The organism is Gemella cuniculi DSM 15828 (assembly GCF_000425665.1).
Classification (GTDB): domain Bacteria; phylum Bacillota; class Bacilli; order Staphylococcales; family Gemellaceae; genus Gemella; species Gemella cuniculi.
This window is the reverse complement of sequence record NZ_AUDW01000023.1, coordinates 1-50,066: the sequence shown is the minus strand read 5'-3', so window position 1 is coordinate 50,066 and position 50,066 is coordinate 1. Positions and strand designations below refer to the sequence as shown.

44 protein-coding genes are annotated in these 50,066 nt (G+C 29.7%); 5 read left to right on the top strand and 39 right to left on the bottom strand.

Translation table 11 applies throughout. From position 1 onward, the window contains the following. The 23 genes from H612_RS09025 to H612_RS0103090 all read right to left on the bottom strand — a co-directional run. Positions 1–2,280: GbpC/Spa domain-containing protein (locus H612_RS09025; protein ID WP_156882780.1), on the bottom strand; the 2,280-nt coding region annotated here is incomplete at its 3' end. Then, positions 2,261–3,037, bottom strand: a complete 777-nt coding sequence (locus H612_RS09520; protein WP_051210114.1) for a GbpC/Spa domain-containing protein — start codon at positions 3,035–3,037, stop codon at positions 2,261–2,263. The genes H612_RS09520 and H612_RS09025, both read right to left, overlap by 20 nt. Before the next feature lie 416 nt (positions 3,038–3,453). Then, positions 3,454–5,172, bottom strand: coding sequence for an ABC transporter ATP-binding protein (locus H612_RS0103185; protein WP_027130146.1), 1,719 nt, complete (start codon positions 5,170–5,172; stop codon positions 3,454–3,456). Beyond that, entirely contained in the window at positions 5,162–6,913 is a 1,752-nt protein-coding gene (locus tag H612_RS0103180; RefSeq protein ID WP_027130145.1) for an ABC transporter ATP-binding protein, read from the bottom strand. Before H612_RS0103180 ends, H612_RS0103185 begins: the two co-directional genes overlap by 11 nt. A 5-nt stretch (positions 6,914–6,918) precedes the next feature. Further along, on the bottom strand, positions 6,919–7,506 hold the full coding sequence (locus H612_RS09020) for an MptD family putative ECF transporter S component (RefSeq protein WP_027130144.1): 588 nt from the start codon (positions 7,504–7,506) through the stop codon (positions 6,919–6,921). Continuing rightward, complete coding sequence (locus tag H612_RS0103170; protein WP_027130143.1) at positions 7,499–8,902, bottom strand: ABC transporter ATP-binding protein; 1,404 nt, start codon at positions 8,900–8,902, stop codon at positions 7,499–7,501. The genes H612_RS09020 and H612_RS0103170 overlap by 8 nt, the downstream gene beginning before the upstream one ends. Beyond that, complete coding sequence (locus tag H612_RS0103165; protein WP_027130142.1) at positions 8,899–9,603, bottom strand: energy-coupling factor transporter transmembrane component T; 705 nt, start codon at positions 9,601–9,603, stop codon at positions 8,899–8,901. Before H612_RS0103165 ends, H612_RS0103170 begins: the two co-directional genes overlap by 4 nt. Then, on the bottom strand, positions 9,578–10,183 hold the full coding sequence (locus H612_RS0103160) for a TetR/AcrR family transcriptional regulator (protein ID WP_027130141.1): 606 nt from the start codon (positions 10,181–10,183) through the stop codon (positions 9,578–9,580). Before H612_RS0103160 ends, H612_RS0103165 begins: the two co-directional genes overlap by 26 nt. Positions 10,184–10,639: 456 nt before the next feature. Next, positions 10,640–11,380, bottom strand: a complete 741-nt coding sequence (locus tag H612_RS0103155; protein WP_027130140.1) for a MerR family transcriptional regulator — start codon at positions 11,378–11,380, stop codon at positions 10,640–10,642. Between the two features lie 294 nt (positions 11,381–11,674). Beyond that, on the bottom strand, positions 11,675–14,551 hold the full coding sequence (locus tag H612_RS10045; RefSeq protein WP_027130139.1) for a BspA family leucine-rich repeat surface protein: 2,877 nt from the start codon (positions 14,549–14,551) through the stop codon (positions 11,675–11,677). A gap of 202 nt (positions 14,552–14,753) precedes the next feature. Then, positions 14,754–15,416 carry a methionine ABC transporter permease gene (locus H612_RS0103145; RefSeq protein ID WP_027130138.1) on the bottom strand — a complete coding sequence of 221 codons (663 nt, stop codon included), beginning with the start codon at positions 15,414–15,416 and terminating at the stop codon, positions 14,754–14,756. Continuing rightward, on the bottom strand, positions 15,416–16,429 hold the full coding sequence (locus tag H612_RS0103140) for a methionine ABC transporter ATP-binding protein (RefSeq protein ID WP_035500249.1): 1,014 nt from the start codon (positions 16,427–16,429) through the stop codon (positions 15,416–15,418). Before H612_RS0103140 ends, H612_RS0103145 begins: the two co-directional genes overlap by 1 nt. Positions 16,430–16,785: 356 nt before the next feature. Further along, positions 16,786–17,808 (bottom strand): DHH family phosphoesterase, encoded by a 1,023-nt coding sequence (locus H612_RS0103135; protein ID WP_425402096.1) that lies wholly within the window; start codon positions 17,806–17,808, stop codon positions 16,786–16,788. After that, positions 17,784–19,091: a DRTGG domain-containing protein gene (locus H612_RS0103130; protein ID WP_027130135.1), complete on the bottom strand. Its 1,308-nt coding sequence runs from the start codon at positions 19,089–19,091 to the stop codon at positions 17,784–17,786. The genes H612_RS0103135 and H612_RS0103130 overlap by 25 nt, the downstream gene beginning before the upstream one ends. A gap of 272 nt (positions 19,092–19,363) precedes the next feature. Beyond that, positions 19,364–20,740 carry a bifunctional UDP-N-acetylglucosamine diphosphorylase/glucosamine-1-phosphate N-acetyltransferase GlmU gene (gene glmU / locus H612_RS0103125; RefSeq protein WP_027130134.1) on the bottom strand — a complete coding sequence of 459 codons (1,377 nt, stop codon included), beginning with the start codon at positions 20,738–20,740 and terminating at the stop codon, positions 19,364–19,366. After that, the gene (gene purR, locus H612_RS0103120) at positions 20,733–21,587 is read right to left on the bottom strand and encodes a pur operon repressor (protein ID WP_027130133.1); all 855 of its coding nucleotides are present in this window, start codon (positions 21,585–21,587) and stop codon (positions 20,733–20,735) included. Before purR ends, glmU begins: the two co-directional genes overlap by 8 nt. 228 nt (positions 21,588–21,815) lie before the next feature. After that, positions 21,816–23,033 carry a HAMP domain-containing sensor histidine kinase gene (locus tag H612_RS09010; RefSeq protein ID WP_245570438.1) on the bottom strand — a complete coding sequence of 406 codons (1,218 nt, stop codon included), beginning with the start codon at positions 23,031–23,033 and terminating at the stop codon, positions 21,816–21,818. A gap of 164 nt (positions 23,034–23,197) precedes the next feature. Continuing rightward, positions 23,198–23,410: a winged helix-turn-helix domain-containing protein gene (locus tag H612_RS10360; RefSeq protein ID WP_281170288.1), complete on the bottom strand. Its 213-nt coding sequence runs from the start codon at positions 23,408–23,410 to the stop codon at positions 23,198–23,200. Further along, complete coding sequence (locus tag H612_RS09005) at positions 23,313–23,810, bottom strand: response regulator transcription factor (RefSeq protein WP_051210113.1); 498 nt, start codon at positions 23,808–23,810, stop codon at positions 23,313–23,315. The genes H612_RS10360 and H612_RS09005 overlap by 98 nt, the downstream gene beginning before the upstream one ends. 308 nt (positions 23,811–24,118) lie before the next feature. Then, positions 24,119–24,583, bottom strand: a complete 465-nt coding sequence (locus H612_RS09000; protein ID WP_051210112.1) for a DUF4231 domain-containing protein — start codon at positions 24,581–24,583, stop codon at positions 24,119–24,121. A gap of 297 nt (positions 24,584–24,880) precedes the next feature. Then, on the bottom strand, positions 24,881–25,579 hold the full coding sequence (locus H612_RS0103100; protein WP_027130132.1) for a hypothetical protein: 699 nt from the start codon (positions 25,577–25,579) through the stop codon (positions 24,881–24,883). 61 nt (positions 25,580–25,640) lie between these two features. After that, a complete protein-coding gene (locus H612_RS0103095) occupies positions 25,641–26,168 on the bottom strand; it encodes a hypothetical protein (protein WP_027130131.1) in 528 nt (175 codons plus the stop codon). Between the two features lie 302 nt (positions 26,169–26,470). After that, positions 26,471–27,772, bottom strand: coding sequence for a hemolysin family protein (locus H612_RS0103090; RefSeq protein ID WP_027130130.1), 1,302 nt, complete (start codon positions 27,770–27,772; stop codon positions 26,471–26,473). Positions 27,773–28,031: 259 nt separating this feature from the next. On the opposite strand from H612_RS0103090, the gene H612_RS08995 reads away from it, so the two are divergent. Together H612_RS08995 and H612_RS0103080 are read left to right on the top strand one after the other, a co-directional pair. Further along, positions 28,032–28,961: an alpha/beta fold hydrolase gene (locus H612_RS08995; RefSeq protein WP_035500248.1), complete on the top strand. Its 930-nt coding sequence runs from the start codon at positions 28,032–28,034 to the stop codon at positions 28,959–28,961. A gap of 54 nt (positions 28,962–29,015) precedes the next feature. Then, on the top strand, positions 29,016–29,843 hold the full coding sequence (locus H612_RS0103080; protein WP_027130129.1) for an acetylxylan esterase: 828 nt from the start codon (positions 29,016–29,018) through the stop codon (positions 29,841–29,843). 131 nt (positions 29,844–29,974) lie between these two features. Here the strand turns inward: H612_RS0103080 and H612_RS0103075 are convergent, their stop codons facing one another. The 9 genes from H612_RS0103075 to upp form a co-directional block, all read right to left on the bottom strand. Further along, positions 29,975–30,379, bottom strand: a complete 405-nt coding sequence (locus tag H612_RS0103075) for a F0F1 ATP synthase subunit epsilon (protein WP_027130128.1) — start codon at positions 30,377–30,379, stop codon at positions 29,975–29,977. 19 nt (positions 30,380–30,398) lie between these two features. After that, positions 30,399–31,814, bottom strand: coding sequence for a F0F1 ATP synthase subunit beta (atpD, locus tag H612_RS0103070; protein ID WP_027130127.1), 1,416 nt, complete (start codon positions 31,812–31,814; stop codon positions 30,399–30,401). A 40-nt stretch (positions 31,815–31,854) separates the two neighbouring features. Beyond that, positions 31,855–32,724 (bottom strand): ATP synthase F1 subunit gamma, encoded by an 870-nt coding sequence (atpG, locus tag H612_RS0103065; protein ID WP_027130126.1) that lies wholly within the window; start codon positions 32,722–32,724, stop codon positions 31,855–31,857. A 32-nt stretch (positions 32,725–32,756) separates the two neighbouring features. Further along, entirely contained in the window at positions 32,757–34,259 is a 1,503-nt protein-coding gene (atpA, locus tag H612_RS0103060; protein WP_027130125.1) for a F0F1 ATP synthase subunit alpha, read from the bottom strand. Between the two features lie 27 nt (positions 34,260–34,286). Continuing rightward, positions 34,287–34,826: an ATP synthase F1 subunit delta gene (gene atpH, locus H612_RS0103055; protein WP_027130124.1), complete on the bottom strand. Its 540-nt coding sequence runs from the start codon at positions 34,824–34,826 to the stop codon at positions 34,287–34,289. Next, entirely contained in the window at positions 34,826–35,350 is a 525-nt protein-coding gene (gene atpF / locus H612_RS0103050) for a F0F1 ATP synthase subunit B (protein ID WP_027130123.1), read from the bottom strand. The genes atpH and atpF overlap by 1 nt, the downstream gene beginning before the upstream one ends. 55 nt (positions 35,351–35,405) lie before the next feature. Continuing rightward, entirely contained in the window at positions 35,406–35,621 is a 216-nt protein-coding gene (atpE, locus tag H612_RS0103045) for a F0F1 ATP synthase subunit C (RefSeq protein WP_027130122.1), read from the bottom strand. Positions 35,622–35,681: 60 nt separating this feature from the next. Continuing rightward, positions 35,682–36,410 (bottom strand): F0F1 ATP synthase subunit A, encoded by a 729-nt coding sequence (gene atpB / locus H612_RS0103040; RefSeq protein ID WP_027130121.1) that lies wholly within the window; start codon positions 36,408–36,410, stop codon positions 35,682–35,684. A gap of 155 nt (positions 36,411–36,565) precedes the next feature. After that, positions 36,566–37,195 (bottom strand): uracil phosphoribosyltransferase, encoded by a 630-nt coding sequence (gene upp, locus H612_RS0103035; protein ID WP_027130120.1) that lies wholly within the window; start codon positions 37,193–37,195, stop codon positions 36,566–36,568. A gap of 185 nt (positions 37,196–37,380) precedes the next feature. On the opposite strand from upp, the gene H612_RS0103030 reads away from it, so the two are divergent. Then, positions 37,381–37,698: a hypothetical protein gene (locus H612_RS0103030; RefSeq protein ID WP_027130119.1), complete on the top strand. Its 318-nt coding sequence runs from the start codon at positions 37,381–37,383 to the stop codon at positions 37,696–37,698. A gap of 19 nt (positions 37,699–37,717) precedes the next feature. Continuing rightward, complete coding sequence (locus tag H612_RS0103025) at positions 37,718–38,242, top strand: hypothetical protein (protein ID WP_027130118.1); 525 nt, start codon at positions 37,718–37,720, stop codon at positions 38,240–38,242. Positions 38,243–38,277: 35 nt separating this feature from the next. On the opposite strand, the gene H612_RS0103020 is transcribed toward H612_RS0103025, so the two are convergent. The 6 genes from H612_RS0103020 to trpX all read right to left on the bottom strand — a co-directional run bounded on the left by H612_RS0103020 (position 38,278) and on the right by trpX (position 44,253). Beyond that, entirely contained in the window at positions 38,278–38,889 is a 612-nt protein-coding gene (locus tag H612_RS0103020) for a PepSY domain-containing protein (RefSeq protein ID WP_027130117.1), read from the bottom strand. Between the two features lie 207 nt (positions 38,890–39,096). Beyond that, positions 39,097–40,440: a HAMP domain-containing sensor histidine kinase gene (locus H612_RS0103015; protein ID WP_051210110.1), complete on the bottom strand. Its 1,344-nt coding sequence runs from the start codon at positions 40,438–40,440 to the stop codon at positions 39,097–39,099. Continuing rightward, positions 40,424–41,095 carry a response regulator transcription factor gene (locus tag H612_RS0103010; RefSeq protein WP_027130115.1) on the bottom strand — a complete coding sequence of 224 codons (672 nt, stop codon included), beginning with the start codon at positions 41,093–41,095 and terminating at the stop codon, positions 40,424–40,426. Before H612_RS0103010 ends, H612_RS0103015 begins: the two co-directional genes overlap by 17 nt. 374 nt (positions 41,096–41,469) lie before the next feature. Continuing rightward, positions 41,470–42,243 (bottom strand): ABC transporter ATP-binding protein, encoded by a 774-nt coding sequence (locus H612_RS0103005; protein ID WP_027130114.1) that lies wholly within the window; start codon positions 42,241–42,243, stop codon positions 41,470–41,472. Continuing rightward, on the bottom strand, positions 42,244–43,122 hold the full coding sequence (locus H612_RS0103000; protein WP_027130113.1) for an ABC transporter permease: 879 nt from the start codon (positions 43,120–43,122) through the stop codon (positions 42,244–42,246). It abuts the gene before it with no gap. A 126-nt stretch (positions 43,123–43,248) separates the two neighbouring features. Continuing rightward, a complete protein-coding gene (trpX, locus tag H612_RS0102995; protein ID WP_027130112.1) occupies positions 43,249–44,253 on the bottom strand; it encodes a tryptophan ABC transporter substrate-binding protein in 1,005 nt (334 codons plus the stop codon). A gap of 907 nt (positions 44,254–45,160) precedes the next feature. Between trpX and H612_RS0102990 the strand changes: the two genes are divergently transcribed. After that, on the top strand, positions 45,161–46,378 hold the full coding sequence (locus tag H612_RS0102990; RefSeq protein ID WP_027130111.1) for an MFS transporter: 1,218 nt from the start codon (positions 45,161–45,163) through the stop codon (positions 46,376–46,378). A gap of 290 nt (positions 46,379–46,668) precedes the next feature. Here the strand turns inward: H612_RS0102990 and H612_RS08990 are convergent. Next, positions 46,669–50,066, bottom strand: a 3,398-nt coding sequence (locus H612_RS08990) for an isopeptide-forming domain-containing fimbrial protein (RefSeq protein WP_027131067.1), incomplete at its 5' end; no start/stop codon positions are given.

Sequence of the window (50,066 nt, the reverse complement as noted above, 5' to 3'; positions counted from 1 at the left end):
TCTGTCTTCTCCTGTTGTATTTGTGTAATCTACAACGTATGTTAAAACTTCTCCTGGTTTTACTACTTTTCCATCAATACTTGTTCCACCATTATCCACAACATCTTTTTTCGGTTTCTTCGGTGTTGGATTATTTGTTGGGTTTGTATCAATATCTATTACTCCATCTGCAACACGTGCTATATTTTTAATTACATTACCATCTGTATCATCATTTACTTTAACTTTAAATGTTACTTTTAATGATTGACCTTTAGCTACTCGTTTAGTCCATGTTACTTGTCCATCCGCAAATTTACCATTATTATCCGCTGAATTTTCTACATATGTAGTATACGCTGGAATTTTATCTTTTATTGTTACATCTCTATCTTGATCTGTTGTATTTGTATAATCAACAGTATATGTTAAAATTTCCCCTGGTTTTACTACTTTTCCATTAATAGTCGTACCAGCATCATTTACTACATCTTTTTTCGGTTTCTTCGGTGTTGGATTATTTGTTGGATTTGTATCAACATCTATTACTCCATCTGCAACACGCGCCTTATTCTTAATTTCGATTCCTTCAGCGTCATCATTTACTTTAACTTTGAATGTTACTTTCCAAGATTTACCTTTTTCTACTTTCTTAATCCATGTTAATTCTCCATTTGCAAATTTACCATTATTATCTGCTGAATTTTCCACATATGTTGTGTACGCCGGAATTTTGTCTTTGATTGTTACATCTCTATCTTGATCTGTTGTATTTGTATAATCAACAGTATATGTTAAAATTTCTCTCGGTTTTACTACTTTTCCATTAATAGTTGTTCCAGATTCATTTACTACATCTTTTATTGGTTTTTTTGGTGTTGGGTTATTTGTTGGATTTGTATCAATATCTAATATTCCATCTGCAACACGTGCTTTATTTTTAACTTCAACTCCATTTGCATCATCATTAACTCTTACTTTGAATGTTACTTTCCAAGATTTACCTTTTTCTACTTTCTTAGTCCATGTTAATTCTCCATTTGCAAATTTACCATTATTATCCGCTGAATTCTCTACATATGTTGTATACTCAGGGATTTTGTCTTTGATTGTTACATCTCTATCTTGATCTGTTGTGTTTGTATAATCTACAACATATGTTAGAACTTCTCCTGGTTTTACTACTTTTCCATTAATAGTTGTTCCAGATTCATTTACTACATCTTTTTTCGGTTTTATTGGCGTAGTAACTTTAACTGGTGTTGATTTTACTTTGTACGCATTGTTGATATCTAAATCAAAATGATTTTCATATCTTGTTCCCTCTTTTGTAACTTTACCTATAATAATGGGTGATGGAACTGCAGCTTCTTTTGTTAAATCTTTATTTATTTGATTTAATAAAGTATCTTTTGCCTTAAATACAAGTAACCTAGAATCTTTATCATAGGCTACATCATAATCTGGACTTGCTTGTTTAGTATCATTTAGATTAAGTTCATATCCTTCTGGCAATGTATCATTGAAAACTAATGAATTTATTTTTTCATGACCTGCTGGGAAATTAGAAGTTTCTAATTTAAACTTAACAACAGAACCAGTTTGTACTGCTTTATTATTTATATCTTTACCAGTTTCATCAGTTACTTTTTTCTCTACTTGTGATTTTACATGCAAAATATCATAGTGATACGTAGCTTGAACATCAGGTTTTTTAGGTTCTACTGGTGGTGTTGGTGGTGTTGGCTCTACTGGTTTTACTGGAACACCAAGTGCTTTAATATCAGAATTTAAAGCAAACCAAATATTTCCTCTCTCTTTTGATGAAATATCAAAGCTCACCTCTGTTCCAGCTATTTTACCAACTGCAGCACCATACCATTGATTTTTAGAACTAGACTCATCCCAACTGTTTCTGTCAAATTTTGATCCTTTAGAAATATTTTCATTGTTACCATTAGCATATGCACCATCTGAATGATTTTTTACTGAAGAACCACTAATTTCAAGAATTTCACCATTGAAAGAACTAACTTTCTCCCAAGTATCTGTATAACTTCCTATTTCTCCACGATTTAATGAACTAAAGCTTAGTAACCCATCCTTAGCATTGATTAAATTACCACTTTCATCATAAAATTTTACTTTCATATTGATTCGAGTATGTGTAAAGAAGTCTGTATACCAAATTGTATCATTAGGATTTTGTTTAATTATTACAGGAACCTTATCTTTATTTGGACCTACTCCTGTATCTTTTAATGTATAAGTGTATTCAACTTTAGCAAATTTTTTTCCCATTGTACATAGAATGTTGCAAATTAGTATATGTTACTGTAACGGGTTGATTTTTCGTTAACACAACCCTTCTATCTTTTGAATTAATCCACTTTTCACCTGAACCAAGTCCATTATTAAGCTGTTCGAAAAAAGCCCATCCCAATTGATTTACTTGTGTTCCCACAATATTGCGTACTACTCCAGGAAATTCTTCTTTTGTATATGTGGTGGTAGACACATTCATATTTGCATTTGGCTCTGATTTAAAAATTAACGTTTGTGAATGTGGCTTAGTTAGGTAACCATCTTCATTTTTACGTTTTTCAAGTTCAGCCATTGCTTTTTTATATTCTTCCAATGCTTTTTCATAATCTTGTTTAGCCTTATTATATTTCGCTAAATCTTCATCATACTTTTGTTTCTTTTTATCATACTCCGCTTTTTTGGCATTATATTCATCCAAATTTTGTTTTGCTTGTTTTAACTTTTGTATCTGCTGATTGTAATCATCCTGAATCTCAGCTACTTTTTTGTCTAATTCTGCTTTTGATGTTGCCACCCCTTTATCAACATCTTGCTCCTTATTTACCTTTACACCAGCATCTTGTGCTTCTTTTACACTCTTGTCAAGTGCTGTTCTATCTACTGTCACCTCTATCCCTTTATCCTTATCTGCTGCAAATGCTGTTAAACCTTGTGATGATACGTTCAACATAACTAACATTGATAAGAGTAAGGTTGCTGCCTTTCGTCCTTTTTCTTTGAGTCTTGTACTCATAAATATCCTCCTTACTGAATAATAATTATTATTTGTTACCAAACAACCTCTCTTCTTCCTATTTTGTTTTTAATATTTTTTACACCAAATAAAAAAAACCTTTAAACTATTAGTAATATCAAAAACAAACAGGTATTATATCCTATACTTACATAAATACCATCCTTTCATAATTTTTTTTATTCCCTATATTGAATTATAATTTATTACCTAAAATAATAAATTACAATGTATGCACTTTCCTAACTATACACTTGTATTGTAGCATAGTATTGTGAAACGATTATGATACTTTCCTCTTATTTTGTCCAAGTTGGACTAAATGAGAGAAAAAGCTAAGTATTTTTTTAAGAATTATACTAAAAGATGTAATTCTAATAAATACTTAGCTTCTAAATTTAATTTTTTTTAAAAATTTAATATATGTAAGAATCTGTAAGTTCTGATTTTTGAATCATTACTTTATAAACTTCTGATTCTTCTAATATTTTATTATGTTTCCCTTTTGTATCTATTCTCCCCTCATTCATTACTACGATTTGTTCTACATTCTCAACAGATTTTAGTCTATGAGATATAATAATTACCGTTTTATTTTTTATAAGTTTATTGATACTATTTTGTATCTCCATTTCATTTTCGACATCTAAAGAGGCAGAGATCTCATCCAACAGAATTATCGGAGAGTCTTTTAGGAAAGCTCTTGCTATTGCTATTCTTTGGCGTTCTCCTCCTGATAATTTTGAACCATTTTCGCCAATAATTGTATTATAGCCATCTGGTAATTTCTCCACTATTTTATCAACATTAGCTAATTTTGCTGCTAAAATAACTTCTTCATCAGTGGCATCCTTTCGTCCTATTCTTATATTTTCCAAAATAGAATTATTAAACAACTCTACTTTTTGAAATACAATAGATATATTTTTAAATAAACATTCTGTATTTATTTTTTGTATATCTTCTCCACCTATAGTGATTGTCCCCTTATCATAATCATATAATCTAGAAATCAATCTCAACACAGTAGTTTTCCCACAACCGGATGGTCCTACCAATGCAGTAACTTCTCCTTGTTTTGCAGTAAAACTTATATTGTCTATTACTTTATTTTCTCCATAAGAGAAGCTAACATTTTTTAATTCCACTTCAAAATTTTCTAAATTTTTATCTAAACCTTCTTGAATTTTTTCCTGTTGAATATCTCTAATTCTTTTGAATGAATCTTCAAAAAATAGTGCCATTAAAATATATTCATTTATTGATGCATATTGTGAAGATATAGTTGTTGCTGCCATTAAATATCCAACGTAATAAAGTACATTTATATCACCTTTGGTTAATAATACTACCCCTATTACCGCTGTAAGAACTGGGGCAAGATAAGGTAGCAACCCTATTGAAAATGACATAAAAAACATTTTCAACTCTGCTCTCATATGTATTTTTTCACTATTTTCTAATTTTTTACAAACTTCTTCTTCAACTTCTTTTTGCATAGAATAGCTTTTTATTTCTTGTTGCATTTCAAACGCTTCTTGAAAACTCGCAGAATTTTCGAGTAAAGTTTTATAGTATTTTCTAATCCCTCTTGTTTGTTCTTTCCCTGTTAAAAGCATTACTAATATAGCTAGCCATATAGGGACAGTTACAGCTAACCCCATAAGCGGAACAGTCGCAATCATCATAATACTAATTAAAGTGAAAAAGTGTAAAAATCCTATTCCTTGCGGCAATGCATGACTAATTACCATCTCAACATTATTAACATCCATCATAACTGTTTGCGATAAATCAGATAAATTATGCTTTGAAAAATAAGAAAGTGGTAATTTTCTAAAATGATTGGCTATGTTTTCTCTTAATGCCGTACTTTCTTCATAAGTAGTATCATATGTTAATATATATTCCTTTCTTATTATTAAATATTTAACAAGTACTATAATAGTCAAAATAACCATATAGATTGTAAGACTTTTTAATTTACCGTTTAAGTAATCTTGCAAAAACATAAATACTAACATAGGTGGCAAAATGAAACTAAAAAATTTCAAAAAAGAAAAAATAGCAGCCTTAATTGTGTCATTTATTCCCTTATCTGTAAGGGCAAAATATCTTTGTACTCTAGATTTCATTAATAACCCTCCATTCATTTGCATATTTAGATAATTCTCTAAAACGTTTATACCTTGTGTTGCTTGTCATCAACTCATTATGACTTCCTCTTTCAAGTACCTTTCCTTCATCCACAATTAAAATCTCATCAACATTTCTAATGCTTGATAATCTATGGGCAATCATAATAACCGTTTTATTCTCCATAAGATGTGAAAAAGCTTTTTGAATTTCATATTCGTTCTCAGGATCACTAGCTGCACTTGCTTCATCTAAAATGATAATAGGTGCATCCTTTAAAATAGCTCTTGCTATTGCTATTCTTTGAATTTCTCCACCTGATAGGTGAACACCTTCGGCTCCTATAATTGTTTTTTCTCTAACATCGAATTTATCCAAAATACTTTCACACATTGCTATTTTTAAAGCTTGCATTACTTCTTCATGACTGGCGTTTGGATTTCCTACTTTTACATTTTCATAAATACTTTTATTAAAAAGTTTAGCATGTTGGAATACAAAAGCTATATTTTTTTCTAGAGTTGTGTTTTCATATTCTCTTATATCAACACCACCTATTTTTATCCTTCCACTACTTACAGGATAAAAACCGGAGATTAATTTTGCTATTGTGGACTTACCTCCACCTGACGATCCAACTAAAGCATATTTTTTACCAGATTCTAATTTTAAACTGAAATTATCTAAAATACTAACACCCTTTTCATACTCAAAAGTTACATCTTCAAATTCTATATCATAACTTTTCATTGATGTTATATTTCCGGTTATAAGTTTATTTTCATCCATCTTTTTAAATAAATCATCTAATCTATCTATAGCGTCTTTTGCCATAGAATAGTTTCTACTAAAATACATTATTTTTATAAACGCATTATTTAGAAGTCCTACAAATGTCATAAAAAATACTACCAAACTAATAACTTCACTTGTAGAAGTATTAGCTTCAATTAAAGGATAAGCTATAACAATAATTAATGCTCCAAAACTCATCATAAGACATTGATAAAGTACAAAGGGAGTTCTACACTTTTGACATTGATTATTAACAACTTTAGAATAATGTAATATTGATTTGTGAAGTTTTTTGAAAGATTCTAATCCTAAACCAAATACTTTAATAACTTGTATTCCTCTTACATATTCTACTGTCTCAGAGTTAATATCTTCCAATGCTGTCATATAGTCTTTCATTCCATCTTCTTCAGTAAACATAAACTTAAAGCATATTAATGCAAGAACAACAACAATTAATACCAAAATACCTATTTTCCAATTTGCAACAAACGATAAAGTTAGAACACCAATCGGAAATAAAACGGCATTTACTGAGTCAGGAAGTATATGTGCAATTATCGTATGAGTGTTCCCCGTATTATCATCAATAATCTTTCTAGTTTTTCCTGATGGATTAATATCAAAAAAAGAAAAAGATGCATTCAAAAGATGTTTAAGTCCTCTTTTTTTCATATTTGTCTCTAATCTAAACGCAAAAACATGACTAAATGTAAGAGTTAGTGCATAAGTTATCGCATAAAGAGCTGTTGTCAAAAATATATAAAAAGAAATTTGTTTTATCACTGAAGCATTAGCAGTAGTAGTAATCTCTTTTAAAATTTTCCAAAAAAAGTAGTATGGAAAGAAAGATAAAACTGTTGCTATCCCAGAGAAAATTAAAGCTAAAATCATAAAAATCTTTTTTTCTTTTGCATAATTAAACAATCTATTTAGTGCTTCCATATATATTATGCCTCCTTAAAATGCTTTTTCAAAATAGCATAACCTACATAAACTCCTATAATTCCTAAGATGAAAACAATTATAGATGAAATAACTCCCCAATAACTAGAAGTATACTTTATGTACTCATTCATCGTTTCAACTGTTTCTCCTCGTTTCACCCAAGTTTCTCTATAACTGTTTAGGAAAAACATAGCTGGTATAATTGCACCCCAAGCTTGTCCCATGTGCATAAGTCCTGCTGCTATAGCAATTTTAAACACAGGCGTATCTTTTGACCTAGAAGCAATTAGGTCTGCTATTATTGCTGTTGTCATAGAAGTTATTAACCAAGGAAGATAACCTCCACCCATAAGTGAAAATATCCCCATAGCAAAAAGAGTAAATAGTGAAAATTGCCACATTTTTCCTATCTTCCTTACCATAAAATAAATAATAGTTCCGGTGAATAAACCGTTAATTCCTGGACTAATAGCATGACCTAAAGCACCTAATGGTGTTATAATCAACATACTAAAAAAATAAATTACCAAATAAACTGCTGTTAGTAGTGCTATTAATAAAATATCTTTAATTTTTAATTTATTATTCATAATAATCCTCCATTTGTTTATAAATACTGTTTAATTTTTTTATATTATCTTTTTCTAGATAAAACTTATCATTTATCTTAGAATCTTTTATATATATTACTTTATCTGTACTTCTTCTTATAAATTCATAATCATGGGAAATAACAATTAATGTTTTTTCTTCTTTTAAAATTTTAAGAAGATTTAGTACCCTTTCCATAGAATTTTTATCAAGCCCGCTAGTTGGTTCATCAAAAATAATAATTTTTGCCTCACTCACCAAACTAATCGCTAACTGTAATCTTTGTTTTTCGCCACCTGATAAAGTCTGTGGATGTTTATCTTTTAAATGCCATAACTCTAAAAGTTTTAGAGCTTTTTCATTTTTTATACTATTTTTTGAAGTTATTTCCAATTCTTTTAAAACTGATGCTCCAAATAATTGGAAATCTGCATCTTGCATAATATAAAAAACTTTTTCTTTTACGCTGACACTTCCCTTATCAACTTTTATAAGCCCTGATATAATCCTAGCAAGAGTAGTCTTACCTGCACCATTTACTCCTACTATCGTAGTAACCTCTCCTTTATTAAAAGTCGCACTGATATTTTTTAAAATATCTTTATAAGTTACATTATTTAGGCATACAGTTGCATTTTCTTTTTTAGCTACTTCTCTTACTTCAAAATTATGTGTAAAAAGTTTAAAGACTCGTTTCCCATAATCACTATTTTCAAAATCTTCTTCTGTTTTAAATTCGATCACCGTCTTATCTTTAATTAAAAATACCTTATCTATTATTCCTTCAAGATAATAATATCTATGATCTGCAACAATAATTGCCCTCCCTTCTTTCTTTAAATCTAAAATTTGTTTTCTAAGTCGCATTGCATTTCCATAATCAAGATTTGCAGATGGTTCATCAAACACTACAGCATTAGGCTTCATAATAAGTACAGTTAAAAGTGCCAAAAGTTGTCTCTGTCCTGAAGATAACTCAAAAATATTTCTTTCTAATAAATTTTTTACATTAAACTTAGCGACTACCCCCTCCAATCTTTTCTTCATTTCTTCAAAAGAAAAAGCATAATTTTCCATCGCAAATACAAGTTCAGCTGTGGTATTATTCGTAAAAAATTGACTTCTTGGATTTTGAAAAACATTTCCTAAAACTAAATTTCTCTCATAAATCTTTAAATTTTCTTTTTCTTCTATATATACTTTTCCATCTAATCTTCCTTCTATCACTTCTGGTATCATTCCATTTAATATATTAAGCAAAGTTGACTTACCACTTCCGCTATCTCCTACTATCAATGCGATTTCTCCAGAATTCACAGAAAGATTAGTATTTTTTAAGACTTCTCTTCCATCTTCGTAAGCAAAATTTACATTACTAAATTCAAAATTCTTCATAATACACCTCCTATAATCAAACCATATCCTAATATTAAGAAAAGGATAATCATATAATCTGCAAATGAAAACTTCTGACTATAAAAACTAGTCCTTTTATGCGGTGCATCTATCCCTTTAGTTAAGCCAGCACATGTAAGTTCTGAACTAAGATTTAAGCATCTATACAACTGAGGAACAAGTAAATACTCAAAACTCCTTAACGGATGTTTAATAGAAACTTTAACTCCTCTTATATACATTGATTCTTTAATTAACCTAAACTCTTTTCCAAAAGTTGAAATATATCTTAATGCTACAGTAAGTCCTATTATAAATATTTTGGGTAGTTTTAGTAGTTGTAACGCTGATAAAATTTCTGATGAATTATATTCAAAGACAAGTAAAGAAGCTAAAACAATGCAAGGTAAAAACAACATCATCATCCTAAATACAGACAAAAATACTACACTCTCAGTATACAGAAGCACCAATTCATATAAAGTAAAAAATATAAGTAGATATATCAACGATTTTAACAATCTTTTATAACATCCTACTAATGCTAGCAAAATTAGAGAGAATATAAGTGTGAAAAATATTGCCTTGTTTGAAGGAAAAATCGTATTAATAAATGGTAAAGTTACATTTATTAATAAAATAACTAAAGGATGAAATTTTATTTTTTTCTTATCTTCATTCTTTGTAGCATGTAAGTCCACTTTTTATCATCTCCTTTAATATTATTTTATTTTCTTCAAAGTTCTCTCTTGCATCTAAAATATTTACCCCCATAATAAATGTATTAATTATATTTGTAATAAACTCAAATGCCTTATCTAAATTTTTTTTATTATTTCCAAAATATGGGAGCAACTTAGTTAAACTTTCTTTAGTTCCTAATACAATTTTTTGATAAGTTTCATATAATTCTTTATCATAATTTATTTCTATTAAAAATTGAGCATAAACCTTCATAAGCGGATTGTCTGTCAATATTTTTTCTACCATTAGTTCCGCAGTTATTTCTTCATTAGCCAAATCACCTACTGATAAATTATTTTTTCTAATATAATCTTTTATCAAATCAATCCTATAGTTATTTCCTTCCATAAAAATATCAAATATCATTTCTTTAGTACTCTTATAGTAGTAATATACACCACCTTTAGAAAGATTTGTCTTGCCTATCACATCTTCCATAGTAGTGTTGTGAAATCCTTTTTCTACAAAACATTTGATAGCTGCTTGACATATTTCTTTTTTTCTAATTTCTCCAATATATTTTTTTTCACTAACCATTTTTATTTTTCCTATACTTTCTACTTTTTAAAACAAAACTGACGTTCCCGTCACTTTTATTTTACTACAAATGATAATCAATATCAATATATTTCTATACAATATTTTATTTATTTTCTATAATATTAAGTTTTTCTAATAATAAAAAAGAAGCAACTCAAAAATTATGATTTTTATAAAAATCATAATTTTTTAGAATCGCTCCTTTATAAATTTATGCTATTAATCTTAAAAGAATAAAACAATTTATAAAATTTTTCTCTTCACCTACTCAAGGATAGGTAATTTATACAAATACTGAAAACACTTAATAAGAGAAAGTTCCTCAAAAGAAGTAACTAAAGCAAGCTATACGACTAGTTTGTTTCTACTGAAAAATGATATTTACTCATCATAATCTTTTATTTTCAAAAACTAACATTAACTTTGCTTTTTGCATCAGCTTTTTTATAATATTTATTTACTCTCTTTTTTTACATATTCTTGGATTGCATCACATACATATTGAGCAACACCTTCACCAAACTTATCCATATTTTGTTTGAATTCAGGATTTTTCACATAACCCCACCCAATATATCCAAATACTTCGTAAGAGCAATCAAAAGAATATTCACATATATGTTTATGCAAGTCATGAGCTAACTTGATATTTTCTTGTGATACTGACTGTACTCCTTTTTCCATATTTTCTGCAAAAGCAAAAAATATTTTATTAAATCCGTCAGTAAGTTCTTTTTCCTTACCTTTTTGTCTATCAATTGCTTTTCTTATAACTTCTTCTCCATATTTATCAATTGCAGCTTGAGTATATTTTTGGTTATGTTGATAAGTAAAACCAGTAAATTTTTCTTCTGCAGTCATAGCGATCTTCCTTTCTTGTGATATTATCGTTTTTTCTAATGTATCTATTAGTGTTAGAAGTTTATTTTTTTCATTTTGCATTAAATGTAACTGTTTTTTTAAATGAATTAGTAAATCACTATCTTCTTCTATCAATAATTTTTTTATTTGTTTTAAAGAAAATCCCAAATATTTATAAAATAGTATTGTCTGCAAAGTTGATATATCTTCTTCTGAATAATATCTATACCCATTTTCATATTTTTGTGGTGATAAAAGTTTGATTTGATCATAATAATGTAAAGTGCGCACCGATACACCACTAATTTCACTTACTCTTTTTATTAAATACAATTTTATTACCTCCTAACAATATAAAGTATATATTATTACGTAACGTTATAGTCAAGAATATTTTAAAAATTTTTTTAATATTTAAAACTTGATAGTCTACAAATAATAGTTTTAAATAAATTTCAAAAAGTTAGTATTTTATAATATAAATTTATCAACAAGAATTATCTCTATCTTTTCTCATTTTAATGATTTTAATTTTATCTTTAGAATTTATTATATAGTTAAAAAATGAGAACCGCAAGTTGCAGTTCTCATTTTTTTGGGAAGTATTTTACATTTTTTTAGTTATTTTTATTTTGTTCTTCTTCTCATTAAACTTATTAATAATCCGAATGCTAGACCTACTACACCTACTGTTGCAGTGTAAATTGATTTTAATCCTGTATTTGATAATACTTTTTGTCCATTTGCATTAATATTAGTTGCACCTGTTTGAACTTTATTATTCATTTGGTTTGCCTTTTTACTTACTATTGCAAATTTACTAAAGTGTGATACTTCAAATACTACTTCACCGTTTACTACTCTTGATGGAATTTTTTCTAATGTTCCATCTTCTTTTACGTGATATACTTCTACATTAGTTTCCCCTTTGGCTAATGCTATTCTCACTGTACGCATTTTATTTACACTTACTTCTTTTCCACCTTTTGTCATTTTCAAATCTAATACTCTTACTGTATCAGCATTTAATTGTTTTTTAATTTTTTCTATTAGTGACTTGTCTTCTACTTTTCTGACTTTTAAGCCATCGGCATCCACTTTTTCACCATAAACTACTGTCACTATTCCTGCACTATTTTCTATTTTAAATTCTTTGTGCATATTGTCTTTTGGTGGCATTTGGTCTTTATCATCCGCTTTAGGTGGTTTTGGTGCCTCTGGTTTCTTATCTTCACCTTTATTTCCTGGTTTTTGCTGTTCTGGAATTTTTTCTCCCTTATCTTTTCCTTCTGGTTTTGGAGCTTCCGGTTTCTTACCTTCTTCTCCCTCTTTTTCTTTTGGTGCTTGAGGTGTGTTTGGTTTATTTTCCTCTTTACCTTTTTCCTCTGTTTTTGGTGGTACCGGCATATCTGGTTTTTTATCTTTTTCTTTATCTTCTGCTTTTGGCGGTTGTGGTGTTTCCGGTTTTTCTACCGGTGGTTGCGGTTGTTTCGGTTCGCTTGGCTTTTTACCTTCATCTTTATTATCTGGCTTAGATTGTTCTGGTTTTTCCGGTTTTTTGTCTTCACCTTTATTTTCCGGTTTTGGTTTTTCTGGAGTTTTTTCTCCTTTATCTTTTTCTTCTGGTTTTGGAGCTTCCGGTTTTTTACCTTCTCCTCCCTCTTTTTCTTTTGGTGCTTGAGGTGTATTTGGTTTATTTTCCTCTTTACCTTTTTCTTCTGTTTTTGGCGGTTGTGGCATTTCTGGTTTTTCTACCGGTGGTTGTGGTGTTTTTGGTTCACTTGGCTTTTTACCTTCGTCTTTATTATCTGGCTTAGATTGTTCTGGTTTTTCCGGTTTTTTGTCTTCACCTTTGTTTTCCGGTTTTGGAGCTTCTGGAGTTTTTTCTCCTTTATCTTTTTCTTCTGGTTTTGGTGGTACCGGCATATCTGGTTTTTTATCTTTTTCTTTATCTTCTGCTTTTGGCGGTTTCGGTGCCTCTGGTTTTTCTACCGGTGGTTGTGGTTGTTTCGGTTCACTTGGCTTTTTGCCTTCATCTTTATTATCTGGCTTAGATTGTTCTGGTTTTTCCGGTTTTTTGTCTTCACCTTTGTTTTCCGGTTTCTTACCTTCTTCCTCTTTTTCTTTTGGTGGCTGAGGTAATTCAGGTTTTTCATCTTTTTTTGGTGGTCTTGGAGGAACTGGGAGATTAGTAAATCCATCTTTTGCTTTTTTCAAATTCTCCTCTAATTCTTCTTTTGTTGCTGACCCCATAATTAAATCTTCATAGTTTTTCTTAGCTTCTTCTTTTAGTTTTTTAAATTCTTCTATTTTTTTAGTCTTGACATCTGATTCATCATCTGAATTTTGAATGTTTTTTATACCTTCTTCTATTGCTTTTTTAACCAATTCATCTAGTTCTTTTTTAGCTTTTTCTTTAGCAATTTCTAGTTCGCTTTTTTCTTCTGCTTTCCACTTAGCAGACACCACTGTGTCGTTTGTAATATTTTTTGTTGTAATATCAGATTCGCTCCACCCCTCAAACTTATTACCTTCTTTTTCTGGATCTGTAGGAATAAAACTTGGATCTATTTGTTTGCCTTCTTTTACTTTTAGTGTTTTTAGTACTTGATCACCATCTTTAAAAGTAACTGTTTTAAAACCTTCCATTTTCATATTAAAATTACTTGGCACAGCCACTGTTGTTAAACTAGTAGTATCTTTAAAAATATCTTCATTCCCATCTACCGCCAGTGTATTTTGTATTTTACTTGTATCAAAAGACGTTAAATCTAATGTTTTTAATGATGAAGCACCGTCAAACATATTTGCAAAATCTGTTACTTTTAAAGTATTAAAGTTTGGGCCGAAATTTATTTTTGTTAATTTTGTAGCTTTATGGAACATATAGCTCATATCACCTACATTGCTTGTATTCAATTTACTTAAATCAACTTCCGTTAATGCAGTTCCTTGCAACATTCCTTTAAAACCAGTCGCATTTGAGGTATCAAAACCACTAAAATCAATTTTTTCCAATTTATTATATTCATAAAACATATAATTTAAAGATCCATTAGCTTTAACACCTGGTTTAAATACTACTGATTTTATTTGTTCTTTATACTTCCTAATTTCTTTTCCATAATTAGTAGCAGTACTCATATCAGAATCACTAGTGGCCCAAGTTTTATTCCCACTATCAAAGCTTCCTGTCGTTCCTGATGTTGGCGAAAACTCTAAAGTTCCATTTTTTAAAACTTTCCATGTAACTGTTCCTAAAGTACCAGTTGCATTATTGTCAATTAGATTTTCATCTTTTACTTTTTCTTCTTTTGTTTTTTCACCATCTGCTTTCTCCTGAGTAGTTGCAGTTGCAGAACTATCAGAACTACTACTTAAGTTAGCATGAGCAGTTGCTCCACCGCTAACAAAAATTAATGCAGCAACCGTTACACTTACAGCTCCTACACTATACTTTCTTATCGAATATATATTTTTTTTATTCTCTCTCTTTCTAAACATTTATTTTCTCCTTTATTTTCCTACATATATTCTACCTTTCACATATAAATTTGATATGAAATTTATGCAATTATATAGACAATATTGTTATTAAAAATAAAGAAAAAAGAGGTTAGAAAAACTAACCTCTAAATAATTAAAAAAATTAATTTTTAATTATTTTATCTATAAGTATTTTTATTCTTAACTTTATATTTTAAATTTATCTTTTATCTATTTTTTTAACTACTGCATCACCCAAAATTTGGATAGCAAAAACAATAATTAGAATTAAAATAGTTGCAACAAATGTCAAAGTGCTGTTATTACGTTGGAAACCGTCAAGATAGGCTAGATTCCCCAGTCCACCTGCTCCTATTACACCTGCCATTGCCGTTGAACCAACAAGTGCTATTGCTGTTACTGTTAAACCTGAAATAATAGCAGGCAAGCTTTCTGGTATTAATACTTTGGTAATAATTGTTGAATTTTTTGCTCCCATTGCACGTGCCGCTTCTATTACACCTTTGTCGACTTCACGAAGACCAATTTCAACAAGTCTTGCATAAAATGGTGCAGCAGAAATAATAAGTGCAGGTATGGCAGCTTGTACACCAATAATCGTTCCTATTAATACTTTAGTAAATGGAATTAATAATACTATCAAAATAATAAATGGTATTGCTCTAAAAATATTAACTATTGCTGTTACTATCGTATAAAATCCTTTACCAAAAGCACTTTTACTATTAGAAGTTACATAAAGAAGTAATCCTAAAAATAAACCTATTATAAATACCAATATTAATGACTCAAATGTCATAATTAATGTTTCTACTGTTTTATCTTGAACTTTTTCCCAGTTAACTCTTGAAAAATCAAACATTATAACACCTCCGTTAAAATACTTAGTTCATTTAATCTAGCTATTACCTTTTTAATATTTTCATCAGTTCCTAGTAGTTGGACAAACAAAGTTCCAATATTCGCATCTGCCGTTTTATCTATATGCCCATTAATTATTGTAAAATCAAAATCAATTTCCTTGACTAAGGTACTAAGAATTGGCTTTTTAGATGTATTATTATTAAAAGTAAATTTAATAATTGTACCTTCTGAAAAGATTTTTTTCCATTCTTCTATATTTTCTCTTTCTTCTATTTGTGAAGCAAATGATGTTTGACTTAAGAATTTTTTTGTAACCTCTTTTTGTGGATAGTAGAACACATCCGAAACCAAACCGTCTTCTGCTATCGTCCCACCATCTATTACAGCAACTTTCGTACAAATAGTTTTTATAACATTCATCTCATGGGTAATTAATACTACTGTAATATTAGTTTTTGCATGAATTTCTTTTATTAGATTTAACACTTCTGCTGTTGTTTCTGGATCAAGTGCACTTGTTGCTTCATCGCAAAGTAAAATCGTAGGATTTCCTGCTAATGCACGTGCTATGCCTACTCTTTGTTTTTGACCACCTGATAGTTGGGAAGGATAAGCATTTTTTCTATCTTCTAATCCTACTAATTTTACCAATTCTTCCACTCTTGATTTTATTTCAGCTTTTGACTTTCCTAAAATTTCTAACGGAAAAGCAATATTTTCTGCAACAGTTCTGCTCCATAATAAATTAAAATGTTGGAAAATCATTCCTATCTTTTGACATTTTAGACGTCTTTCTTCTTCAGTTATTTTATTGAAATCATCACCAACAACTATGACTTCTCCATCGGTAGCAACTTCCAAACCATTTAATAATCTTACTAACGTTGACTTCCCTGCTCCTGAATATCCAATTATTCCATAAATATCGCCTTCTTCAACCTTCAAATTAATATCTTTTAGTGCATGAACTTTATTATTATATATTTTATTTACATTTTTTAACTCTATCATAATTATTATCCTTTCTATAATTTTTTAAATTAAAAAACACCCTTACTCTATAAACATAGAATAAGGGCGTCATAACGCGGTACCACCTTAATTTTCACTTAGGCTACTAACATAGCTTATCCTGTAACGTGGACACACGAATAAAGTTTACAAAAATCGTTTACTTTACTAACCACTCGAACCATTTTCCTAAATTTTGTAATGTGCATTTTCAGCGAACAGCACTCTCTAAAATCACAAATATTTAATACTTATTCAAGTATCGGTTTTTATTAAGTTCTCTAAAGTATATCATTATCTTACTTTGCTGTCAAGCAAAGTAAATCAACTTATAATTTCAAAGAATAAACACTAAGTTATCTTTCGTTAGTTTTTATATATTCTGAAACTACTCTTGCCAAATCATCAAGAAGATCATCAAATTCTTCCCAATTTTTGACAGTTGCACCACTAGCAAGTGGATGTCCACCACCTACATATTTTTCTGCAAGTGTATTTATTACTGGTCCTTTTGAACGCAACCTAACACGAACTTTATTACCTTCGTCTATTGCAAAACACCAAGCATAAAGTCCTTTTAAACTTCTTATTAAATTAACTCCAGTAGAGACTTCCCCCGGGTCAACCTCGTATTTATCCATATCTTCTTTAGTAATCTTCAAATATGCTACACCGTCTTGATAAACATTATAATTTTCAAAGATAAATGCTCTAAAACGCATAAGATTATCATCAATAATTTCCATTTTATCAAGGAGTTCACTCATATTAAAGTTATATCTAATAAGTTCAGAAGCAACTTTTAAAGTATCAGCAGAGGTATTAGGGAATAAAAATCTTCCAGTATCTCCCACAATTCCAAGATATAATAATTTCGCTGCTTCGTCATTTAAGATAATATTGTATTTTTTATTTAGATATGTGTAAAAATTATAAATTAGCTCACTACAAGACGAAACTTCAGTATTAACCAAATTTATATTCGCATAATTATCCAATGGTGGATGATGATCAATTTTTATTAAAAAATTATTTTTTGTGAATAATTTTCCATCAATCCTTGGGAAATTTGCTGTATCTGTAACAATAACTAATGCATCTTCATAATTTTCTTCTGTTACTTCACTATTCTCAAATAGAAAACTAAGTGATGGCGAGTCTTTTCCTACAGTTATTACTGTTTTTTCCGGAAAGTTAGTTTTTATTATTTGGTACATAGCTCCTTGTGAACCATAAGCATCTGGATCTGGTCTTTCATGCCTGTGGATAATTATTTTGTCACTTTCTTTTATTTTAAGAAAGATCTCTTCATATAAAGTTTCGTAGTTTTCTTTCATTAAACTTCTTCTTTCTTTTAATTTCTTTGGAATACTTGGCATGTTACCATAGCTTTAGCAACCAATTCTGTTTTATCATATACTTCCACATCAAATTTTGCCGTTTTTCTTCCAATATCTAAAATAATAGTTTTTGTTGTTATTGTTCTATCTAAAGGAACTGATTTTAAGAAATACAATGAAACATTTTGCATAAGTACTTCACTTCTATTATAGTTATAACTTGTTATATGAATTGATTCATCTATAATGCTAAGTAGTGCCGAACTTGAAAACGTACCAAATTGGTCTAACATTTGCGGAATAACTTTCACCTGTAAACCGTCTGCTCTCGGTACAATTCCTTTACGCATAATTTCATCAAATGTATCGTTATTATGCCCTTCTTGGAATCTATTATTTGTTAATAGTGAGTTAATAACTATCTTTCTAGTAACAACACCAAGAAGCGTATTTTTGGCGTCAATAACCGGCATAAGTTCATAACCTTCTGAAAGCATTGTATTCGCTACAGATGAAATCGGAGTATCCAATGTAGTTGTTGCTACTTTTCTTTCCATAACTTCTTTGATAAGAGCGTCCTTCTCTTGTAAGAAAACATCACGTGCTGTAACAATACCAACTAACTTTCCATACTCATTTATTACTGGATATCTCGTATGACCTGCTTCTAACTGAAGATCATACCAATCCTTTACAGTGTTATTAAGATTTATTGTGTATAATTTTTCTACTTTTATATAAATACTTTCTACAGTAATAATATCTCTTTTAATTATTTGATCATTAGTAACACGATTTATTAAATGAGTAACAGAGAAAGTATCATGTGGTGTTATAATAAGTGGTAGATTTTTGCTATCTGCAAGTGTTTTTATATTATCATTTGGAATATATCCACCTGTTACTAAAATAGCACAGCCTTTTTCTAACGCCATTTCTATAATTTTCGGACGATTTCCTATTATCAACAATGTTCCTTGTCTTATATGTTGACCTACTTGTTCAGAATCCATTGCTCCAATTGCAAAATCTTGAACTATTTGATGAATTCCACCACGTCCTGCAATAAGTTGTCCACTTACGATATTTACGATTTCTGAGTAAGATAACTTTTCAACATTGTCTCTTTCTTTTTTCTGAATCCTTACAGTTCCCACTCTTTCTATTGAAGATACGAAACCTCTATTTTCAGATTCTTTTATCGCTCTATAAGCAGTTCCCTCACTAACTTTTAGTTCTTTTGCAACTTGACGAACTGAAATTTTACTACCTATTGGTAGGCCTTTTATATATTCTAATATTTTTTGGTGTTTTGATTTCAATGTTATTCCTCCTTATATTTTTATTATAATACAAAGTTTTTATTTACAACATATTCTCTTTATAGTAATTATATACTTTTTAATCATCTATTTCAAGATATTAGAGAGTGAAATTTCAGTTAAATTACTTACATTTCACTCTCTTGATATAATTTTTTTATATTAATTTTTTTATTTCATAATATGAAATATATTTTTTTTCTTACTATTACAGTATAATATTTTATATTTTTTCTATAACACTTACTTTGTAATTTTTTTAAAATATATTATTATTTTCTTCCAGCTGGTAATTTTTTAGCGTAACCCATTTTATTTTCTTGCTTCACTCTCGCTATTACTAATGAATCATCTGGAACATTTTCTGTAACTGTCGTTCCTGCCGCTACTACTACGCCATCTCCGATTTCTAATGGAGCTACTAAGTTAGAATTACATCCAACAAAAGTATCACTGCCTATTTTTGTTTTATATTTATTTTTTCCATCATAATTTACAGTGATAGTTCCACAACCGATGTTTGTGTTGTTTCCGACAGTTGTATCCCCTAAATAACTAAGATGAGCTGTTTTTGAACCATCCCCATATGTTGTTTTTTTCAGTTCTACAAAATTTCCTACACGAACATCTTCTCCTAGTTCACAATTATTTCTAATGTGAGAATATGGACCGACACTAGTATTATTTCCTATTTTTGAATCACTTATTGTCGAAGACAAAATTTTTACCCCATTTCCTATAATTACATTTTCTAAATATGAATTAGGTTTTATTTGACAGTCTTCTCCGATAACTGTATTTGATTTTATAGTTACATTGGGATAGATGGTAGTGTCTCTACCTATTTCTACATCTGGAGCTATATAAGTATTATTTGGATCAACTAGAGTTACACCCGCTAGCATATGTTTTGTGTTAATTCTATTTCGCATAACATTTTCAGCATATGCAAGTGCTACCCTATCATTTACTCCAAAAGTTTCATCGAAATCATCACATAAATATGTTTCGATAATCTCTTTACGCTCTCTTATTAATGCTAATACATCCGGCAAATAGTACTCACCTTGTTTATTATCATTTTTTACTTTTTCTAACATTTCAAACAAAAGTTTATTATCAAAGCAATATATTCCAGAATTAATTTCTTTTATTTGCTTTTCTTTTTCTGTCGCATCTTTTTCTTCTACTATTTTAACAAGTTTTCCATTAACATCTCGGATAATTCTTCCATACGCAAATGGATTTTCCGCATAAGCTGTTAAAACTGTTGCTTTTGCATTTGTATTTTCATGATGATCCAACATATTGTTTATTGTTTCTGATCTAATAAGTGGTGTATCACCATACATTACAATAGTTGTTCCTTCTTTATCCTTAAGTTCATCTTTGGCTACTTTTACAGCATGTGCGGTTCCTAATTGTTCAGCCTGAAGAACAAATTTTGTTCTACCTTCCAGCACCTTTTTTACACGTTCAGCTCCATGACCTACTACCGTAATTATCTCTTTCATTTTTAGGTCATTTAAACTATCTAAAACAAGTTCAACCATCGTTCTATCACATACTTTATGAAGTACTTTATATAATTTTGATTGCATTCTTGTTCCTTTACCAGCTGCCAATATTACCGCATATCTATTATTCATTATTAAATTCCTCTTTCCTAACCTCTCTTAATTTATCTATAACATTCCCTAATTTCACGTTAAAGGTTCCATTAAATTCATCAATGTTATCTATTTTTGACAAATATAGATAATCATCCTCATGTTCTCTTGGCGAATCGAAGCACTGGGTAATTATTACTTTTCCTACTACTTCGGCATCAAACTCGCTCATAAGACTCTCCATACCAGTCAACACTCCACCACCACGCATAAAGTCATCAACTAATAAAACTTTTGAATGAGTCTTCAAACTTCTTTTTGATAAAATCATCGTTTCTATTTTTTTGGTTGAACCTGAAACATAATTAATCGCCACAGTTGTCCCTTCAGTTACTTTATTATCACGTCTTATTATTATAACCAGTTTATTTAATATAGAAGCAATAGCGTATGCTACCGGAATACCTTTAGTAGCTACTGTCACTACAGCATCAATATCCTTATTTTTGTATATAGTTGCTATAACTCTTCCTAATTTATTCATTAAACTAGGATTACCAATTATATCGGACATAAAAATATATCCACCAGCTAATAGTCGATCTCCATCTTTTATCTTTTCTATAAAACTATCAAGAATTTTTTTAGCATCTTCTTCTACTAAAGTTGGGGTGAAAATAACCCCACCACTAACTCCGGCTAATGTCTTTACTTCTCCAATATTTTCTTCTTTAAATCCTGTTTTTATTATATGGATATCTTCACTTATAGAGGATTTTGCTTGATTGAATTTTGACACAAAATAAGTTAATGGTATTAGCTTATTCGGATTATTTAGTAAATATTCCGTCATTACTACTATTCTTTCACTTCTTTTTAGTTTCATCTTATACTCCTTAAATCGTATATTATACGTTAATGATACCATTATTGTTCGTATTAGTAAAGCAAAAAATAGTTTATATACTTTTTTAATATATATTCATAATAATTTCATTTTAGATAACTATCATAAAGAAAAAAATTAGCTAATAAATTAGCCTGCTAAGCTAATATTAAAAAATTATTATATCCTTAAATTAAGTAAATTTCCAATAAAAAAATCAGAGTATCTTTAAATACTCTGATCTGTATCGTGCGTGTTATCTAAAACTCCTTCTAAATTTATTTTAAATCTCATCCCCTTTTCAAAAGGCATAAAACTATATTCCATTTGGTAACTTTCTAGTATATTCTTTACAATATAAAGCCCTACCCCTGTTCCTTCTTGTAATTTATTAACAACTTGTGAATGATAAAATATATTAAACAAATTTTCTAATTCCTTTTCATTTAACGGATCACATTCATTATCTATTATCACACAACTGTTTTCAACATAAATTGATACCTCTGTATTTTTATTAGAGTATTTTATAGCATTACTTATAACATTTGATAAAATTTTTTCCAATGCATGAAAATTCATCACAACAACAATATCATCAAAAACTTCATTATGAATGACTATATTTTTCACAACATAAAGTTCTCTATAACGTTTTATAATTTGTTCCAAATTTTCTTTTAAATATAGCTTTTCTTTATCCTCTGTCCATTCTTCAAATTTTGATGACTCTAAAATATTCTTTAATAATTCATTTAAATTATCAATTTGACGTATACTTTTTTCTAAGTAAGTAGTGTGATCTCTATATTTTCCTACATTACACTTCATACTCTCCAATAATATTCTAACACTTGTCAGTGGAGTTTTAAATTCATGAGAAACTCCACGTAAAAAAGCTACTTTTTGTTCTTGAAGATTTAATAAATTTTCGTTTGTTTTCTCAAGTTCATCAATAGTTGATAATAAATTTTTATAAACTTTGTTAATTTGAAAACCCACCTCCCCTAACTCATCTTTATTATCTTCATTAAATTTCGCATCATACTCCATATTCTCCATTTTTTTAGTTATTTTTGCTATATGCAACAATGGCGTAACTAACTTTTTTGAATAGAAATGCGAAAAAATAATTGAAAAAATCAAAGTTGAAATTAATGTAAAAGGAAGATAAAGTAGTGTTATATCAATAGCATCTTGTAGCAAATTACTTCCTACCACAAACTGAACAGTTACTGCTTTATCTTCCTTTGTTCTTATTATTCTTTCCTCAACAATAATATAACCAGCATGGTCTCTTTCATCTATTGTTAAATCATGAACTAGAGGGAGCTTCCCATTAGCTACATCTTTTTTTAAATGTGCGGTTATATTAATGTTTTTGGAATAAGCAATTAGTATTTCTGTTATATCAGCTTCACTCTTTCCTTTTAAATATTCCACCATAATGTCTGCACTGCGACAAATTTTCTCTTTTTGACTATTTATATAATACGATGGAAAGGTAATATAAATAATCACATGTATAAAAATGATAATACTATTTAAGATTCCCAGAATTTTGAAAAATGTTTTAGGAAAAATTTTTATGTTTTTTATCATAATTTTTATCATAGGCTCATTTTATATCCTACATTCTTTATGGTAACTATACAATCTAAACCCAACTTTTTCCTCAAATTTTTCACATAAGAATCTATTATCCTATCGAATGGTATATCATCTTTATCTTTCCACACAGCATCTAATATAGTATCTCTCGTAACAGCTTTGTTTACATTGTTCAAGAAAAATTTCAGAATCTTTATATTTCCAAATATCATGTTCTCTATAATGTCTTTCTAACAAAACTTCTACTCTTTTTTGTAATAGTGCTAGAGAAACTGGTTTTACAACATAGTCATCTGCTTTCAGATCAAAACCTTTTAATTGTATTGGTTCATCTTCGAGTGCACTCAAAATAATGATAGGAACTGCACTTTTACTACGAATTTCTCTTAATACCTCGAATCCATCTTTCTTGGGTAAGAGTAAATCCAGAACTATTAGATGTATACTGTACTTATCGAATAATTCCATAGCTTCAATCCCATCCATCGCACGTAAAACAACATATCCTGCTTCTTTTAAATATTCACCTATACCTTCTAAAATAAGTTCTTCGTCATCTACAACTAATATATTATAATTCATTTCTAACCTTTCTATCTTACTACCTTCCACAAAAAAATTTCTACTCCACTACCTATATAAAAAAGTAGGCCGTAGATAATTATAGACAAGAGTAAAAACAAAAATTTAAATTTCTTGATTTTACTCTTATCATTTTTATCATAATAAATTATTTTCAAAATTTAAAATAAAACTTTTTTATCTAAATCAAGCAAATCATCATAGATTCAAATTAGTCTTTTTTAGTAATTATACGACAATATTTTTATATCCACCCCTTATTTCTACACTATTCTATTTTTAAATCCTCAATTACATCATTAATACACCTAAAGAAAAAATATATTTTCACGCTATATTTACAACGCTACATTAGTTTCTTTTGGTGTGGGTACTTTAATTTCCTTACTTTGAATAACTTTCCAATTATTTATCTCTTCAGAAATAATAGCCTCACAAGAACTTATAAAAATAGTTAATGAATTTTTTTTATTTTCATATTTCTCCGCTTTCCCTTTGTATAAATACTTTTCTTTTTCTAATAATTGAACCGTATGTTGATAAGAAATCCAATGTTCTTTTGCATTGTACAAACTAATAATTCCTTCACATAACAAACCCAAACTAGCCAAGCAAACAGACAAAACTCTGTATTTATTACTTTCCATAGGAATAGCACAACACACCGCTATAAGAAACCCCGATAATATTTCCGTTATTTTTAGCACCTTATATCGCCGTCTATGCTGTATGCTTTTTTTTGTAAAAATTTCTATCTGAGCATTAACGCGCTTTTCAATATATTCTTGCTCTGATAGTTGCATTCTCACTCACACTCCTTTACTACAAAAATTCGAGAATCAATGATATATAACCCTATACCAATAAATTCTCTAAATTTACATATATAAATCCCCTTCCACCCCTAAGAAAGAGGTTTTATATAAGAAATCCCTATTAAGATTATATCACTCTGATATGGACTAAATATGGAATATTGAAAATATTATCATAAAAGTTCTAAAAAATTCTGAAAATATAAAAGTTTATTATTGAAATTCTATAAAGTGTTTTATTTATTTCTAACTCACCATTAAGACTTCTAAACTACTTCTTTACTTTTAGATTTTTCTAGTTATTATTTTAATTTTCTCTCGATTACGTGTTTCATAAATCATATTATCCTTCATGTATTTTATAAAATAAAACCAGTACTTATTATTACTTTCTATTTTTTTTCTTTCTATAAGTTTTTTGTAGTTTTTAAAATCAAAGATTAATATTTGAAAAACATTATCGCTTACTCTTATTACAAATATATAGATTTGTCTGTCTGCTTCTCTAGGTCTTGAAAACCACCCCTTCCATTTTCCAATAATCTTTTCATAATTTTTACTATAAAAAATATAGTCTTCAGATTCTCCCTCCAAAGTATCTTTTAATTTATCTTTTAATTTATCTTTTAATTCTATAAACAGCTTTTCCTTTATCTCTATAATATTGGTAGATTTATTCACATCAGGAAGCACGTAATCCTCTATATAATCACAAAAAATATATTCATCTATCTCATTAGAAAATTCATAATAATTTTTGCCATTAAACATACTGCAATCAATATATTCGCACCCTATAAAATTCTCACAGTTAAAATCACTATTAAAAGTACATCTTATAAAACTTTTATTTTTTAATTCTAAATTTCTTATTAATGAAAAATCAATACCAATAAAAACATCATACTCCTCACTAGAAAGAAATTCTAAATTCACATTTTTAGTTTTCACTATTGTTTTTATCAGTTGATTAATTAAATCCATTGTCTTATTAGCCCAATTCGTAATTTTATCATCATTAGCAATATTTTCAATATTTTCTTCTTTATTTGATACTCTCGGTTTTGCCAGTGTGGAGTGCCGCTAATATTCCTTCATAATTTAGCATATTAATTACATTAACAGCACCTTTATTTATTTTTTGACATTCTTCTATAGATTTCTTCCTATTTTGAAATTCATGATTACTAGAAATATATTCATAAGCTGTTAGAATATTTCTTAATTTTGAAATATCATAAATAGTAATATTATTTTCTTTAATATTATCTACAATTTCAGAAATTTGTTTATTGTAATTATCAGTAACCTCTATCATATTTTTTAATTCTTTAAAATAATAGTCGTTTTCTTTAAATTTTTTATCATAAATATAAGTTACTATCGCAGGTATTGCCAAAACAAATGTTGATAACCATTTTAAGAGTTCAATATTTAAATATTCTCCTCTTAAAAGAAAATATATCGCTGTACAAATTATTAAACTAATAAAAAGTGCTATTGCATAAACAAATGGAATATTATTTTTAGAGTATTCTTTTATTTTTAATACAAGTGTTCTAATCAAAAACATTTTTTTCTCCTTTCATAAAATAAATTTTATATAAAACTAAATTCAATACTTTTAAATTTCAACTCATTATATCACCGCTTTGTAATAACAATATAAAATCTCATTCTACTTAATAAAAATTCTTCTAAAATTATCACATAATTTATTTCAAAATTTGTCAAATAAAAAACTACGATTTCTTTCTAATCGTAGTTTTCTATATTTTTTATTATCTAAACATTTTCAGGAAAAATCTTAAAGTAATTTACTCAAGTATTAAATTCAATATTTTCCTTTTAAATTCCTCGCTTAAAGCCTAATTTTTATTTTTCTTTCCAAACTTCTAGTGTTCTTATTTGGTTTTCTTCTACTTTTCTTACCACAAAAGTAAGTTTATCTATTGAATACACAGCACCTACCTTAGCCTCATATTTTTCCATATACACGTAAGCACCTATTGTATCCACTTCTTCATGTGGAAGATTGACTTTGAAGAGTGCATTAATATCTTGGATTGGTACCCATCCATCTACAAGATAATGTCCATTCTTTAATTTTTTTATTAAACTTTGCTCATCTTCGTCAAATTCATCACGAATCTCACCAGTAATTTCTTCTACAATGTCTTCAAGAGTTACAACACCACTAGTTCCTCCATACTCATCGGTAATAACTATCATATGCTCACGATTTTGTTTTATTATCGAAAGCACTTGAGAAATTGGTGTATGTTCAAAAACTTTTATCGCTGGTGTTATATACTCTGTTAAATCTTCTGTTGTTTCTAATGGTTTATCGGTAAACAAAAGTTTCTTAACATTCAAAATACCTATGATTTGGTCTTTATCACCATCTTCTATAACTGGATATCTTGTATATTCTTCCTGCTTTAATTGACGCATTATGATTCCTAATGAATCGCTCATATCAATAGCTTCTACTTCTGTCCTTGGTGTCATAATTTCTTTAGCAATTTTGTTATCAAACTCAAAAACTCTCTCAACATAACGATACTCTGTATCATTAATTTGACCATGTGCTCTTGATGATTTCATAATTGTTCTTAATTCTTGTTCACTATGAATATCATCATGCTCTGAAGCTGGTTCAACTCCAAAAAGTTTCGCTATAAGATTTGCTAATGAATTTAACAACCAAACTAATGGACGCATTAACTTATCGAACATATACATTGGCCATGCTACTTTAAAACATGTTTTCTCTGCCTCTTGAATCGCAATAGTTTTTGGGACTAACTCCCCTAATACAACATGAAGTAGTGTCATAAAAGCAAACGAGAAAACTAATGAAATTGTATGCGTAAGAGTAGAACTCATATTAAACAGTTCAAATAATGGATTGAACAACGCATGAAAAGTTGACTCACCTAGCCATCCAAGACCTAATGATACGATAGTAATTCCTAACTGAGTTGCTGATAAATAATGATCTAATTGCTCTACCATAGTTAGCAGTATTTTGGCTGTTTTATTGCCAGTTTCTGCTAATTCTTTTATTCTAGTCGGTCTTAACTTCACAAGTGCAAATTCGAACATAACAAATATTGCAGAAGCCATTAGTAAAAATATTATAATTAAAATTTTAAATAAGATACTGAGATCCATAATGGTTTAATTTAACCTCTTTCTTGATATATTAATAAATAATTTTACTATATATAATAAACTTTTTCAAATATTATGATAAAAATTTTGCAGTAATTCTAATAATTTTCTAATAAAATAATTTAAAAATATCATACAATAAAAAGTTAAAAAATATAATATATAGTTTTATAGAATTTTTAAAGGTTATGTGCTACTATAAATTTACAAAGCACAAATACATAATCTAGTTAAAAATATTTTTTAAGGAGTAACTTATATGGACAAAAACGATGAGTTTAATAAATTTTGGAATAAAAAAATAGAATTTATAAATACTGTTTCACTAAATTATAATCTTACTAAAACTTCATTTTCTACTTTTGATAATATAGAATATTATGATCTGTACTTTACAAGCTTTGACGGTGCAAAAATTTATGCCAAATATTTAAAAAATAAAAAAATTAGAAAAAATATTCCCAAAAATAAAAAAATCCCTGTCCTTTTTTATTTCCATGGATATCCTGCCTCAAGTAGAAACTGGCTTGAAAAAACAGCATACTGTTCATTAGGATATGACATAATTGCTATGGATTTTAGAGGACAAGGTGGACTTAGTGAAGATATCGGCGGTGTTAAAGGAGCGACTGCATTTGGGCACATAATAGCTGGTATTGATGATGATATTAGCAATATGATCTATGTTAAAAATATTCTTGATATGTGTCTTTTAGTCAAAATTGTACAAACTTTTCCTGATATTGATAGATACAATTTAAATTCTTTTGGAGCATCACAAGGAGGAGCTTTTTCATTAATTTGTGCCGCACTAAATAAAGATATAAAAAAATGTATTTCACTATATCCATTTCTTTCTGATTTTAAAAAAATTTATGATCTTGATAAGGATATCGGAGCATACGAAGAACTTAGATTGTACTCAAGGTGGTTTAATGTTGATGGGAAATTAGATTCTAATCTTTTTAACAAACTATCCTTTATTGATAGTAAAAATTTTGCTCCAAAAATTTCAGCAAAAGTACTTTTTGGAATTAGTGCCTTAGATTCAGACTGTCCAGTTGAAACACAATATGCTCTTTTTAATAATATAAGCTCCGAAAAAAAATTATGCTTGTATAAAAAATATTCTCATGAAGACATTCCACCTTTTGGAAATGAAGTCTTAAGTTTTCTATTAGAACAATAATTGTCTAATTTAAATTTCTATCTAACACAAAATTTTTATGGAGAAATAATACAAATGAAATTAGAAAAAAATAGAAATATTTTATATTCAAAAAAACAAATTTTAAAAAATCACCCTTGTGCAAATTGTTACGAAGTTTATTTTTATGCAATAGATAATTCTAAAATTCAATTTGACATGATAATACCAAAAGATAAAATCAAAGGTGTAATTATAGAATTCCCAGAGTACAAAGTTTTAAATAAAGATTATCTAAGTTTAAGTAGATATTGTCTTTTGGGATATACTGTTATATCTGTCCATATAAGAGGACAAGCAGGTAATAGTGAAAATAACATATCTTGTTCGCATTTTCCACTATTAAATAATTACCAGTCCATACCATATTACAACTATGTCTTTCAAGATTGTCTTGATGTAATATCTATCACTCAAGAGATGTTTCCTAATTCTCCAATTTTCTTATGTGGAGTTGGACAAGGAGGAGCAATTAGTATCGTATGTTCAGCAATAAATAAAGCTATTCAAAAAATATTTGTTGCTGATGTCTCACTTTGTGATTTAGAAAATATTTATAATTCAGATAATGATATAAACTTCTATTCAAGTATAAGAGAATTCATCCGAGCTTATCCCCACAAAGAAAAAAATATGCTAAAGCAATTAAAAGAAATTGATATACTCAGTTACTCAAATAAGGTTCTTGCTAAAGTATATTACTGCTACTCACATCTTGATATAATTACTCCTAAAACTTCTCAAAACAAACTTATAAATTCTATAAAGGATATAGAAGTAATAAATTATAAAAAATTGGAGTATAAAAAAATATTTCAACATGCCTTTGATGAATTTTTATTAAAAAAGTTAGCAGAAGATTAGTATTAAACTTTAGAATAAAAAATTTTCCAATTCTCCATTATTTTTTGTCCACTACTAACTTATAATCTTTAAAAAATAAAAAGATATGAAGTCAAATTTTTCTGTAAGATTTCATATCTTTTTTTAAAAATTTATTTTTCTGTAACTTTCAAACGAGCTATTGCTTTTGCTAGTGCTAACTCTGCACGACGAACATCTAGACTATTAGTCTTTTTTTCTAATCTTTCTTCAGCACGTTTTTTAGCTCTTCTAGCACGTTCAACATCTATATCTTTTGCCAACTCTGCAGTTTGAACTATTACAGTTATTTTATTTTTATGTGTTTCTACAAATCCTTCGCTTATAGCTAGAGCTTCTTCTCTTCCGTCAGGAAAGACTACTTTCAATGGCCCAATTTTTAATGAAGCTACCATAGGAACATGGTTCGCCATTATTCCTAATTGGCCGCCTGGAGTATCCAACACAACCATAGAAGCCTCTTTCGCATTATAAGCTTCTCCATTAGGAGTAACAATACTTACATTTAAAGTATTCATCTTTTATCCTCCTATTGTATTATACTTCTACTCCTAAATTACGAGCTTTTTCTAATACATCTTCAATTCCACCTACAAGACGGAAGCAATCTTCTGGAATATGATCATACTTACCATCTAAAATTCCTTTAAATGCTTCTACTGATTCTGATACTGGAACGTAAGAACCAGGTTGTCCTGTAAATTGTTCAGCAACATGGAAGTTTTGTGATAAGAAGAATTGAACACGACGTGCTCTATCAACAGTTTTTTTATCTTCATCACTAAGTTCATCCATACCTAATATAGCTATAATATCTTGTAATTCACGATATTTTTGAAGTGTTCTTTGAATTTTAGTCGCAACTTGGTAGTGTTCTTCTCCTACAATTTCAGGAGCCAATGCTCTTGATGTAGAAGCTAGCGGATCAACAGCCGGATAAATACCCATTTCTGTCAACGCACGTTCAAGGTTAGTTGTTGCATCTAAGTGAGCAAATGTTGTTGCTGGTGCTGGGTCAGTATAGTCATCGGCAGGAACGTAAATCGCTTGGATAGATGTAACAGAACCTTTTTTAGTTGAAGTAATACGCTCTTGAAGACGCCCCATCTCTGTAGCAAGTGTTGGTTGATATCCAACGGCAGAAGGCATACGTCCTAATAACGCTGAAACCTCAGATCCTGCTTGTGTAAAACGGAAAATATTATCGATGAATAATAATACGTCTTGCCCTTCTTCATCACGGAAATATTCCGCCATTGTTAAACCAGTTAATGCAACACGCATACGTGCTCCCGGCGGCTCATTCATTTGTCCAAATACCATGGCTGTTTTATTAATAACACCCGAATCTTTCATTTCGTAATACAAGTCATTTCCTTCACGAGTACGTTCTCCTACTCCAGTGAAAACTGATAGTCCACCATGTTGTTGTGCTACGTTATTGATAAGCTCTTGAATAAGAACTGTCTTACCAACTCCGGCACCACCGAATAGACCAATTTTACCACCTTTGATATAAGGAGCAAGAAGGTCAATAACCTTGATACCTGTTTCTAATACTTCGACATGCGTTGATAATTCTTCAAAAGTTGGTGCTTCTTTATGGATAGATTCTTTTTGTACATCATCTCCTGCTTCTTCACCATTATCAACCGCTTCTCCTAGTACGTTAAATACACGCCCTAGTGTGTAATTCCCTACAGGAACTGTTATCGGTGCTCCTGTATCAACTACTTCTGCTCCTCTATTTAAACCATCAGTTGATGACATCGCAATAGTTCTCACGACATTATCACCAATTTCTAGAGAAACTTCAAGAACTAATTTTTCTTTTTTTCCATCGCCTTTGTCTACATAAACTTCAAGAGCATTCAGTAGATTAGGCATATGCCCTGATTCGAATTTAACATCTACTACAGGTCCCATAACTTGGAGAATATAACCTTTATTCATATGATGTTTGCTAACTTAATAGCTTCTCCTTTCTCATAAACTATTTTGTAGCTGCTGCTCCACTTACAATCTCTGTGATTTCTTGAGTAATTGCAGCTTGTCTTGCACGATTATATTTAATCGTAAGTGTATCAATAATATTTCCCGCATTATCAGTCGAATTTTTCATCGCTGTTTTTCTTGCAGAATGTTCACTAGCTTTACTATCTAATATACTACCATAAATCATACTCTCTGCATATTGTGGTAATAGTACATCTAGTACCGCTGCCTCACCAGGTTCAAATTCATAAGCTCCTGATACAACACTTTCTGAATTTGTGAATTGATCTGTATCCTCTATAGGTAGTACTTGGTTTTCTGTTACTACTTGTTGAATCATACTAACAAAGTGATTATAGTGAAGATAAATTTTATCATATTCTTTATCTATGAAATATCCTACTACTTTATTAGTTATTTCTTTAACCTGTGTGAAACTTGGCTCATCTGGTATATCTTTATAACTATCAATTATATTATAGCCATTTTTCCTGAAAAATTCTGCTCCATAATTTCCTATAGCAACTATTCCATACTCTGTAGTTTTATGTCTTTCATTTACAATATTAACAAAATTTCTGATAATATTAGCGTTAAAACCACCGCACAATCCACTATCACTAGTGATTACAACATAAAGAGTTTTCTTAGCATCTCTACGTTCTAGCATAGGATGTTTTGCATTACTTTCTTTTGAAAAAATAGTTCCTATAACTTCTTGCATTTTTCGTACATATGGATTGAATTTTTGTGTATTAGTTTGTGCTTTAAGGAGTTTTGAGGTAGAAACCATCTCCATCGCTTTAGTTATATGACTAGTTTTTTTGGTAGAATTGATTTTATTTTTAATATCTCTAAGTGACGCCAATTAATTCACCACCTTTTCTCTACTCATCTATTCTAAGAAAAAGTTTTTTTGAATGCTTCAATAACACCATTCATTACTTCTTCTTCTGGTAAATCTTTTGTTTCTAATATATGTTTTATTGCATCATTTTCATGTGCATCTAAATACGCATAAAGTTCTTGTTCAAATCTATGAATATCATTTACTTCTACATCATCTAAATACCCATGAGTAAGTGCATAAAGTATCATTACTTGTTTTTCTACTGGAATAGGTTTATGCAAATCTTGTTTTAAAACTTCAACCGTACGTTTACCACGCTCTAATTTTTCACGAGTAGCTGGATCTAAATCAGAACCAAATTGGGCAAAACTTTCCAGTTCACGATAAGAAGCTAAATCTAAACGCAATGTTCCTGACACTTTTTTCATCGCTTTAATTTGTGCAGATCCTCCTACCCTAGATACTGAAAGTCCTGCGTTAATCGCTGGTCTTATACCAGAGAAGAATAAATCTGATTGTAAGAAGATTTGTCCATCAGTTATAGAAATAACATTAGTTGGAATATAGGCAGAAATATCACCCGCTTGAGTTTCTACAAAAGGTAAAGCAGTAATACTTCCTCCTCCAAAATCTTCACTAACACGTGCTGCACGCTCTAAAAGACGACTGTGTAAATAGAATACGTCCCCTGGATATGCTTCACGACCTGGTGGTCGTTTTAATAGTAATGATAACTCACGATAAGCTGCTGCTTGTTTTGATAAATCATCATACACTATTACTACATCTTTTCCATTGAACATGAATTCTTCTGCCATTGCAACTCCTGCATAAGGTGCAATATATAAAAGCGGTGCTGGTTGTGATGCTGATGCAGTTACTACGATAGTATAATCTAACGCACCATGGTCTTTAAGAGTTTCAACAACACTACGTACTGTAGATTCTTTTTGACCTATTGCTACATAAATACAAATAACATCTTGACCTTTTTGTGCTAAAATCGAGTCAATAGCTACTGCAGTCTTCCCAGTTTGTCTATCTCCAATTATAAGTTCACGTTGCCCTCGTCCAATTGGAACCAAAGCATCAATCGCCTTAATACCTGTTTGGAAAGGAACCGATACTGACTTACGTCCCATAACTCCCACAGCAGGAGATTCAATTGCTCTTCTTTTAGATGTAGTTACTGGTCCACGTCCATCAACTGGTTGTCCTAAAGGATCCACTACACGGCCTATTAACTCATCACCCACTGGAACGTCCATAACACGTCCAGTACGACGAACTTCATCTCCTTCTTTTATGTCTGTTGTTGGACCAAGTATTACAATCCCAACGTTTGTATCTTCAAGGTTTTGAGCTAAGCCCATAACCCCAGTTTTTGTAAACTCAACAAGTTCACCACTCATTATTTCATTAAGACCGTATACACGTGCTATACCGTCCCCAACTTCAATTACTGTTCCGACATCTGTTGACTTAACTTCAAACTGATAATTCTCTATTTGTGATTTTAGTAATGCACTAATCTCTTCAGCTCTAATAGCCATTTATGTCCCTCCTTGTTTCAACTTCTACTAGATATTAGAAATTCTATTTTTAATACTATTCAATCTTGCTTTCACACTGGCATCAATAATCTTATTGTTATAAGTTATTTTCAAACCACCGATAAGACTCTTATCTATTACATTACTAACTTCTACTTTATCTAGTTGCAAATCACTCTTAATTTTTTCTTTTAAATTACTTAATTGCATATCTGTTAATTTAGTAACAGATTCAACTTTCACAATAGCACTATTGCTATGTCTGTTGAAACAATCTTCATATTCTTCTAATACAAAATTTATTAGAGAAATTTGCAAATTACTTACTAAGATTTTTATAACATTCACAACGCTTTTATTTGCATTTATGAACGAAGAATCTATTAATTCTATTTTTTTTATTTTTTCTATATTAGGGTTGTTCATCAAAGTAATAAAATCGGCATTTTCTGAAATAACTTTGGCAACCACTTTCAAATCGCCAAGTACTTCTTCTAATGAGTTACTCTTACGTGCCACATCAAATAAAGAATCACCTATTTTATTAGCTAATACTGATTTACTCATTATTTCACCCCTACCTCTTTTATGACTTTATCCACATATTCACTTTGTGAACTTTCATCAAGTTCTTTTTCTAAAATTTTAGAAGCTACAAGCACTGATAATTCAGCAATTTGTTTGTTGATTTCTTCAAGTGCTCTTTTCTTCTCATCTTCGATATCTCTTTGTGCATTCAATTTTAATTGTTCTGCTTGAGTACGTGCTTCATCAAGAATAGCTTGTTTTTCAATCTTAGATTGTTCACGAGCATCTTCCATCATAGCCTTAATTTCTTTTTGAGCATTTTTTAATTTTTCTTGATTTTCTTCAAGTAATACCAATGCTTCTTTTTGATTTTTAGCTGCATCATCCAACTGTCCTTCGACAAGTTTTTGACGTTCATCTAACATATCAATAAGTTTATCCCAAGCAAATTTTTTAAGTAATACTAGTAGGATTAACACTGCTATTACATTTATAGCCATGTTTCCTAAATTGAAACCTTGATGAGAAGAATGTTCTGTAGCTAAAAATACTAAGTTTGTCATATTTTAACTGCTCCTGTTCTTCTTTACTCTTAGTTCATATCTTAATACTAAAAAATTATTTGAATGAAAGAATAAACGCTACAACGATTGCTAAGATAGGTACCGCTTCAACAAGTGCGAACATAACAAACGCGTTAGATCTTAATCTAGGTTCTACTTCTGGTTGGCGAGAAACACTCTCCATAAATTTACCGAATAAAAATCCGTTACCAATCCCTGCTGCTAATGCTGCTAATCCTGCTGCTATTCCTGCTCCAATATATGCTGACATAATAATATGTTCCTCCTTGAATATTAAATATTTATTAATTTCTTATTTTTTATATTTATTTTAGTGCTCATCACTAATTTTATGTGATAAGTACGTAAACGATAATATCGTAAAAATATATGCTTGGATAACTCCAATAAATAAAGAGAATCCTTTCCAAACAACTAAACCAGACACCCCTGCAATAGCTCCAAATACCCCTACTGTTGCGAGTGAGCCTAACAATGCTAGAAGAACTTCTCCTGCATAAATATTACCAAATAAACGCATTGATAATGTTAAAAGGTTAGTAAACTCTTCCAGTATTTTAAATGGTGTTATACCAATACCGGCAGAAGTATATGTCCCCAAATAATGTTTACTACCCTTATACTTAAATCCTGCATAATGAGTAAATAGAATTACCAACAATGCAAGTGAGAATGTGAATGTAGGATCGGCTGTTACCGAATTCACATACACGACTCCATTATAGCTAACTTCTATTAAGACACCAATAGTGTTAGCTACTGCAATTAGAGAAATAAGAGTAAGCGCTGTCGCCCATAATCCTTTACCATATTTTCGCCAACTCACATTGGCTTTTATAACATTATCAGCTACAAAGACTGCGAGTAGTTCTGCCATATTTTGACGTTTACTGTCTGGTCTTAGTCTTATTCTGCTCGTTATGAACATCACAAAAACAAAAGTCAAAGCAACTGTTATTAATGTCGTAATTACACTGGGGATATTGATTGTTATATCATACCCAAATAATTTGGTAATAAGATATGTATGCTTTTCCATATATTTCCCTCACCTCTTTTCATTAGATATTATTATATTTCTAAATCTGTACTATGATAAAATCAAGAAATATCTAATAAATATTATAATACCTTTTTTAGATATTTTCTAGTTATTTCTTAAAATTTATATGAATTATTGAAAAATTTAATTTTTTACTTAGTACCAAAAATTCTATCTCCAGCATCTCCTAGTCCAGGTACGATGTATCCGTGGTCATTAAGTTTCTCATCTAATCCAGCTATAAAAATCTCAACATCAGGATGTGCATTATGTAATGCTTCTACTCCTTCAGGAGCTGCTATTAAACACATAAATTTAATATCAGTTACTCCACGTTGTTTTAAAGAATCTATTGCTGCAATAGCTGATCCTCCGGTAGCAAGCATAGGATCTACTACTATAAACAAACGCTCCTCCGGATTGCTTGGTATTTTTACAAAATACTCATGAGGTTGCAAAGTTTCTGGATCACGATACAAGCCAACGTGTCCTACTCTTGCAGATGGAATTAAATCCATTAACCCATCTACCATTCCTAATCCAGCACGCAAAATTGGGACAAAAACTACTTTTTTCCCTGCCAATCTTTTACAAGTTGTTTTCTGGATAGGAGTTTCGACTTCTACATCTTCCAAGGGTAAATCTCTTGTGATTTCATAAGCCATAAGAGACCCTACTTCATTTGTAAGTTGTCTAAAATCCTTAGATCCTGTTTTCTTATCTCTTATAAAAGACAATTTATGTTGGATCAATGGATGATCAAATACATGAACTTTTGACATAATTATAATTCTCCTTTTTACTATTATTACATACTATTTTACTCTAATTAACATATTTTCACAAGCAATAATTGAAAATAATTTAATCGTATTCAAAAATATTTTTTTATAATTTCATTCAAAATACTAGACTTATAAATTGTAAAATATTAAAATGAATGAAAAAGTATTTTTGGAGTGTTGATATGAAGAATAAAAGTTTATTAATTACATTATCATTAACTAGTTTTTTATACTATGTTATACCATTATTGTTTCTAAAATTTTACAATGGTACGTCCGATAAAGCAGGATTTATTTTGATATTATTTTATATTTGTGCTGCTTTTGCAATTAATGTTATTATCCCTTTCTTTTTGGAAAGAAAAATATACGTTCCAATTTCAAGTATTATTTTCGCTCTACCTCTTGTTTTTATTTTCAATAATACTGTAACCGTGCTAATTGGTATAATCTTTATTTTTTCTTTTCTAGGTTATGCTATTTCTAGCCTGTTAAAATAATTTTATAGGAGATTTATTTATGACTATTTTTAAACGAAATTTTTTAATAGCTATAGCTATTTATATACTTTTTTACCTTGGACCTATACTTGTTAATCCATTCGCAACTTTAAACTTAGCAGAAGCATTTGTTATTGCGTTACTAATCTTTGGTGGTTTTTACCTTAGTTATATATTTTTATATACTAATAAAAGTAAATTAGATGAGCGTACAAAAAATGGAATTATTACTATTATAATTATGCTTCTTGCCTTAATATTATATTATAATCCTTTTAGTTTCCCAGTGAGATTTAATATAATTATTAACAAATATCTAGCTATTATTTTACTGATTGTTATTTTAGGATTATTGCTATTTTTCGCAAGAAACATACGTAATTATCATTTCTTAGTTATTCTATTTGCTCCTTCTATTATTCAAGGAATATTAATGAGAGTATCAAATCGTGCTATGATTTTTTATCTTACAAATCCAAATTTCACACTTTATCTTATAGTTGCAATTTTTGTCGGATATATCATTTATAACAATAAGAAGTGATTTTAGAGTTTTTATCTAAAATCACTTCTTATTTATTAGTTATCTATTTCAACCTTCAAAACTTTTCCTGTAATCGCATCTATCTCAATATCGTACTCTAAACCATTTGCTCTAACTTCTACATCATAAATTAACAATGCTCTTCCATTGTTTTTATATGCATAGTCGTCTTCATATTCTGTACGAAGTTTATCGAATCTTATGTTAGATTCTGGTGTTGAAATCGCTTGTGCCACTATTTGACGAATTTCTGCTTGAGATTTAATATTTTGGCTTTGATTTTCTACATTATCCGCACCTTTTACATTAGTTGTTGTCTCTTGATTTGCCTTAACATCTTCTGTCTGACTATTATTTTCATCTTTATTTTCTGAATTATTTTGTGTCCCCACATTCATTTTAACTTTGGAATAAGCATCTTGAATTTTTGCTCGTTGACTTTTTTCATATTTATCATAAGCATATACTCCTACTCCACTAGTTACTACAATTGCCAATGCTCCAATAACAAAAGGTTTTAAAAAATTTCTTTTTTGTTTTTTTATCTCCTGATTGTTTGCATACTTCATATTTTCCGAATTATTTACATTTTCTACATAATTTCCGTCTAAAGTTTCAATTTTGTTATCATCAATTTTATTTGTCATTTTTCTTACCTCTCATTTTTTATATTTTTATTATAATCTAGCTTTACAAGTACAATCTTTTATACTTGGTAATTTTATTTTATATTAATTTCATGAATATAAAATGAACAACTTATTTTATTTTCGTATTTTCTTCGCTAATTAATATTTAAAAATTCTACATAATAAAATATAATTAATAATAAAAATTATGTGAAAGTAATACAACTAAAAATTTATTACAAATTTTGCTCCTTTAGGTTTATTATCCAAAATCGCTATTTTCCCATTATGAAGTTCCACTATTTTTTTTGAAATAGCTAGACCTAATCCAGACGAATTATCTTGTATTGTTGTTCTTGATTTATCTATTTTATAGAATCTATTCCAAATATTTTGTTTCTCTTCATCACTGATTCCTACTCCATCATCTTTTACTTCTAAAATAATACTATTCCTCTTTGCTAATGTTATAGATATTTCCGAATTTGAATATTTCAAAGCATTCGACAATAAATTATCTACTAAGCGCATTATTAAAACCTCATTACCAAATATTGAAATATCATCTTCTATATTAATAATTAAATTTATCCCTTTACTTTCAAATAGCTTTTTATAATCCTCAAGATTTTTCTTTAGTTTAGTAGAAAATGAAAAATTTTCTTTTGCTATTGCTACATTACTATCTAGTCTTGCTATTTCTAATATTTGATTTATTACTGTGTTCATTCTTTTACTTTGACGTTCTATGACCTCAAATGACTCCCTAGCTTCTTCAACAGAATCTATATACTTTTTACCATACTCACTTTCTGACATGATTACTGATATTGGTGTCCTAAGCTCATGTGAAACATCTGAACTAAATTGTTTTTCTCTCTTAGAAGAGTTTTCTAATGTTTCCAACATCTCGTTAAATACTATTGAGAGTCTATGGACTTCATCATCCCCACCAGACACTGCTATTCTCTTACTAAGATCAGCACTTTTAGAAATTTCTTCTGCCGCTTGAGTCATCTCTCTAACAGGTCTTAGCGAATTACGAATAATTCTGTAACCACCATACATAATAACTGCAATTATAAGAGGTCCTCCCACAGTTATTAATAGCACTATATACCAATTAATTTTCCCACTAGAAATCTGGACTATTCCCCTTACATATTTTCCATTCCCTAATTTTGCAGAATTAACTTGTAAATCATAGTACATATATTTGTTATTTTCGATATCCGTATATTCACTAACCATACCTAAGCTAAAATCTTTAACTTCAAAATTTTTAGGAATTGAGCCCGCTATTAAGTTTCCTTCTTTATCATATATCGATAAAGTAACACCATCTTCATACGGAGAAAATTTATCTGTTCCTAAAGAAATCTTATTTACTTCTTTTATTAAATCTTTTTTGCCTGTACTTTCTACAATACTATCCCTAACGATGAATCCACCTATAATTATTGAACTTATTAATATTACTATAAATGACGTATACCATAAAGTTATTTTAAATGTTAAAGGTATTCTTTTAAATATAGAAAATACATTTTCTTTAATCTTGTTTAACAAAATATCCTAAACCTCTTTTCGTATGTATAATTGCCCCTTTTAAACCTATATCTAATTTTTTCCTAATATTTTTTATAATAACATCTACAATATTAGATGCGCCCTCATAATCATAGTCCCAAACATGAGTAAGAAGTTGATCACGGCTTATAATACTATTTTTATTTTTCATTAAATATTCAAACACTTCATATTCCTTTCCCGTTAGTTCTATAATTCTTCCACCACGTGTGACTAATTTTTTAGAAATATCTAAAACTACATCATCTACTTCTATAACATTAGTTGCTAAACCATAGTTTCTACGCATTAAAACACGAATTCTTGCTAATAGCTCATCAAACTCAAAAGGTTTAACTATATAATCATCAGCACCACTATCTAAACCTAAAATTTTATCATCGAGACTATCCTTTGCTGTCAGCATTATAACAGGTGTACTATTATTTGCCTCACGTAGTTTTTTTATAAACTCATAACCATCAACATATGGCATCATAATATCAGTAATAATCAAATCATAATCGCTATAATCCACATAATCCAATGCCTCTGCTCCATCAAAACAACTATCTACACTATAATTATTTTTCTTCAAATGCTTAGTTATGACTCTATTCAAATCTTTTTCATCTTCCACAACCAAAATTTTCATAAAATTATCTCCTAAAACTAATTTTCTTTTATTGTACTTAATAACTTACAAACTGTAAACTAAATTATACCGCTAAAAAATGAATATACGATGAAAAAATTTTTATTACTAACTATTTATCATTTTCTAACTCATAATCTCAAAAAAATATATAACACATCTTTTTATTAAAAAACGAAAGAGACTTACTATGTTAAATCATTAATTATATTCTGGCTATATATCGTGTTACTTTTATTTCATAAATAAACTTCATATTATGTAGAACATCCTTTACTCTACTATTAATTTATAAATATATTCTGTTTAAAAAATAATAGATAGAATAGAAAAAAGTCCTTAGGGTATATTGATTATACCCTAAGGACTTTTTTCTATTCACTTTCTTCTAAACTATATAATATTTCATATAATTGTTTGGCGTTTAATTTCTCTTTTTCCACACGACTTATATCACGAACTAATTCACCTCTATGCAGAATAATTATTCTGTTACCATATTTAACAGCATCTTGAATATTGTGGGTTATCATTAAAGTTGTTAATTTTTTTTCTTCTATTTTTCCACGAGTTAGTTCCATAATTTTCTTCTGAGTTTTTGGATCTAGTGCTGCTGTATGTTCATCTAATAATAGCAGTTTTGGTGTGTTTATAGTTGCCATAAGTAGAGCGATTGCTTGACGCTGTCCTCCTGATAGCAATCCCATTTCACTATCCAATCGATCTTCCAAACCTAAATCTAAAGTTTTTAACAATTCTTTAAAGTACTTTCTATCTTCTTTTGTAGTCCCCTTTTTTAAACCACGATGTTTACCTCGTCGAAGTGCAAGAGACATATTTTGTGCAACTGTCATACGAGGTGCCGTTCCATCTAACGGATTTTGGAACACCCTACTTATAAATTCAGCACGCTTATGTTCAACGATGTTTCCTATATTAACATCATCTATTAAAATTTCTCCGCTATCTAAAGAAAAAGATCCTGCAATAGCATTCAAAAACGTAGATTTCCCCGCTCCATTTCCTCCCAAAATAGTAATGAAATCTCCATCATTTATTTTTAAATTAACATCTTTTAAAGCGTGTTGTTCTCTATTTGTATTTGGAAAAAAAGTTTTATCTAAATTTTTTATTTCTATAAATGCCATCTATTTCACATCCTTTTTCGTAGATTTCAGCTTAAGTTGAGGTAAAGTTAGGAATAGTGTGATAACAAGTGCTGAAACTAATTTAAAATCATTTGCTCCTATTATATTTAATTTTAGTACCCCTACCAAAAGAAGTCGATAAATAATTGCACCGCAAATTACACACACAAGTCTTTGAGTAAAACTAACGTCTTTAAAAACTACCTCTCCTATAATTATAGCAGCAAGTGCAACTACTATTACCCCTATACCACTATTAACATCTGAGTATCCATTATTCTGTGCCAGAATCGCACCCGCTAATGAAATTATTCCGTTAGCTAACATCAAACCTAAAATAGTCATTGTTTTAGTTGAAATTCCTAATGCCGTTGCCATTTTCTCATTATCACCAGTTGCAATTAAACCTTGCCCTAACTCCGTTGAGAAAAATAAGGACATCGCCCCTATAATTATCGTTGAAAGAACAAAACCTATCAAAACAGTATCATAATGTGTAGGTAAATTCCAATTTTCTAATTTGCTAAAAATAGTATCTTTATTTAATAAACTTAAATTTGGTCTTCCCATAATTCTTAAATTTACAGAAAGTAACGCCGTCATAGTTAGAATACCAGCAAGCAAACTTGGTATTTTACAAATTGTAATTAAAAATCCAGTTACAAGACCTGCGATCATTCCAGCTAATATTGATATCAATGTTGCTAATATTGGATTAATGCCATTGTGAATACAAATGACACACACTGCTGCCCCTAGAGGATATGCTCCTTCTGTTGTCATATCAGCTATATTTAAAATTCTAAAACTTATAAACAATCCTAATGACAATATTCCCCACAACATTCCTTGTGATATTGCCGAAATAATTAAATCCATCTTACACCTCAATTTTTATATTTCTTAATCTATAGTTCAGAGTAGATATAAAATTAATATAAACAATTTTAATATCATTTTTATTTTATATCCACTACTAACTATTTTAATTCCAAACTTCTACACTTATTTTTTATCTACTACTTTTGCTTTTTCTTTAATATCTTGTGGAATTTCTATTCCTAATTGTTTTGCTTTTTCTTCATTTAAGTAAATAACTCCTTCATTAGCTAAAACTATTGGCATTGTTTTTGTATCTCCACCTTTTAATACTTTAGCAACAACTTTAGCAGTTTCTACACCAATTTGGTACTGATCAACACCAATTCCTAATAATCCTCCATCAGCCACCATTGTGTCTGCTGATGGAAACACTGGAATTTTTTTAGCATCAGTAACTTTTACTACTGTTGCCATAGCACTAGCTATCGTGTTATCAATTGGTACAAATATTGCATCAGTTTCCGAAGCCAAATTTTCCGTTACTTGTTGAATATCATTAGTATTAGCCACAGTTGCCACTTTTGTTTCAAAACCTAATTCTTTTGCTAATTTCTCTGCTTCCTGTGCCTGTTTTACAGAATTATCTTCACTTGCTGTATAAAGAATACCTACTTTTTTCATATTAGGAAGAACTTGTTTCATAATCTCTAATTGTTGTCTTATTGGTGTTCTATCACTTACACCAGTAATATTATTTCCTGGGTTATCTTCGCTCTTAATTAGTCCTGCTTCTACTGGATAAGTAATACCTGCCATAATAATAGGTTTATCTTTAGTAGAATTTGATAAAGATAACGTGGCTGGTGTTGTGATCCCCACCAAAATATCATTATTATCACTTACTAATTTTTGTCCCATGCTTGCCAAATTACTTTGATCACCTTGAGCATTTTGTAAATCAATTTTTAAATTTTTCCCTACTTCGTAGCCTTCTTTTGCTAATCCTTCCTCTAATCCTTTATAAATTTGATCTAAAGCCGGATGACTTAATAATTGAAGCACCCCAACTTTGACTTCTTTAACTTCTTCCTTCTTAGTATCTTCTCCCTTATTACTTGCATATAGTCCATAACCTAAAACACAAACTAATAACACCGCAAACGCTACAAAAATTTTATTTACTTTCATTTTCTTAATCTCCTTAAAATATATTTTTTATATAATGGTGAAAATAAAATTATTTACTTTTTTTATCTGCAAAATCCAAAAAATTCATTCTAAAAAATTATCCAAAATTATCTTATACCACCATTAAATCTAATAAATTATTTTCTTAATAATAACTTATAATTTTAGAAGAGTATCTATATAAAAAGACCACTAGTTAAATATCTAGTGGTCCTACCATAAAAACATTATATAAAAGACCACATAGATTATTTACTATGTGGTCCTCGTTTAATCATCACAAATAATCCACATAGATACTAACTTCTAAGAGTCGTATCTACGTATAAAGAACAAGATCGACTCTGTATCTAGTGGCTTTGCCAACGAATATTTAGTTGTAGTGTACTAACTTGATACAGTTTCATAAATCCTTTTCTCCTTATCTTTGTTTTTGTTGACTCTATTATAACAATTGTATTTTTTATTGTCAATATGTTTTTATGAAAAAATTAAAAAATTCTGACAATTTATTATTCTATAAAATTACCCAAAATAAATCTATCATTTTATAGTCTTTCATTCTTATTGATATCATCAATAATTGTATGTAGAAAATATTAAAAATATATTAATGTAGATATTTAATTTATTTGCTTATAAATTAAATATTGAAAATAAAAAACAATTTTTGAAAATTTTGAAAGTAATTCGTTTTCATATTATTTTTTATAATGATATATATATTTCAACTATTAATTTACACTATTATGATAAGTAATCGCCTGTGTATTTTTCTTATTTTACACATAAAAATAAAATTGAATTTCTATCTTTTTATGAAAAATTTAGTATTGAAAATTTGCTTTCATAGGAGTATCATAGATATTGTATTAATTAAAAATAAATATATTTAAGGAGACGTTTTATGGATACTCAATCTAGTGACAGTATACAGAAAGAAAAATTATTTAACTCAGGTTTTATTACTATAACTGCAATTAATTTTATTGTATTTTTAATTTATTATTGTTTTGTAGTTATTACCGCTAAATTTGCTACAGCAGAATTAGGTGCCTCCGCATCACAGGCTGGTTTTGCTGCTGGTATTTATATTATAGGTACTCTAGTTGCCAGATTATATATTGGGAAAAAATTAGAAATTATTGGTCGAAGACAAATACTTCGTTTCGGGGCATTTATTTATTTAATAACAACCGCTGCATACCTAATCTCTTTTAATATCGTTATTTTAGATACTGTACGATTTTTAAATGGATTTGCTTATGGTACTATTTCCACTGCTGCTAACGCCATTGTTACAACATATATCCCAAAATCTCGAAATGGTGAAGGTATAAACTACTATGGTCTTAGTACAAGCCTAGCAGCTGCTATCGGACCTTTTATTGGTATGTTACTTTTACCAATGGTTGGATTCAATGCAGTCATAATTTTGGCAATCGTATTATCAATAATAGTTACTGGAGCTTGCTTTATGTTCCCTGTTCAAAATATTGAATTGTCTAAAAAACAAAAAGAATTACTTAATAGTTGGTCATTAAATACATTCATTGAATATAAAGTTTTATTTATTTCATTTATTGCATTTTTGATAGGGTTAGCGTACTCTAGTGTACTTGGATTCTTGTCAATTTATGCAGATAGTTTAAATCTTTCTACAGCGGGTGCATTTTTCTTCGTAATCTACGCTCTAATTATCACAGCTACTCGACCATTTGCTGGAAGAATTTTTGACGCTCGTGGTGAAAATGCAGTAATGTACCCAAGTTTTGTATTCTTGACTCTAGGATTACTAATGTTAAGTTTTACAAATGGCAGTTTTATGTTATTGTTATCGGGAGCTTTAATTGGTCTTGGATATGGAACATTTATGTCAAATGGACAAGCTGTATGCCTTAAACTTGTAGAACCTACTAAAGTAGGAATTGCTCTTTCTACGTATTTTATCGGTCTAGACCTTGGTCTTGGTTTTGGTCCTTATGCATTAGGAACTGTTCAAGGATTATTATCATATAGAGGAATTTATATTCTTTGTGCAGTAATTACTGTAGTCGTTACTATTCTTTATGCAATGTTCTACAAATCAAAAGATATAAAAGTTTTAAAAACTAAAATTAACTAAAGTATATTATTATATTTTATAAATTATAATAAAGAAAGATTGAATTTTATTAGTTATAAAATTCAATCTTTCTTTTTTGTTTTATTATATATTGATTAAAAAACTAATGTAGAAGTGTAGGAATTTTCCCACTCTTATCTATTTCTTCCTCGCACTTCTTCCAAAAGCTCATCCTCTTCCTTACCTTTCTCCCTTTCTCCCATCTGAAAACCCAAGATCCAGAGTCTCCTCCTTATCTTGGGTTCACTTTGAAACTTTTTCCTAGGTCTATTCCCTTTTTCTATTTCTCTTTATTTCTCTCTTCTTCTCCTTCTTCCTATTAGTCCCACTATCGCTAATCCTATTACTCCTATCCATCTTCCTTCTACTGGCCCTTCTCCTGTTTTTGGTAATTCTTTCTTCGGCTCTGTTGGTTTCTTAGGTTCTTCTTTTGGCTTAGCTGGCACTTCCGGTGTCGGTGGTACTACTGGCGGTTTCGGTGGCACCACTGGTGGGGTTACCGGTGGTACTGGCGGTACTACATATACCTCATTTGTTTCTTTTGGCTTGTGATCAAATTCTATCGTCGCCTTGTTCGGTACTCGTTTTAGGTTATATTTACTTATGTCCGCCCCGTTTCTTATCTGCGCATATATCGATAACCTTATCTCTCTTCCTTCTAATTGTCTTAGAATCTGTGGATTTGTTATCTCATATCTTACTTTGTTTCCTTCTTTTTCTAGTTTTCCTAGTTTGTTTGCTTCTTCTTCCGAAATTTCTCCTTTTTCATTTCGGCTTCTTAACGCTTTGTTTATTTCCCTTATCGCTTTGACTTTTTCTGTCTCTTCTTCTTTTCTTATCTCTTCTTTTAGCTTCTCTAGTTCTTTTTCTAGTTCTTCTTTTTCTTTGCTTGCTAACTCTTTTGTTCCTGCTTTTAGTTCTGCTATCTTCTCTTCTAGCTCTTTTGCTTCTTTTGTTTCTTTTTCTTCTTGTTTTCCTAGCTCTTCTTTTAGCTCTTTTAAGTTCTCTTCTGCTTTTGCTAGCTCTTTTTGCTTCCCTTCTGCTTCGTTAGCTTTTGTTTGTCCTAGTTTTGTTTCTATTTCTTTTTCTCTTTCTTTTAGCTCTTTTAACTCTACTAGTTCTTTGTCTTCTTCTATTTGTTCTCCGCTTATTCTTATTGTCGCTTTTCTTGCTTCTAACACTTCTTCTAGTTTGTCTTCTATGCTAAATTGTTTGTAGTATGAATTTTCTTCTAGTTTTGCTTTTATGTCGTATCTGAATACTTCTTCTCCTACTTTTAGTTGTCTTATTGTTTCTTGTTCTTCTCCGTTTTCCGAGTTGATTGTTTTTTCTCCCGGTTTTGGTGGCTCTGGTGTCGGCGGTGTTACCGGCACTATATTTGAGTCTTTTATGAATTCTGGGTTATTGTTTATTATATATTGGGCTTTGTTCGGTATACTTGGTTTTGTTTCTACTAAGTATCTTGTTAAATCTGCTCCATCTTTTATTTTCGCCCTGAATTCTACCTTAACTTCTTTTTCTCCGTTTTGTAAAACTTGTTCTCTTGTTAGTTCTACTTCTAAGTTCTGTCCGTTTATATGGATTTGTTCTTTCCCTACTTCTTTTCCATCTACTGTTGCTTTTACTTCTCCTCTGAATTCTAATACTTTTTCTAACGCATCTGTTACTTTAAACTCTGTTGCGTTCTTCGGTACTGTTGTTCTTATTGTGTATGTGAATTCTTCGTCTAGTCTTCCCAACTCTTCTTTTTCTTTCCCGTTTACTTCTTTTGTTATTGGCGGTTGTGTTGGTCTTGTAGGTGGTTCTATCGGTACTATATTTGACTCTTTTCGAAGTTTTGGTTCGTGGTTTATTTCATAGCTTGCTTTGTTTGGTACACTTGTTTTTCCTTCTTTTATGTATGGACTTAAGTCTGCTCCTGCTTCTATGTTTGCCTTGAATTCTAGTTTTACTTCTTTTCCTGTTTTCTCTACTACCTGCTCTTGTGTTAGTTTTAGTTTTATTGTTTTTCCTCTTATTTCCACTTGGCTTTCTGGTAGTTCTTTTCCATCAAGTGTTGCTTTTGCTTTTTCTCCTCTTGTGAATTCTAACACTTTTTCTAGTGTGTCTTCTACTTCAAAGTATGTTGCCGCCGCTGGTACTTTTGTTTCTATTGTGTACGTTACTACTTGATTTCTTTCTCCTAGAATCTCTTTGTCTTTTCCATTTACTTTCTTATCTATTGGTGGGGTTGTTGGTGGCGGTGTTACCGGCACTATATTTGATTCTTTTTGATTGTTTGGATTGTCGTTTATTATATATTTCGCTACGTTTGGTACTTTTATTGTTCCTTCTTCTATGTATTGCGTTAAATTCGCTCCCTCTTTTATTTTCGCTTTGAATTCTACATAGACTTCTTTTCCTGCTTTTTGTTTTACTTGCTCTTCGCTTAAGTTTACTTCTAGTTTTTGTCCTTGTTTTGTTACGTCTGTTATTTTTTCTCCGTCTACTGTCGCACTTACTTCTCCGCTAAATTCTAGTACGTCTTTTATTTCGTCTTCTACTTTGAATTTTGTTGCGTTATATGGTACTTTTGTTTTTATTTTGTATGTAAACTCTTCACTTAGGCTTCCTAATGTTTCTTCTTGTTTGTCATTTACTGTTTTTTCTATTTCCGGTGTTGTCGGTGGCGGTGTTACTGTTACCGGTGGCGTTTCTTTTCTAAGTTTTGGATCATCGCTTAGGTTTATTCTATACTCTGCTGTATTTGGTACTCGCACTTCTTCTTTTGTTAGATATGCGTTTAGTTCCTCTTGCGTTACTCCTTCTTTTAGCTTAGCTTTGAATTCTACTACTACCGCTTTGCCCACCTTTTGTTCTACTTGTTCTCTTGATAGTTTTACTGTTAGTTTTTTTCCTTCTGTTTTTACTTCTTCTATCTTTTCACCGTCTACTGTCGCCTTAACTTCTCCTCTAAATTCTAATACATCTTTTATTGTATCTGTTATTTCAAAGTCTGTTGCGTTTTCTGGCACCGTTGTTTCTATTTTGTATGTGAATTCTTCGTCTACTTTGTTTAAGTCTACGTGTTCTTTTTCATTTACTTTCTTAGTTATTTCCGGTGTTGTCGGTGGCGGTGTCACCGTTACTGGTGGCGTTTCTTTTTCTATTTTCGGATTGTTGTTTATTTGATACTTCGCTTTGTTCGGTACTTTTGTTCTTCCGTCTTTACTGTCTACATACGAACTTAAATCCGCATCTTTTTTAATCTTAGCTTTGAATTCGATTTTTACTTCTTTTTCTGCGTTATTTGTTATTTCTTCTTGGGTTAATTCTACTGTAAGTTTTTGTCCTTCTTTTTTGATTTCCCCTTTTGTTTCTTTGCCATCTACTGTTGCTTTTACTTCTCCGCTGAATTCTAATACTTTTTCTAATTCGTCTGTTATTTTTAATGCTGTTGCATTTTTTGGTACTTTCGTTTCGATTTTGTATGTGAACTCGTCTTCTACATTTCCTAGTTGGTCGTGCTCTTTGTCATTTACCGTCTTCTTAATTTCTGGGTTTGTTGGCGGCGGTGTCACCGTTACTGTGTTTGAGTCTTTTTCTGGATTGTTATTTACTTTATACTTCGCTTTGTTTGGTACTTTTATTGTTCCTTCTTCTATGTATTTTGATAAATTCGCTCCGTCTTTGATTTTTGCCTTGAATT

Bases quoted from the DNA above. Each gene is read 5' to 3' on its own strand.
- H612_RS09520 (WP_051210114.1), bottom strand. From the start codon at position 3,037: ATGAGTACAAGACTCAAAGAAAAAGGACGAAAGGCAGCAACCTTACTC.
- H612_RS08995 (WP_035500248.1), top strand. From the start codon at position 28,032: ATGGACAAAAACGATGAGTTTAATAAATTTTGGAATAAAAAAATAGAA.
- H612_RS10045 (WP_027130139.1), bottom strand. From the start codon at position 14,551: ATGTTTAGAAAGAGAGAGAATAAAAAAAATATATATTCGATAAGAAAG.
- atpB (WP_027130121.1), bottom strand. From the start codon at position 36,410: ATGGAAAAGCATACATATCTTATTACCAAATTATTTGGGTATGATATA.
- purR (WP_027130133.1), bottom strand. From the start codon at position 21,587: ATGAAACTAAAAAGAAGTGAAAGAATAGTAGTAATGACGGAATATTTA.
- H612_RS0103025 (WP_027130118.1), top strand. From the start codon at position 37,718: ATGACTATTTTTAAACGAAATTTTTTAATAGCTATAGCTATTTATATA.
- upp (WP_027130120.1), bottom strand. From the start codon at position 37,195: ATGTCAAAAGTTCATGTATTTGATCATCCATTGATCCAACATAAATTG.
- H612_RS0103010 (WP_027130115.1), bottom strand. From the start codon at position 41,095: ATGAAAATTTTGGTTGTGGAAGATGAAAAAGATTTGAATAGAGTCATA.
- atpF (WP_027130123.1), bottom strand. From the start codon at position 35,350: ATGACAAACTTAGTATTTTTAGCTACAGAACATTCTTCTCATCAAGGT.
- H612_RS09020 (WP_027130144.1), bottom strand. From the start codon at position 7,506: ATGAATAATAAATTAAAAATTAAAGATATTTTATTAATAGCACTACTA.
- H612_RS0103095 (WP_027130131.1), bottom strand. From the start codon at position 26,168: ATGTTTTTGATTAGAACACTTGTATTAAAAATAAAAGAATACTCTAAA.
- H612_RS0103075 (WP_027130128.1), bottom strand. From the start codon at position 30,379: ATGAATACTTTAAATGTAAGTATTGTTACTCCTAATGGAGAAGCTTAT.
- H612_RS0103140 (WP_035500249.1), bottom strand. From the start codon at position 16,429: ATGATAGAGTTAAAAAATGTAAATAAAATATATAATAATAAAGTTCAT.
- H612_RS0103145 (WP_027130138.1), bottom strand. From the start codon at position 15,416: ATGTTTGATTTTTCAAGAGTTAACTGGGAAAAAGTTCAAGATAAAACA.
- atpH (WP_027130124.1), bottom strand. From the start codon at position 34,826: ATGAGTAAATCAGTATTAGCTAATAAAATAGGTGATTCTTTATTTGAT.
- H612_RS0103005 (WP_027130114.1), bottom strand. From the start codon at position 42,243: ATGGCATTTATAGAAATAAAAAATTTAGATAAAACTTTTTTTCCAAAT.
- H612_RS0103160 (WP_027130141.1), bottom strand. From the start codon at position 10,183: ATGGTTAGTGAAAAAAAATATATTGGAGAAATTAGAAAAAAAGAAATA.
- H612_RS0103000 (WP_027130113.1), bottom strand. From the start codon at position 43,122: ATGGATTTAATTATTTCGGCAATATCACAAGGAATGTTGTGGGGAATA.
- H612_RS0103030 (WP_027130119.1), top strand. From the start codon at position 37,381: ATGAAGAATAAAAGTTTATTAATTACATTATCATTAACTAGTTTTTTA.
- H612_RS0103100 (WP_027130132.1), bottom strand. From the start codon at position 25,579: ATGGATTTAATTAATCAACTGATAAAAACAATAGTGAAAACTAAAAAT.
- H612_RS0103180 (WP_027130145.1), bottom strand. From the start codon at position 6,913: ATGGAAGCACTAAATAGATTGTTTAATTATGCAAAAGAAAAAAAGATT.
- atpA (WP_027130125.1), bottom strand. From the start codon at position 34,259: ATGGCTATTAGAGCTGAAGAGATTAGTGCATTACTAAAATCACAAATA.
- atpE (WP_027130122.1), bottom strand. From the start codon at position 35,621: ATGTCAGCATATATTGGAGCAGGAATAGCAGCAGGATTAGCAGCATTA.
- H612_RS0103170 (WP_027130143.1), bottom strand. From the start codon at position 8,902: ATGAAGAATTTTGAATTTAGTAATGTAAATTTTGCTTACGAAGATGGA.
- H612_RS0103135 (WP_425402096.1), bottom strand. From the start codon at position 17,808: ATGCCAAGTATTCCAAAGAAATTAAAAGAAAGAAGAAGTTTAATGAAA.
- H612_RS0102990 (WP_027130111.1), top strand. From the start codon at position 45,161: ATGGATACTCAATCTAGTGACAGTATACAGAAAGAAAAATTATTTAAC.
- glmU (WP_027130134.1), bottom strand. From the start codon at position 20,740: ATGAATAATAGATATGCGGTAATATTGGCAGCTGGTAAAGGAACAAGA.
- H612_RS0103090 (WP_027130130.1), bottom strand. From the start codon at position 27,772: ATGGATCTCAGTATCTTATTTAAAATTTTAATTATAATATTTTTACTA.
- H612_RS09000 (WP_051210112.1), bottom strand. From the start codon at position 24,583: ATGCAACTATCAGAGCAAGAATATATTGAAAAGCGCGTTAATGCTCAG.
- H612_RS0103080 (WP_027130129.1), top strand. From the start codon at position 29,016: ATGAAATTAGAAAAAAATAGAAATATTTTATATTCAAAAAAACAAATT.
- atpD (WP_027130127.1), bottom strand. From the start codon at position 31,814: ATGAATAAAGGTTATATTCTCCAAGTTATGGGACCTGTAGTAGATGTT.
- H612_RS0103020 (WP_027130117.1), bottom strand. From the start codon at position 38,889: ATGACAAATAAAATTGATGATAACAAAATTGAAACTTTAGACGGAAAT.
- H612_RS09010 (WP_245570438.1), bottom strand. From the start codon at position 23,033: ATGGTGGAATATTTAAAAGGAAAGAGTGAAGCTGATATAACAGAAATA.
- H612_RS10360 (WP_281170288.1), bottom strand. From the start codon at position 23,410: ATGATATTTGGAAATATAAAGATTCTGAAATTTTTCTTGAACAATGTA.
- trpX (WP_027130112.1), bottom strand. From the start codon at position 44,253: ATGAAAGTAAATAAAATTTTTGTAGCGTTTGCGGTGTTATTAGTTTGT.
- H612_RS0103185 (WP_027130146.1), bottom strand. From the start codon at position 5,172: ATGAAATCTAGAGTACAAAGATATTTTGCCCTTACAGATAAGGGAATA.